The 57,671-nt window shown below is 40.9% G+C and carries 56 protein-coding genes and 3 rRNA genes (2 of these 59 running past the window's edge); 44 read left to right on the forward strand and 15 right to left on the reverse strand.

The genetic code is table 11. The annotated features are described in order from the left end of the window. From VOI46_RS03755 to glsB, 4 genes are all read left to right on the forward strand, one after another. A 23S ribosomal RNA gene (locus tag VOI46_RS03755) occupies positions 1–1,518 on the forward strand (it extends 1,369 nt beyond the left edge of the window). A gap of 139 nt (positions 1,519–1,657) precedes the next feature. Beyond that, positions 1,658–1,772: ribosomal RNA gene (gene rrf, locus VOI46_RS03760) — 5S ribosomal RNA — on the forward strand. A gap of 63 nt (positions 1,773–1,835) precedes the next feature. Next, a 5S ribosomal RNA gene (gene rrf / locus VOI46_RS03765) occupies positions 1,836–1,950 on the forward strand. A 388-nt stretch (positions 1,951–2,338) separates the two neighbouring features. After that, positions 2,339–3,262 carry a glutaminase B gene (gene glsB, locus VOI46_RS03770; RefSeq protein WP_004588579.1) on the forward strand — a complete coding sequence of 308 codons (924 nt, stop codon included), beginning with the start codon at positions 2,339–2,341 and terminating at the stop codon, positions 3,260–3,262. A 34-nt stretch (positions 3,263–3,296) separates the two neighbouring features. Here glsB and VOI46_RS03775 read toward each other — a convergent pair whose 3' ends face one another. Further along, positions 3,297–4,601 carry an inosine/guanosine kinase gene (locus VOI46_RS03775; protein ID WP_004588578.1) on the reverse strand — a complete coding sequence of 435 codons (1,305 nt, stop codon included), beginning with the start codon at positions 4,599–4,601 and terminating at the stop codon, positions 3,297–3,299. 178 nt (positions 4,602–4,779) lie between these two features. Here VOI46_RS03775 and tadA point away from each other — a divergent pair, with 178 nt between their 5' ends. Beyond that, on the forward strand, positions 4,780–5,283 hold the full coding sequence (gene tadA / locus VOI46_RS03780) for a tRNA adenosine(34) deaminase TadA (protein ID WP_004588577.1): 504 nt from the start codon (positions 4,780–4,782) through the stop codon (positions 5,281–5,283). On the opposite strand, the gene VOI46_RS03785 is transcribed toward tadA, so the two are convergent. Continuing rightward, positions 5,280–5,444, reverse strand: a complete 165-nt coding sequence (locus tag VOI46_RS03785; RefSeq protein WP_004588576.1) for a hypothetical protein — start codon at positions 5,442–5,444, stop codon at positions 5,280–5,282. The two genes, tadA and VOI46_RS03785, sit on opposite strands and share 4 nt — an antisense overlap. Before the next feature lie 245 nt (positions 5,445–5,689). After that, positions 5,690–7,210 carry a membrane-bound lytic murein transglycosylase MltF gene (mltF, locus tag VOI46_RS03790; RefSeq protein WP_004588575.1) on the reverse strand — a complete coding sequence of 507 codons (1,521 nt, stop codon included), beginning with the start codon at positions 7,208–7,210 and terminating at the stop codon, positions 5,690–5,692. 211 nt (positions 7,211–7,421) lie between these two features. Here mltF and purL point away from each other — a divergent pair, with 211 nt between their 5' ends. The 4 genes from purL (at position 7,422) to VOI46_RS03810 (ending at position 14,442) form a co-directional block, all read left to right on the forward strand. Further along, complete coding sequence (purL, locus tag VOI46_RS03795) at positions 7,422–11,312, forward strand: phosphoribosylformylglycinamidine synthase (RefSeq protein ID WP_004588574.1); 3,891 nt, start codon at positions 7,422–7,424, stop codon at positions 11,310–11,312. Between the two features lie 133 nt (positions 11,313–11,445). Next, positions 11,446–13,902 carry a YdbH domain-containing protein gene (locus VOI46_RS03800; RefSeq protein WP_004588573.1) on the forward strand — a complete coding sequence of 819 codons (2,457 nt, stop codon included), beginning with the start codon at positions 11,446–11,448 and terminating at the stop codon, positions 13,900–13,902. Positions 13,903–13,904: 2 nt separating this feature from the next. After that, positions 13,905–14,102, forward strand: a complete 198-nt coding sequence (locus VOI46_RS03805) for a YnbE family lipoprotein (RefSeq protein WP_004588572.1) — start codon at positions 13,905–13,907, stop codon at positions 14,100–14,102. Between the two features lie 10 nt (positions 14,103–14,112). Beyond that, positions 14,113–14,442 carry a YdbL family protein gene (locus VOI46_RS03810; protein WP_004588571.1) on the forward strand — a complete coding sequence of 110 codons (330 nt, stop codon included), beginning with the start codon at positions 14,113–14,115 and terminating at the stop codon, positions 14,440–14,442. 37 nt (positions 14,443–14,479) lie between these two features. On the opposite strand, the gene VOI46_RS03815 is transcribed toward VOI46_RS03810, so the two are convergent. Together VOI46_RS03815 and waaA are read right to left on the reverse strand one after the other, a co-directional pair. Beyond that, positions 14,480–15,028 carry a DUF1415 domain-containing protein gene (locus VOI46_RS03815; RefSeq protein ID WP_004588570.1) on the reverse strand — a complete coding sequence of 183 codons (549 nt, stop codon included), beginning with the start codon at positions 15,026–15,028 and terminating at the stop codon, positions 14,480–14,482. Beyond that, on the reverse strand, positions 15,025–16,308 hold the full coding sequence (gene waaA, locus VOI46_RS03820; RefSeq protein WP_004588569.1) for a lipid IV(A) 3-deoxy-D-manno-octulosonic acid transferase: 1,284 nt from the start codon (positions 16,306–16,308) through the stop codon (positions 15,025–15,027). Before waaA ends, VOI46_RS03815 begins: the two co-directional genes overlap by 4 nt. Before the next feature lie 182 nt (positions 16,309–16,490). Between waaA and VOI46_RS03825 the strand changes: the two genes are divergently transcribed. Together VOI46_RS03825 and hldE are read left to right on the forward strand one after the other, a co-directional pair. After that, positions 16,491–17,081, forward strand: coding sequence for an SIS domain-containing protein (locus VOI46_RS03825; protein WP_004588568.1), 591 nt, complete (start codon positions 16,491–16,493; stop codon positions 17,079–17,081). After that, complete coding sequence (hldE, locus tag VOI46_RS03830) at positions 17,081–18,520, forward strand: bifunctional D-glycero-beta-D-manno-heptose-7-phosphate kinase/D-glycero-beta-D-manno-heptose 1-phosphate adenylyltransferase HldE (RefSeq protein ID WP_004588567.1); 1,440 nt, start codon at positions 17,081–17,083, stop codon at positions 18,518–18,520. The genes VOI46_RS03825 and hldE overlap by 1 nt, the downstream gene beginning before the upstream one ends. Before the next feature lie 98 nt (positions 18,521–18,618). Here the strand turns inward: hldE and VOI46_RS03835 are convergent, their stop codons facing one another. Beyond that, entirely contained in the window at positions 18,619–20,124 is a 1,506-nt protein-coding gene (locus tag VOI46_RS03835) for a capsule assembly Wzi family protein (RefSeq protein WP_004588566.1), read from the reverse strand. Between the two features lie 211 nt (positions 20,125–20,335). Between VOI46_RS03835 and VOI46_RS03840 the strand changes: the two genes are divergently transcribed. Together VOI46_RS03840 and VOI46_RS03845 are read left to right on the forward strand one after the other, a co-directional pair. Beyond that, positions 20,336–21,409, forward strand: a complete 1,074-nt coding sequence (locus VOI46_RS03840) for a hypothetical protein (protein ID WP_039972329.1) — start codon at positions 20,336–20,338, stop codon at positions 21,407–21,409. Then, positions 21,406–22,482 (forward strand): glycosyltransferase, encoded by a 1,077-nt coding sequence (locus tag VOI46_RS03845; RefSeq protein WP_004588564.1) that lies wholly within the window; start codon positions 21,406–21,408, stop codon positions 22,480–22,482. The genes VOI46_RS03840 and VOI46_RS03845 overlap by 4 nt, the downstream gene beginning before the upstream one ends. On the opposite strand, the gene VOI46_RS03850 is transcribed toward VOI46_RS03845, so the two are convergent. Continuing rightward, positions 22,471–23,199 (reverse strand): 3-deoxy-D-manno-octulosonic acid kinase, encoded by a 729-nt coding sequence (locus tag VOI46_RS03850; protein ID WP_004588563.1) that lies wholly within the window; start codon positions 23,197–23,199, stop codon positions 22,471–22,473. The two genes, VOI46_RS03845 and VOI46_RS03850, sit on opposite strands and share 12 nt — an antisense overlap. A gap of 124 nt (positions 23,200–23,323) precedes the next feature. Here VOI46_RS03850 and VOI46_RS03855 point away from each other — a divergent pair, with 124 nt between their 5' ends. The 6 genes from VOI46_RS03855 to glpG all read left to right on the forward strand — a co-directional run bounded on the left by VOI46_RS03855 (position 23,324) and on the right by glpG (position 28,585). Next, positions 23,324–24,385, forward strand: coding sequence for a glycosyltransferase family 9 protein (locus VOI46_RS03855; RefSeq protein WP_004588562.1), 1,062 nt, complete (start codon positions 23,324–23,326; stop codon positions 24,383–24,385). Continuing rightward, a complete protein-coding gene (gene gmhB / locus VOI46_RS03860) occupies positions 24,382–24,945 on the forward strand; it encodes a D-glycero-beta-D-manno-heptose 1,7-bisphosphate 7-phosphatase (RefSeq protein ID WP_004588561.1) in 564 nt (187 codons plus the stop codon). The genes VOI46_RS03855 and gmhB overlap by 4 nt, the downstream gene beginning before the upstream one ends. A gap of 168 nt (positions 24,946–25,113) precedes the next feature. Beyond that, on the forward strand, positions 25,114–26,310 hold the full coding sequence (locus tag VOI46_RS03865) for a glycine C-acetyltransferase (protein WP_004588560.1): 1,197 nt from the start codon (positions 25,114–25,116) through the stop codon (positions 26,308–26,310). Between the two features lie 49 nt (positions 26,311–26,359). Then, the gene (gene tdh / locus VOI46_RS03870; protein WP_004588559.1) at positions 26,360–27,385 is read left to right on the forward strand and encodes an L-threonine 3-dehydrogenase; all 1,026 of its coding nucleotides are present in this window, start codon (positions 26,360–26,362) and stop codon (positions 27,383–27,385) included. Positions 27,386–27,449: 64 nt separating this feature from the next. Then, the gene (gene glpE, locus VOI46_RS03875) at positions 27,450–27,767 is read left to right on the forward strand and encodes a thiosulfate sulfurtransferase GlpE (protein WP_004588558.1); all 318 of its coding nucleotides are present in this window, start codon (positions 27,450–27,452) and stop codon (positions 27,765–27,767) included. Then, the gene (gene glpG, locus VOI46_RS03880; RefSeq protein ID WP_004588557.1) at positions 27,764–28,585 is read left to right on the forward strand and encodes a rhomboid family intramembrane serine protease GlpG; all 822 of its coding nucleotides are present in this window, start codon (positions 27,764–27,766) and stop codon (positions 28,583–28,585) included. Before glpE ends, glpG begins: the two co-directional genes overlap by 4 nt. A 2-nt stretch (positions 28,586–28,587) precedes the next feature. On the opposite strand, the gene VOI46_RS03885 is transcribed toward glpG, so the two are convergent. Beyond that, positions 28,588–28,986, reverse strand: coding sequence for a flagellar basal body-associated protein FliL (locus VOI46_RS03885; RefSeq protein ID WP_004588556.1), 399 nt, complete (start codon positions 28,984–28,986; stop codon positions 28,588–28,590). A 154-nt stretch (positions 28,987–29,140) separates the two neighbouring features. Between VOI46_RS03885 and VOI46_RS03890 the strand changes: the two genes are divergently transcribed. Both VOI46_RS03890 and ubiA read left to right on the forward strand, forming a co-directional pair. Next, positions 29,141–29,680 (forward strand): chorismate lyase, encoded by a 540-nt coding sequence (locus VOI46_RS03890; protein WP_004588555.1) that lies wholly within the window; start codon positions 29,141–29,143, stop codon positions 29,678–29,680. Beyond that, positions 29,677–30,555, forward strand: coding sequence for a 4-hydroxybenzoate octaprenyltransferase (gene ubiA, locus VOI46_RS03895; RefSeq protein WP_004588554.1), 879 nt, complete (start codon positions 29,677–29,679; stop codon positions 30,553–30,555). Before VOI46_RS03890 ends, ubiA begins: the two co-directional genes overlap by 4 nt. Before the next feature lie 63 nt (positions 30,556–30,618). On the opposite strand, the gene VOI46_RS03900 is transcribed toward ubiA, so the two are convergent. From VOI46_RS03900 to VOI46_RS03910, 3 genes are all read right to left on the reverse strand, one after another. Further along, a complete protein-coding gene (locus VOI46_RS03900; protein WP_004588553.1) occupies positions 30,619–31,239 on the reverse strand; it encodes a 2OG-Fe(II) oxygenase in 621 nt (206 codons plus the stop codon). Between the two features lie 245 nt (positions 31,240–31,484). Further along, positions 31,485–32,369 (reverse strand): LysR family transcriptional regulator, encoded by an 885-nt coding sequence (locus VOI46_RS03905; protein ID WP_004588552.1) that lies wholly within the window; start codon positions 32,367–32,369, stop codon positions 31,485–31,487. Between the two features lie 445 nt (positions 32,370–32,814). Then, a complete protein-coding gene (locus VOI46_RS03910) occupies positions 32,815–33,252 on the reverse strand; it encodes a DUF2721 domain-containing protein (protein ID WP_004588551.1) in 438 nt (145 codons plus the stop codon). Between the two features lie 83 nt (positions 33,253–33,335). Between VOI46_RS03910 and VOI46_RS03915 the strand changes: the two genes are divergently transcribed. From VOI46_RS03915 to tsaD, 3 genes are all read left to right on the forward strand, one after another. Continuing rightward, positions 33,336–33,695 (forward strand): DUF2007 domain-containing protein, encoded by a 360-nt coding sequence (locus VOI46_RS03915; RefSeq protein WP_004588550.1) that lies wholly within the window; start codon positions 33,336–33,338, stop codon positions 33,693–33,695. Beyond that, positions 33,679–34,269 carry a YjaG family protein gene (locus tag VOI46_RS03920; protein ID WP_004588549.1) on the forward strand — a complete coding sequence of 197 codons (591 nt, stop codon included), beginning with the start codon at positions 33,679–33,681 and terminating at the stop codon, positions 34,267–34,269. The genes VOI46_RS03915 and VOI46_RS03920 overlap by 17 nt, the downstream gene beginning before the upstream one ends. A 171-nt stretch (positions 34,270–34,440) precedes the next feature. Continuing rightward, positions 34,441–35,454 carry a tRNA (adenosine(37)-N6)-threonylcarbamoyltransferase complex transferase subunit TsaD gene (gene tsaD / locus VOI46_RS03925; protein WP_004588548.1) on the forward strand — a complete coding sequence of 338 codons (1,014 nt, stop codon included), beginning with the start codon at positions 34,441–34,443 and terminating at the stop codon, positions 35,452–35,454. Between the two features lie 9 nt (positions 35,455–35,463). On the opposite strand, the gene plsY is transcribed toward tsaD, so the two are convergent. Further along, entirely contained in the window at positions 35,464–36,072 is a 609-nt protein-coding gene (gene plsY, locus VOI46_RS03930; protein WP_004588547.1) for a glycerol-3-phosphate 1-O-acyltransferase PlsY, read from the reverse strand. Between the two features lie 230 nt (positions 36,073–36,302). On the opposite strand from plsY, the gene folB reads away from it, so the two are divergent. From folB to VOI46_RS03970, 8 genes are all read left to right on the forward strand, one after another. Continuing rightward, entirely contained in the window at positions 36,303–36,662 is a 360-nt protein-coding gene (gene folB / locus VOI46_RS03935; protein WP_004588546.1) for a dihydroneopterin aldolase, read from the forward strand. Further along, on the forward strand, positions 36,663–37,151 hold the full coding sequence (gene folK / locus VOI46_RS03940; RefSeq protein ID WP_004588545.1) for a 2-amino-4-hydroxy-6-hydroxymethyldihydropteridine diphosphokinase: 489 nt from the start codon (positions 36,663–36,665) through the stop codon (positions 37,149–37,151). After that, positions 37,148–37,948 carry an undecaprenyl-diphosphate phosphatase gene (locus VOI46_RS03945; protein WP_004588544.1) on the forward strand — a complete coding sequence of 267 codons (801 nt, stop codon included), beginning with the start codon at positions 37,148–37,150 and terminating at the stop codon, positions 37,946–37,948. The genes folK and VOI46_RS03945 overlap by 4 nt, the downstream gene beginning before the upstream one ends. A gap of 175 nt (positions 37,949–38,123) precedes the next feature. After that, a complete protein-coding gene (mpl, locus tag VOI46_RS03950; protein WP_004588543.1) occupies positions 38,124–39,479 on the forward strand; it encodes a UDP-N-acetylmuramate:L-alanyl-gamma-D-glutamyl-meso-diaminopimelate ligase in 1,356 nt (451 codons plus the stop codon). Between the two features lies 1 nt (position 39,480). Further along, positions 39,481–40,101, forward strand: coding sequence for a flavin prenyltransferase UbiX (locus tag VOI46_RS03955; RefSeq protein ID WP_004588542.1), 621 nt, complete (start codon positions 39,481–39,483; stop codon positions 40,099–40,101). Continuing rightward, the gene (locus tag VOI46_RS03960; RefSeq protein ID WP_004588541.1) at positions 40,101–41,030 is read left to right on the forward strand and encodes an ABC transporter ATP-binding protein; all 930 of its coding nucleotides are present in this window, start codon (positions 40,101–40,103) and stop codon (positions 41,028–41,030) included. Before VOI46_RS03955 ends, VOI46_RS03960 begins: the two co-directional genes overlap by 1 nt. Further along, positions 41,031–41,798, forward strand: coding sequence for an ABC transporter permease (locus VOI46_RS03965; protein ID WP_004588540.1), 768 nt, complete (start codon positions 41,031–41,033; stop codon positions 41,796–41,798). Continuing rightward, positions 41,798–42,463 (forward strand): methyltransferase SAM dependent, encoded by a 666-nt coding sequence (locus tag VOI46_RS03970; RefSeq protein WP_004588539.1) that lies wholly within the window; start codon positions 41,798–41,800, stop codon positions 42,461–42,463. The genes VOI46_RS03965 and VOI46_RS03970 overlap by 1 nt, the downstream gene beginning before the upstream one ends. Here VOI46_RS03970 and VOI46_RS03975 read toward each other — a convergent pair. After that, positions 42,460–44,340 (reverse strand): GGDEF domain-containing protein, encoded by a 1,881-nt coding sequence (locus VOI46_RS03975; RefSeq protein ID WP_004588538.1) that lies wholly within the window; start codon positions 44,338–44,340, stop codon positions 42,460–42,462. The two genes, VOI46_RS03970 and VOI46_RS03975, sit on opposite strands and share 4 nt — an antisense overlap. A gap of 276 nt (positions 44,341–44,616) precedes the next feature. Between VOI46_RS03975 and panP the strand changes: the two genes are divergently transcribed. Then, entirely contained in the window at positions 44,617–46,245 is a 1,629-nt protein-coding gene (gene panP / locus VOI46_RS03980; protein ID WP_004588537.1) for a pyridoxal-dependent aspartate 1-decarboxylase PanP, read from the forward strand. Positions 46,246–46,325: 80 nt separating this feature from the next. Here panP and argE read toward each other — a convergent pair whose 3' ends face one another. Continuing rightward, positions 46,326–47,477: an acetylornithine deacetylase gene (argE, locus tag VOI46_RS03985; RefSeq protein WP_004588536.1), complete on the reverse strand. Its 1,152-nt coding sequence runs from the start codon at positions 47,475–47,477 to the stop codon at positions 46,326–46,328. Between the two features lie 218 nt (positions 47,478–47,695). On the opposite strand from argE, the gene argC reads away from it, so the two are divergent. From argC to VOI46_RS04040, 11 genes are all read left to right on the forward strand, one after another. Beyond that, a complete protein-coding gene (gene argC / locus VOI46_RS03990) occupies positions 47,696–48,706 on the forward strand; it encodes an N-acetyl-gamma-glutamyl-phosphate reductase (protein ID WP_004588535.1) in 1,011 nt (336 codons plus the stop codon). Further along, complete coding sequence (argB, locus tag VOI46_RS03995; protein ID WP_004588534.1) at positions 48,706–49,473, forward strand: acetylglutamate kinase; 768 nt, start codon at positions 48,706–48,708, stop codon at positions 49,471–49,473. Before argC ends, argB begins: the two co-directional genes overlap by 1 nt. A gap of 7 nt (positions 49,474–49,480) precedes the next feature. Further along, a complete protein-coding gene (locus VOI46_RS04000) occupies positions 49,481–50,413 on the forward strand; it encodes an ornithine carbamoyltransferase (RefSeq protein WP_004588533.1) in 933 nt (310 codons plus the stop codon). Next, entirely contained in the window at positions 50,410–51,612 is a 1,203-nt protein-coding gene (locus tag VOI46_RS04005) for an argininosuccinate synthase (RefSeq protein WP_004588532.1), read from the forward strand. Before VOI46_RS04000 ends, VOI46_RS04005 begins: the two co-directional genes overlap by 4 nt. A gap of 51 nt (positions 51,613–51,663) precedes the next feature. Further along, entirely contained in the window at positions 51,664–53,529 is a 1,866-nt protein-coding gene (gene argH / locus VOI46_RS04010; protein ID WP_004588531.1) for an argininosuccinate lyase, read from the forward strand. 289 nt (positions 53,530–53,818) lie between these two features. Continuing rightward, complete coding sequence (locus VOI46_RS04015; RefSeq protein WP_004588530.1) at positions 53,819–54,019, forward strand: hypothetical protein; 201 nt, start codon at positions 53,819–53,821, stop codon at positions 54,017–54,019. Positions 54,020–54,669: 650 nt separating this feature from the next. Further along, a complete protein-coding gene (locus tag VOI46_RS04020; protein WP_004588528.1) occupies positions 54,670–55,101 on the forward strand; it encodes a hypothetical protein in 432 nt (143 codons plus the stop codon). Between the two features lie 141 nt (positions 55,102–55,242). Further along, a complete protein-coding gene (locus VOI46_RS04025; protein WP_232424005.1) occupies positions 55,243–55,752 on the forward strand; it encodes a hypothetical protein in 510 nt (169 codons plus the stop codon). Next, a complete protein-coding gene (locus tag VOI46_RS04030) occupies positions 55,752–56,264 on the forward strand; it encodes a hypothetical protein (RefSeq protein WP_083901820.1) in 513 nt (170 codons plus the stop codon). The genes VOI46_RS04025 and VOI46_RS04030 overlap by 1 nt, the downstream gene beginning before the upstream one ends. After that, positions 56,257–56,775 (forward strand): hypothetical protein, encoded by a 519-nt coding sequence (locus tag VOI46_RS04035; RefSeq protein WP_138724992.1) that lies wholly within the window; start codon positions 56,257–56,259, stop codon positions 56,773–56,775. Before VOI46_RS04030 ends, VOI46_RS04035 begins: the two co-directional genes overlap by 8 nt. Beyond that, on the forward strand, positions 56,768–57,295 hold the full coding sequence (locus VOI46_RS04040) for a hypothetical protein (RefSeq protein WP_004588524.1): 528 nt from the start codon (positions 56,768–56,770) through the stop codon (positions 57,293–57,295). The genes VOI46_RS04035 and VOI46_RS04040 overlap by 8 nt, the downstream gene beginning before the upstream one ends. Positions 57,296–57,336: 41 nt before the next feature. Here VOI46_RS04040 and coaD read toward each other — a convergent pair whose 3' ends face one another. Further along, positions 57,337–57,671 carry the 3' portion of a pantetheine-phosphate adenylyltransferase gene (gene coaD / locus VOI46_RS04045; protein WP_004588523.1) on the reverse strand. The gene runs 157 nt beyond the window's last position, so the window shows 335 of its 492 coding nt (coding positions 158–492); its start codon lies beyond the right edge, outside the window — the gene reads right to left on this strand; its stop codon occupies positions 57,337–57,339.

Consider the following 57,671-nt stretch of genomic DNA (forward strand, 5'->3'; position numbering starts at 1 on the left):
ATTAATATTTCCGTACTTGGTATAATTGCGATGGGGGGACGGAGAAGGCTAAGCAAGCATGGCGATGGTTGTCCATGTGAAAGTGAGTAGGCTAGTGACTTAGGTAAATCCGGGTTGCTGTTAGGCTGAGACACGAGACGAGCACCCAAGGGTGTGAAGTTGCTGATGCCATACTTCCAGGAAAAGCCTCTAAGCTTCAGATTATACCGAATCGTACCCCAAACCGACACAGGTGGTCAGGTAGAGAATACTAAGGCGCTTGAGAGAACTCGGGTGAAGGAACTAGGCAAAATCGTACCGTAACTTCGGGAGAAGGTACGCTCCTATCTGTGATGAGATTTACTCTCTAAGCGGACGGGAGCCGCAGTGACCAGGTGGCTGGGACTGTTTATTAAAAACACAGCACTGTGCAAAATCGCAAGATGACGTATACGGTGTGACACCTGCCCGGTGCCGGAAGGTTAATTGATGGGGTTAGTTTTCGGACGAAGCTCTTGATCGAAGCCCCGGTAAACGGCGGCCGTAACTATAACGGTCCTAAGGTAGCGAAATTCCTTGTCGGGTAAGTTCCGACCTGCACGAATGGTGTAACCATGGCCACGCTGTCTCCACCCGAGACTCAGTGAAATTGAAATCGCAGTGAAGATGCTGTGTACCCGCGGCTAGACGGAAAGACCCCGTGAACCTTTACTACAGCTTGGCACTGAACATTGAACCTACATGTGTAGGATAGGTGGGAGACTTTGAAGCAGCGACGCTAGTTGTTGTGGAGTCGTCCTTGAAATACCACCCTTGTAGTTTTGATGTTCTAACGTTGGCCCCTGAATCGGGGTTACGGACAGTGCCTGGTGGGTAGTTTGACTGGGGCGGTCTCCTCCCAAAGAGTAACGGAGGAGCACGAAGGTTGGCTAAGTACGGTCGGACATCGTACGGTTAGTGTAATGGTAGAAGCCAGCTTAACTGCGAGACAGACACGTCGAGCAGGTACGAAAGTAGGTCATAGTGATCCGGTGGTTCTGAATGGAAGGGCCATCGCTCAACGGATAAAAGGTACTCCGGGGATAACAGGCTGATACCGCCCAAGAGTTCATATCGACGGCGGTGTTTGGCACCTCGATGTCGGCTCATCACATCCTGGGGCTGAAGTCGGTCCCAAGGGTATGGCTGTTCGCCATTTAAAGTGGTACGCGAGCTGGGTTTAGAACGTCGTGAGACAGTTCGGTCCCTATCTGCCGTGGGCGTTTGAGAATTGAGAGGGGTTGCTCCTAGTACGAGAGGACCGGAGTGAACGAACCGCTGGTGTTCGGGTTGTCATGCCAATGGCATTGCCCGGTAGCTACGTTCGGAACTGATAAGCGCTGAAAGCATCTAAGCGCGAAGCAGGCCTCGAGATGATTTCTCACTAGACTTTTAAAGTCTCTGAAGGGCCGTTGAAGACTACAACGTTGATAGGCAAGATGTGGAAGTGGTGTGAGCCATTAAGCTAACTTGTACTAATTACCCGTGAGGCTTAACCATACAACGCCAAACGCGTTTTGTGACAGAAACAAGCGACAGAAGTTAATAGCTAAAGTAGATAAATACTTAGACTTAAAAAATATTATCAGAATTTTCCAAATTTAGTTGGTACGTGAAAACGGACTGACACCCTAATTTGCTTGGTAACCATAGCGTTTTGGACCCACCTGACCCCATGCCGAACTCAGTAGTGAAACGAAACAGCGCCGATGATAGTGTAGCATTTGCTATGTGAAAGTAGGACATTGCCAGGCTCCAAATTCAGTCGAAGGACTTAAAGCTTAATAAATAAAAATAAGAAAATTGAACAGAATTTTCTTGGTAACCATAGCGTTTTGGACCCACCTGACCCCATGCCGAACTCAGTAGTGAAACGAAACAGCGCCGATGATAGTGTAGCATTTGCTATGTGAAAGTAGGACATTACCAGGATTCAAATTAAAGAAATCCGTTACAGCGATGTAATGGGTTTTTTGCTGTCTGGGGTTTAATAAAAAGCCAAGATCTCATGCTAACTCAGTCTTTGTAATGCCCGCCCTTGTAAATCCTTTGAGCCATAACATTCATATCCTTATAGAAAGCTAAGCCATTATAGGCAAAGTCAAGGCGCACATCGTGCTCAGTGTAATCAGTTTTTATAGCCCCGCAAAATGATTAAGGCTTATTGCGGGTTGGTATTGCTTTGATATAGAAAATATCACTTTGAAATAAACATTAAGTTCATGCTTATCTGCTATTTTATTCATGTAACATAGCTAGGCGTGCAGAAGTTGCGCGTGTTAAAATCAAATTTTTATAAATACTAAAATAGAGGTGTCAATTGCCCACTGCTGACTACCAAACTGTACTAGATGAAATAGCACACGAAGTGCGCCCTTTGTTATCACAAGGTAAGGTTGCGGACTATATACCTGCACTTGCTGAGGTTTCTAGCGAGCAGTTTTCTATTGCTATTTATACCACTGATGGCGAAACCATTTGTGCGGGGGATTGCTCAAAACGTTTTACTATTCAGTCAGTTTCTAAAGTAATGACACTTACAATGGCGCTACAGCGCTATGGCGATGAACTATGGCATCGGGTAGGTAAAGAGCCCTCTGGTACCGCGTTTAATTCTCTTACGCAGTTAGAGTTTGAAAAAGGCGTACCACGTAACCCTTTCATTAATGCTGGCGCGATTGTGACGTGCGATGCTTTGTACAGTCGATTATCAGCACCTCGCCACTCAATGCTTGAAACGTTTAGGCTACTTGCAGGTAATAGTGCAATAGTGATTGATAAAAAAGTGGCCAATTCTGAGTACGAGTTTAGGCATAGAAATGCGGCAATGGCGCATTTAATGAAGTCGTTTGGTAATTTTGAGAATGACGTCGATGACGTACTTTGGTCTTACTTCAATTTTTGTGCGATTGAGCTTAACTGTATTGAGCTAGCTAGAGCGTATAACTTTTTAGCGAATAAAGGGGTTGATTACAGCTCGGGTAAGCGCGTTTTGAGTAGTCGCCAGAATAAACAATTAAATTCGATTTTATTCACCAGCGGCTTATATGATGCGGCAGGTGACTTTGGCTACAGAGTGGGAATGCCGGGTAAATCGGGTGTGTCAGGCACTATATTAGCGGTATTACCGGGTAAGTTTACAGTGGCAGTATATTCACCAGGGCTTAATGAATTTGGTAACTCGGTGGCGGGGATAGCAGCATTAGAGCTGCTATCTAAAAAGCTCGATATTTCGATTTTCTAAAATACCGCAATAGGGAGCACGTAAAGCTCCCTATTTATTGGTCCCAGTACACTTGCTCAAGGCAGTCTTCGCGCTCTGGCAACCCACGTGATAAACGTGGAGAGTGCTGTACTAATACCTCGTAACTTGCGCGGTTAGCGTACTTACTAATTTGTGCAAGAGAAGAGTAGGTAATGGCCTTTTGTTCGTGTTTTGCTGAGTTAGCGACATTTAACTTATGATAAACGTTTGCTGATAAATCGTGTAACACGGCAGCCAACGCACAATCGCCAGCACCATTGGTGTTTTTGATTGAATCAGGCCCACCCATGAATGGCGCCGTATGGCTATACGCTTTTATCGGGTTTTCGCAATCGGATTTTTTCATTGCACGAGAAAACTCATAGCGATTAAAATCGGCAATGGCACCTGGTAATAATGGGTACTCGGTTGCACGTTTAAAGCTCTCATCAACGTAACCGGCCATAAATAAGCCTTTTTCGCCAGCGGTACAAATAACTAAGTCTACCCAGTCAAGTGCTTTGTCTGCGGCTAATAATGGGTCTTCAAAGCCAGTAATTGCTAGCCCTTCTTCTTCGTTCATGGCAAGTATATCGACATGCTCGTTTACAAAGTTAGCCCACCAGGTTGGATCTTGCTCAATTAAAAACTTAGTGCCGAGTGTTAAAACTACCGGTACACCTGCATCGTTAGCGTATTTAACTGCTTGCATGGTTGCTTCAGTCATTGTTTCATCACCCTGTGTACGCATTAGGTAGGCGCTGATCACAAGTGCTGATGACTGCTCAATTAAGTGTTTATCGATAGACTCAGGCTTTAAGTGATTCATTAAACCGGCGCTAATTGCGAATGTACGCTCACCTGTTTCATCAATTAAGGTAAAACAACGGCCAATAGGGCCATCCACTGGTTGTAAATAATCTAAATCAACGCGGCTTGATGTGTTACATAAAAAGCGGTAGGCATAGCTGCCAATTTTTATGTTTTCACTCATAACACCGAGCAATACTGAACGGTCATCTGCTAGTACAGAGTAGTTATGCATTGTGTTACCAATGGTGCCACCGGCAAATTCGTAATCAACCATGTCGTTTAGTTTTAAACGGTCGTAAAGTGCGTTGGTAATATCGCTATCAATAACTTGCGACATTCCTCGGCGAAGTTGAAACTCGTCTAAAAAAGCCTGATCGACTTTGGCTTCAATATCAACAACGATCTGATCGATACCCGTAATGTAGCTACGTTGTAATCGCTCAGTTGCGTTTAGCTGATTAGTAAGTGGATCTTTAGCTTCCACTGGAAAATAATGTTTATGTCTGCGGCGTCCAGGAAATTTCATTTGCTACCTGTGTTGTGAGCTAAATAAAAAAAGCGTGAGATTATAGCGTAAATCACACTCTATGAGCCACGATAAACCACATTATTTTGTTTTATTTTTGCAATAATTTAATCAATTACGCATTTTAAACAGGCAAGTTGATATAATAGCGAGAGAAAATTTATTTAAAGTAAGCACTATGAACGATCTTAAAAGCGATGAGTATTGGATGGAGCAGGCATTAGTTTATGCCAATAAGGCGCAGCAATTGGGCGAAATTCCGGTAGGAGCTGTCCTTGTGAAAGATAACACGCTTATTGCAGCGGGTTATAATCGTTCAATTACTGATAACGACCCCTCTGCGCACGCTGAAATGATTGCAGTTCGTGAAGGAGGGAGAGCTTTAAATAATTACCGTTTAATTGATTGCACTTTGTACGTTACGTTAGAGCCGTGCTCTATGTGTGCCGGGCTGTTAGTGCATAGCAGAATAAAGCGGCTTGTGTACGGTGCGCCAGATGCTAAAACAGGCTCGGCTGGGTCTATTATGAACTTATTGCAAGAGCCGAGGCTGAACCATCAAGTAGAAGTATTAGGTGGGGTGCTTGGTCAAACCTGTGGAAGTACTATTTCGGCGTTTTTTAAACAACGCCGAGAACAAATTAAAGCGGCTAAAAAAGCAGCTCGTCAAATTAGTGACTAGTTAGCCTTATCTGAATCTACTTCTATCATTTGCTGCATCGCAAACATGCGACGACGCCAAATAATTTTTTTATGTAAGTTACGTAGCATAATACGACGTCTGGTGGCTGTTGAATGAATAATATTGCGTTTTAGTTTTTGCGTGCGTCTACGTTTTAGCATGTGTTCTCCTAATGCGTGAGAGTGAGAAAGGCACAAGATATATATTAAAAATCAGGTAAATATACTATAAACACACATTAGTGATCATTTCATGACAAGTAAACAGATTTTTAATTTAGTTACTAGAGTGGTTAGGCCTGAAGGGGAAATTAGCGCCTGCTAAAACGAGGAAAGAATCGTTTAATGCCACATTTTAATGTTTCACAGGCCTGAATAGCCCATTTAAAAACGTAAATATAAACGCTTTACTGAGACTGCTGCGTGTTATTTTCACCTTGCTTACTTTTTTCTTCAGGTGAGAGCGAAGGGGTAGGTTCGGTTTTATCGTTGTTTATAGGCTCTTTGCTTGGTTGAGCTGCTTTTTCAACTTCAGGTGCTTCAGGTTCTGATTCAGGTTCTGATTCAGGTTCTGGCTCTAGGGCGTTATTTTCATCAAGCCATACAAGTGCATCGTAATACCTGCGAATGTTATCAACATATTTTACCGCAACATCGCCACGCGCATAGCCGTAACGGGTTTTACGGTAATAACGTTTTTTGATTAAAAGTGGTAATCGCTTTTTAACATCGGCCCATTTATCAGGGCTCGCCCCTTGTTGTTCGGTAATAATGCGCGCGTCGTTAACGTGCCCCCAACCTACATTATAGGCTGCCAGTGCAAGCCAAGTTCTATCGGGCTGCGGGATTCTGTCGGGGATGCGTTTAACGAGCTTAGCTAAGTATTTAGCTCCGCCACGGATGTTTTGCTCTGGCTCTAACCTATTTGTTACGCCCACCTGTTTAGCGGTACTGCGTGTCAGCATCATAATGCCTCTTACACCTGTAGGCGATTTAGCGCGAGGGTTCCACATAGATTCCTGGTAGCTAAGCGCAGCAAGTAAGCGCCAGTCAAGGCTACCTGCATATTGCTCAAACCAAGGCCTGTAAGTGGGGAGTGTTTCTTTTATAGCTTCTATGTATGCAAGCGTATTAACGTAGTTAAACTGGCGTACGTGCCCAAAGTACTTTTCTTCGAGCACATACAGCTGGTTACTTTGTTTTACGTCACCAAAAAAGGGCACTAGCAGTGCATAAAGCGAATCATCTTTTGATTTATTAAGGATCCAAGCTATGGGGTCATTTCGGGTAACTGAAAAGCCAATACTTAAATTTGGGTGGTAGCGTCTAAACAGCGAAAGCGTGTGTGAGTCGGCGAGGGTGTAATCTATTTCGCCATCGATAACGGCTTGTAAAAGCTCCTCTTCATCGAGTTCTTCGGTTTCTTGCCAAGTTAAATCTGGGTTACTCTTTTTTATTTTTTGTAAGGTTAAAGAGTGGCTACTTTTGGCTATAACTGTAAAGTTTCCATCAAGGTCGTCAAATTCACGTGGGCGAACTCGACCTTGTTTATAAACCAACTTTTGGCTAATTGTTCTGTAAGTGGGGCCATAGCGATATTGCTGTGCACGTACTTTGTTGTAGGTAAGTCCTGAGGCTATTAAGTCTAAATCACCACTTTCAAGGCGCTCAAACATATCGGATAAATTAAAAAACGGCACTATTTCTAGTTCAACACCTAGGTAGTCGGCAAAAGCTTGAGATAGCTCGTATTCAAAACCTTGCTCGCCTTGCACGGCTTGGTAGTAGTTGCTGGCACTGGCAAGGGTACCTACACGTATTTTGTTTTGTGCTTTAATTTGGGCAAGTTGAGTTTGTTGCTCCTGCATATTACACGCACACAACAACATAACTAAAGTGATGATAATTATTAGCTTTTCTTTCAACATTAACCGCCCCATAAAGCTCATACCCCGTTATACCAAAACTTCACTATGGCGTCACTTAGCGTTTAGCTTTTATTGGTAATTTTGCTGCTGTTTATATAAATAAAAAGTTAATTTTCTGAAAAGCGCAATTTGGAGTTAAAACTCGGTGCTACATAGACTATAATGCCTGCCTAAAATATCGTTCAATCCCTAACCCCGGATGAAATTATCTATGTTGATCCTTCGTGGTGCACCAGCACTTTCAGAGTTCAGAGTTAATAAAATTTTAGCGCGTTGCAAACTATCGCAACTTCCAGTCACCAATGTATATGCCGAGTATGCACATTTTGCCGATTTAACCTCGCCTTTGAGTGTTGATGAGCAAACTAAGCTTGAAAAACTACTTACTTACGGTCCAACTATTGCCGAGCATACCCCAGCTGGCACACTTATTTTAGTTACCCCTCGCCCTGGCACCATTTCACCATGGGCATCTAAAGCAACCGACATAGTGCATAACTGTGGCCTTAAACAGGTTCACCGTGTTGAGCGTGGTATTGCTTATTACGTAGAAGGTGAACTAAGTGCAGATCAGCTTGCTCAAGTAACGGCGTTATTACACGACCGTATGACTGAGGCAACGCATAGCGAACTTGCTTCTGCAGCGCAGTTATTCCGCAATGATTCGCCTCGCGAAATGTCATCAGTTGACATTTTAGGTGGCGGGCGCGAAGCATTGGCTGCGGCAAACGTTGAACAAGGTTTTGCGCTTGCTGATGACGAGATAGACTACTTAGTAGAAAACTTTAAAAAGTTAGGCCGTAACCCTAACGACATAGAGTTATTTATGTTTGCCCAAGCAAACTCAGAGCATTGTCGTCATAAAATATTTAATGCTGATTGGACAATTGATGGTATTGAGCAGCCTAAATCACTGTTTAAAATGATCAAAAATACATTTGAGCAAAATCCTGAAAATGTGCTGTCGGCGTACAAAGATAACGCAGCAGTAATGAAGGGCTCAAAAGCGGGTCGTTTCTTCCCGAATGCGCAAGGTGAATATGCGTATCATCAAGAAGACATAGAAATTTTAATGAAGGTAGAAACCCATAACCACCCAACAGCTATAGCACCATTTTCAGGTGCGGCTACAGGCTCAGGTGGTGAAATTCGCGATGAAGGCGCAACAGGCCGCGGCTCTAAGCCAAAAGCGGGTTTAGTTGGTTTTACTGTTTCTAACTTACGTATTCCGGGTTACGAGCAACCGTGGGAAAGCGACTTTGGCAAACCTAATCGTATCGTAAATGCGCTTGATATTATGATGGACGGCCCTTTAGGTGGCGCGGCATTTAATAATGAGTTTGGACGTCCTAACTTATTAGGTTACTTCCGTACCTACGAAGAAAAAGTAACAAGTCACAATGGTGAAGAGGTGCGTGGTTACCACAAGCCTATTATGCTTGCAGGTGGTTTAGGTAATATTCGTGCTGATCATGTTCAAAAAGGGGATATTCCAGTCGGTGCAAAACTTATTGCACTAGGTGGCCCTGCAATGAACATTGGTTTAGGCGGCGGTGCAGCGTCAAGCATGGCATCGGGCCAATCAAACGAAGATTTAGATTTTGCTTCTGTACAGCGTGAAAACCCAGAAATGGAACGCCGTTGCCAAGAAGTGATCGATAAGTGTTGGCAACTAGGGGATGAAAACCCTATTGCGTTTATACACGATGTAGGCGCCGGTGGTTTATCTAATGCGTTTCCTGAGCTTGTAGATGATGGTGGCCGTGGTGGTAAATTCCAACTACGTGATATTCCTAACGATGAGCCGGGCATGGCCCCACACGAAATTTGGTGTAACGAATCGCAAGAACGTTATGTACTGGCTGTTGCTGTTGAAGACTTTGATCGCTTTGAAGCCATTTGTAAGCGCGAGCGTGCGCAGTACGCAGTAATAGGTGAAGCCACAGAAGAGCGCCACTTAACTGTTGCCGACAGCCACTTTGATAACAGCCCTGTTGATTTGCCGCTTGATGTATTATTAGGTAAAGCACCTAAAATGCATCGCGATGTAACTTCAAAGCAAGTTACCGGTAAGGCAATTGATGCAGAGTCGATTGATATAGCTGAGGCTGCTCAGCGTTTATTACGCTTACCTACCATTGCAGAAAAAACATTCTTAATTACCATTGGCGATCGCTCGGTTACCGGTTTAGTAGCACGAGATCAAATGGTGGGACCTTGGCAAGTACCTGTGGCTAACTGTGCAGTTACCGCAGCAACGTACGACACTTACCACGGTGAAGCTATGTCACTGGGTGAGCGCACGCCGGCAGCACTATTAAATTACGGTGCATCGGCGCGTTTAGCCGTGGCAGAGTCGTTAACTAATATTGCCTGTGCCAACATTGGTAGCCTAGAGAACATTAAGTTATCGGCTAACTGGATGGCTGCAGCAGGTCATCCTGGCGAAGACGCGGGCCTTTACGAAGCTGTAAAAGCGGTAGGCGAAGAGCTTTGTCCTGCGCTTGGTTTAACTATCCCTGTAGGTAAGGATTCTATGTCGATGAAAACGACATGGAAAAACGAGGATGATAGTGCTGAGCAATCAGTTACTTCTCCGTTATCTCTTATTATTACTGCTTTTGGCCGTGTTGACGACGTGCGTAAAACAGTGACTCCGCAGTTACGTACTGATAAAGGCGATACATCACTTATTTTAGTTGACTTAGGCGCGGGTAAAAACCGACTGGGCGCATCAAGCCTTGCACAGGTTTACAAGCAGCTTGGTGATGTTACTCCAGATGTTGACAGCCCTGAGCTACTTAAAGGCTTTTACAATGCCATGCAAGCACTTGTCGCTGATAGCAAGCTACTTGCCTATCATGACCGCTCAGACGGTGGTTTATTTACTACTGTAACTGAAATGGCATTTGCTGGGCACACCGGTGTGACTGTTGATTTAGCGGGTTTAACCGGGACAGACCTAGAAGCCCTTTATAACGAAGAGCTTGGCGCGGTAATTCAAGTTGCTAACAGCGATTTAGATGCCGTAAATGCTGTATTTGAACTACACGGTGTTGCTGCAATTAGCCACGTGATTGGCTCGCTTAATAGCGACGATAGCATTGTATTTAACCGTGGTGAGCAAACTGTACTTAATCATACTCGTACTGAATTACGTACCTTTTGGGCCGAAACAACGTACCAAATGCAAGCACGTCGTGATAACCCTGATTGTGCTAAGCAAGAGTTTGATGCCAAGTTTGATGCAAAAGATCCAGGCTTAAACGTAAAACTTAACTTTGACTTAAACGAAGATATAGCCGCACCGTACATTGCAACGGGCGCTAAGCCGCAAATGGCTATTTTACGTGAGCAAGGCGTTAACTCGCATTTAGAAATGGCTGCTGCGTTTAACCGTGCTGGTTTTGCCGCTGTTGATGTACACATGAGCGATATCCTCGAAGGGCGTTTAACCCTTGAGCAATTTAAAGGCTTAGTGGCATGTGGTGGTTTCTCTTACGGTGACGTATTAGGCGCCGGTGAAGGCTGGGCTAAGTCTATATTGTTTAACGATATGGCACGCGATCAGTTCCAAAACTTCTTCCACCGAGAAGACACCTTTAGCTTAGGTGTGTGTAATGGTTGTCAAATGTTATCAACATTGAAAGAGTTAATTCCGGGTACTGATCATTGGCCACGTTTTGTAACAAATAAGTCAGAGCGTTTTGAAGCACGCTTTAGCTTAGTTGAAATACAAGAAAACCCGTCTGTATTCTTTAATGGAATGGCTGGGTCGCGTATGCCAATTGCTGTATCTCATGGTGAAGGCCATGCTGAGTTTGCAAACGATGCTGCCACTAAAGCTGCGCTTGAAAGCGGCACTGTTGCGGTTAAATTTGTAGATAACTACGGTAATCCGACAACGCAATATCCGGCTAACCCGAATGGTTCACCAGAGGGTATTACCGGTATTACCTCTACTGATGGCCGTGCCACTGTAATGATGCCGCACCCTGAGCGTGTATTCCGCGCTGTTGCTAACTCGTGGCACCCAGATGAGTGGAAAGAGGATAGCCCATGGATGCGTATGTTCCGCAACGCACGTAAAAATGTAGGTTAAAAACGACATATACAAGTTAGATTCATAATCTAGCTGTAAAATAAAAAAGGCTGCACTGTGCAGCCTTTTTTGATTGCGTAGATTTAAAATTACGATAGTTTGTAAAGTATAAATAAAAGCTTATAAGGACAGTATGTTAAAGCGCGTTGGTTTAATTATGGGTGCTGTATTGCTAAGTATAGTTTTGCTTGGCTATATATTTCGTTTGCCACTATTGCAATGGGTTGTAACGCCTGAACTTGAAAAAGCAGGTGTTACCTTAAGCTGCTTAGATTTTTCGCTTACGAGTAAGTTAAATGTGCACGTACAAAAAGCCTGTTTAAGTTACCAAAATCAAGAGCTTGCTCTTACAGGTATTACTGCTAATACTAAGCATGTTAAAGTTAAACACGCAATACTTAATGTAAATCCATTTCCTCAAAGTAGTAAAACAAGCACTGCTGCCACAATTTTAGATTTAGCGCTTCCTGAAAAAAGGCCAACAATTACAGTTGAGCATTTAACTATACACAGTGCGCTTTTAAAGCGTCCGCTAATGCTAAATATCACCGAGCCCACGCTTAACCAGTTTGTAGTCAATGGTGATTTAAACGCAAGCGCAACGCTTTACAATAATAAGGTACAAGGGCAGCTTAAAGTTAATGATGGATTATTGAAGCAACTACTTAAAACAGATAATGAGTTATTAAGTGGACTTAGCTTTAATGCAGCGCAGGCATTTAGCTTTAACGGAGTAGAGGCAAGCCTTAGTGGTGATTTACAAGCCCAGTATGACTATAAAATACAAAGCTGCGATATAACAAACAGATCCAAAGGTGTGCTAAGTGCTACCTATAATTTAAATAGCCAAAACCTTGAGCTTGACCCAAGCAAGCTTAAAAACAATGTAAAACTTAGTAATAACTGCCAATCTCTTATTCCTGAAAGTGCCTACAAGTCATTTGCTGTAAAGCAGCTTCCACTTAATTGGCAATGGGCTTTAGCTAAACGAATTAACTTTGCACATAACAACCTAACCTTACCGTTAATAACGCTCAAAAGCGCAGAGCAAGCCAAGCAAAATATAGATATAACGTTTACAGATACGTTTATAAATACTGCTGCACCGTTACAAAGCGCCCGCACACAGCTAAAGGCACAGCTACATACAGATGAAATAGACGCTATAACGCTAAATACGCAGCTTAAAAACGCTCAACTAAGCGGTAATTACGATATTGCGCTTACCGCTTTGCCTGAATTTTTACCGGCTGAAGCTAATAATATTAAAGCCAAGGGGGACTTTACAGTTACTCAACTTATTGACTTTAAGCCCGAAGGTAACGCACGTATTGAGTTTAGCTTTGATAGCGCAGCTGCTTATGGCAGCGCTTTTAACGGCTACACAGGTAACCTTGAAGCAAGTATGAATGAAAAGCTCGATGCAAAAGTAACGCTTAAAAGTAAGCTTAAAAGCGTGCAATACAACGAGTATAAACTCAGTGGTATTAATAACATCCTTAATGCAAGAGCAAACTTAGGTGTGGGTGAGTTATTTGCTCACTTAAATGCAAACACCCAAATAAATACACTCATTAGTCCAAATATCGATTTAAATACAATAAACGTAACGTCAACCGGGCTGCAAAGTCGCGCGCTTAAAGCGTCTCATCATGTATTTGTAAATGGTGTTGAGCTGGTGGCCAATCACCATGTTTCAAAGGTAGCGCATCCGTTTGAAGTGATTATTCCGCAGCAAAGTGTGCTTTCGTTAAATTCAATCGTTAGCCAATTTGAGCCGTTAGCTCAGCTAACCCAAGGAAAATTGGGTGGGCGTATAAGTGGTGATGTGAATTTACAAAAAGCAAATTTTACTTTAACGATGACTGATACCAGTGCACTTTATAACGACTACTTAGCTAATCAATTTAGTATGCAGATAGGTGGGCAGTACGATTCAGGGCAGCTTAATGTTGCCCCTACTACCTTTAATCTAAATGAATTACGTGCAGGCGCTGTAGTTAAAAGTATCACTGGTAGTATTAAAGTGGTTAATAATAGCGCGCAGGCCTTTGATGTTGAAGGCGATATTTTTGGTGGTAAATTTTCTTTAGATAAATACACGCTTTTAAAGCAGCAGCAAACAGCTAATGTTACGTTTGAAAATGTTGATGCCAGTAAATTAATAACGCTTGACGATAAGTCGGGTATTACCCTAACAGGTAGGCTAAAAGGGTCGTTACCATTTTATTTTGATGACACAGGGGTTGAGGTAAAAAGTGGCAGCCTAACCAATCAAGGCCAAGGGAAGCTTATTATTAGTAATAACGAAGCGTTTGACGCTGTTATGCGCCAGAAACAAGAGTTACAACCTGTGCTTGGGTTGCTCAAAAACCTTGATATACAAAAACTTAATAGTACAGTAGCGCTTAAAAGTGATGGCTGGTTAAACTTAGGTGTTAACTTACAAGGCTTTAATGAGCCAGAGCAGCAACAAGTTAACTTTAATTATAACCACGAAGAAAACGTGTTTACGTTGCTAAGAGCGCTTAGACTGAGCGACGAAATAACGCAAAAAGTTGAGCAGCAATACTCTAAAAAAGGAAACTAATGATGAAAAATTTGTTGAGCATTAAGGCCGTTATTGCACTTGCTGCTATTAGCGCTTTAAGCGCATGTACCCACAGAGTAGAGGTGGCAGCGAAAGAGCCGATAACGATCAATCTAAATGTAAAAGTAGATCACGAAATTCGAGTAAAAGTAGATAAAGAACTCGATAACTTATTCAGTGACGACAGTGAATTATTTTAGGAGCTAAATGATGACTATAAAAAATAAATTAAGTATTGCTACTCTAGTAAGTGCGGTATGTTTGTCGTTTTCGGCGTGGGCTATTAGTTTAGATGATGCTAAAAACCAAGGCTTAGTGGGTGAAGATAGCTCAGGTTACTTAGGGCTTGTGGTACAAAACAGCGAGGCAAAAGCCGTGGTTGAAGAAATTAACGCTAAACGTAAAGCACAGTATTTAAAGCTGGCTAAAAAGAACGATTTATCGCTGGCACAAGTAGAAGCGCTTGCAGCAGCTAAAACAATCGAAAAGACCAAAAGTGGCCACTATATTGAAGTGAATGGTAACTGGGTTAAAAAGTAATACAAGCAGCTAAACATATTACTTAAAAATCGAGCGTTTAGGCGCTCGGTTTTTTTATATTTGCTAAAAGTTGCTGCCAAAAGTCGAAGCCTTTGCGCCTTGCAAGCTTTATATTGTGCTCTGGTATAGATTCAGGCTCGTTATAGTGATCAAGCGCTTCGCTCATACTCAGTTCGCGAATTAAATGCAGTGTAGGGTAGGGGGCTCGGTTGGTGTAATTTGCCGCATCATCTTCATCGCTGTCGGCAAACACGTAATCGGGATGAAAATTAGCAATTTGGTATTTACCTTCAAACCCTTGCGCTACCAGTAAGGCATTGGCTAAATCGACTAAATCTAAAAAGTCTTCAAAATCGCTAAAGCCGTTATCAAACAGTATTAATGTGGTTTCGCGCTCTGGATTTTGATCAAGCTGCACACACTGCTCTAGCATGTCCATTACAGCGTCATCAATTTTTGTTGCAGGGCTAAGCACATAATGAATACAGTTGTTTTCTACTTCTTTACGGGCAAATGGGCAAAAGTTATATTTAACAATAACAGATGACACCCACTCGCGGGTTTGGGCGATTGCTTGATGAGTCATGCTTTTGGCTCTAAATACTGATTTATAATGGTTAATGTTTTTTCAATGGCGCCTTGGTTTTTTACTACACATTGCTGCGCTTTAATACCCAAGCTTTGGCACGCTTTGGTGTTTTGGCTTAAATTAATTAATTGTTTAGCAAGCTCATCGGTATTTTCAACAACGACAGCCCCTTTAAGTTTAATTAGTTCAGGGTAGATATGATCAAAATTATACGTATGTGGGCCTGTAATAACACCAACCGAAAAAGCAGCAGCTTCAAGTGGGTTGTGCCCACCTCGGCGTATTAAACTGCCGCCTATGTAACTTACATTCGCTGCGCCATATAAACACTGCAGTTCGCCCAGTGTATCAGCTAATAGTACTTGCTCGTTTTGATAGTTATTGTTGCTGCGACGACTAAAGCTAAGTGGGCTTTGAGTTAGCGTATCGGCTACTTTATCAAATTGCTCTGGGTGGCGCGGTGCAATAACTAAAAGTGCATTAGGGTATTTTTTTAATAGCTGCTGATGGGCGTTTAATATCATTTCGTGTTCAAGCGGGTGAGTAGAGCCTGCCACCCATACAAAACGTTCATTGGTTTTATACTCGGCTTTAAGATTTGCAACTTTAGTTAGTTGCTCATTGCTTGGCGTAATGTCGAACTTTATTGAGCCTGTAACATGGCTTTTTGAAGGGGGTAAACCAAGTTCAACAAAGCGCTTAGCATCATTTTTATTATGACTGGCAAGCACTGAAATTGAACGCATAATTATATGCGTTAACCCTGCCACCTTTTGATACCCTTGTTGCGATTTTTCGCTTAGGCGAGCATTAAGCACCAATACCGGAATAGTCTTTTTATGGCTTATTGCCATTAAATTAGGCCACAGCTCAGTTTCTAAAATACACAGTGCTTGTGGATTTACGCGCTTTAAAAATCGAGCGCTCGAACCAGCAAAGTCTATAGGTAAATAACAACACACCACGGTATTTTTAAATTGTTCACTAATTTGCGCACGCCCGGTAGGAGTATTGCAGGTAATAAGCATATTAAGCTGCGGGTGTTGTTTTTGCAGTGCTTTAATCAGTGGCGTTGCAGCAAGGACCTCACCTACAGAAGCGCAGTGGAACACAACCGGTTTAGCGCTATTATTAAATAAGTGTTTGCTAATAAAACCAAAGCGCTCTTTAAAGTGCGCGCGGTAGCCTATATTTTTTTTACCTCTTAGTACATACAAGTAAAATACAATCAGTGGGCTAATTAAAATTAAAGCGAGTGAGTAAAAAATGCGTGCCATACTGAACTTTTATTAAGGTAAGTGGCGCTAGTTTAACGCGAAAGTGATAATTTCTGAACATGTGAAGCACTAAATTATAATTCAGTTCAGCTATATTCCCATAAAATACACACAACTAAATAAAACTATGGAATAATGGATTTAATTTTTTCCTGCCATTTCAGTTCCTAGAGGAATTTTTCATGTCAATTATCGATTCTGTGGCAACAAGCTACGTTGAAAGTTTAAACCGTCATCAAGCCTTATTTGAAACGATGGAGGCTTATCATCAAGAGTCTATGCAATTATTAGAAGCGTGCCACAGTGCATTGCAAGCTGGTGGTAAGGTTATTTGGTTTGGCAACGGCGGCAGTGCTGCCGATGCACAGCATTTAGCAGCCGAATTTGTTGTGCGTTATAAGTTAGAGCGTGGCCCGCTTGCCTCTATGGCGCTGACCACAGATACCTCAATACTGACTGCGCACAGTAACGACTACCACTTTGATACGGTATTTGAACGCCAAGTTCAGGCTTTATGTAAACCAGAAGATTTAGTGATTGGTTTAACAACCTCAGGCACCAGCGCCAATATTAATTTAGCACTTGAAGCGGCTAACAAAATTGGCGCGTTTACGGTTGCCTTAACCGGACGCGAGGGCGGTAAAGTAAAAGACATTGCTAAATTGCCCATTATTATAAAAAATGATGAAACAGCCCGCATCCAAGAGGCACATATGTTTATTGGCCACTGGTTATGTGAAGCTATCGATATGGTTGTTGCGGAGCAGCAGTAATGGATTTATCGCTATTAAAAAACTTATCTAAAGCGCGTATTTTAGTTGTCGGCGATGTCATGCTAGACCGATACTGGTATGGCGATACAGGGCGTATTTCGCCAGAGGCTCCAGTACCCGTTGTTAAAGTAAGCAAGTTTGAAGATAAAGCGGGTGGCGCTGCAAATGTTGCAAAAAACATTGCGCGACTTGATGCCAAAGTGGGCTTACTTGGTTTAATTGGTGAAGATGAAAGCGGGCAAATCTTAGAAACTATTTTAAAAGGTGAAAAAATACATTCACAGCTTGTTAGTGTATGCGATTTGCCCACTATTTCTAAAATGCGTGTAATTAGCCGCCATCAACAACTTGTGCGCCTAGATTTAGAAGAAACCTTTAGCGAGCAGCATAGCCAGTTGTTATTAAACCGTTTAGAGCTGGTGCTTGATGATTACGACTTTGTGGTATTTTCTGATTACAGCAAAGGCTCGCTGAGCTTAATTAAAGAAATGGTTAGCGTTGCTAAAGCGGCGGGTAAAACCGTGCTTATAGATCCTAAATCGCCCGACTTACACTTATACGAAGGCGCAGACTACATTACCCCTAATTTACATGAATTTAATTTGGCTGGGGGTAAAACAGGCTCTGAAGAAATATTAGCACAAAGCGCGCGTGAGCTAATTAGTAAAAATGGTATTAAAGCCATGCTACTTACACGCTCTGAGCAAGGTATGTCATTAATTAACGCTGATGAAAAACACGACTTTGCAGCGCAGCAGCTAGAAGTAAGCGATGTAACTGGCGCAGGCGATACTGTTATAGCCACGCTTGCGGTGATGCTCGGGGCAGGTATGGAGCCTAAAGATGCGGTAGAAATTGCTAATTTAGCCGCAGGCATTGTAGTAAGTAAATTGGGTGCGGCAACGGTTTCACCAGAAGAGCTTAGCCAAAAGCTTGGCCAATACTTGCACATCAATGGTGAGCACTACCAAACTCCGTTTGACGATGTATTGCAACACATTGAGTTTGCTAAGCAAAATGGCGAAACGATAGTGTTTACCAATGGCTGTTTTGATATTTTACACGCAGGCCACGTACGCTATTTAGCCCAAGCCAAAGCACATGGAGATAGGCTCGTTGTTGGTTTAAATAATGATGATTCAATTACGCGTTTAAAAGGCCCTGAGCGCCCTATAAATCCACTTGATGAGCGCGCAATGGTATTAAGTGCACTCGCCTCTGTAGATTGGGTAATTCCCTTTGGCAGCGCTGACGAAAACGACACACCGGCTAAATTAATCGAGCAAATAAGCCCCGATATTTTAGTTAAAGGTGGTGATTACACTGTAGAGCAAATAGCTGGCGCCGATCATGTGCTACGCCATGGTGGTAAAGTAGAAGTGCTGACATTTTTAGATGGTTGTTCAACCTCTAAGGTGATTAGCAAAATAAAGCAGTAATATTTGCTGATTAAATAAAAAAGGGTTGAAAACGCAGTTTTCAACCCTTTTTTTGTTATAAATAGCTGGCTTTAAAATGCTATTTTTAAATATACGGTTTAAAAATTATATTCGTACTTAGCAAACGCTGATGTGTCGTTTTCTGCGCCATCGTTGTTTGATGCAAAAGCGCCGAGCGTTAAGCGCCCGCCCATAGCCAGCTGCCTGTAGCGTAGCTCAACTTGTTTTGAGTTATAACCGGTTTTGGTAATTGTATTACCTAAATCGGGGTTACTAGGGTAACGGTCGCGATTATCGCTGTTGTAATCCACACTACGTAGTTTTACTTGCCAGTCATCGCCATTTGAAAGCTGACCTAAAAGTGTTAATACCACTGACTGTGCATCATTATCAAAGGTTGAGCCAATAGTGCGACCGTGGTAACGATAGCCCGATTTATAATCGGAGTGTTCGTAGTAGCAGTTTTCATTGGTTGATTCGGCCGAGCACGATACACCTGTGTCTATGTATTCAACGTTAACGAGCACATTTTGATTGTAAATGCGCTGCGTAGTTTGAACGCCAAATAAGTACGCTCTGTCGGCTGGTTTGAATTGCGAGCTGGCATCTTCGCCAATTGTACTTGCGTAGATTGCATAGGGGTGACTAAATAAAGTGTCAGACCAACGCACATCTATGCCAGCAAGCTGATTACCAATTTTAGACTCTAGTGAGCTATCACAATTTTCATTGCCATCAATACAACTAGTTTGCCCAGTAATAACATCAATAAAATCACCTGCTGAGCTTGGTTGGCCTTCACCGGCCCACTGCGCAGACCAACTTAAAGCAATTTCAAGCTGTTGTATCGGGCGAAAGTTAACACGACTACTCCAAAGCAGCGCATCAGGAATAACGCGTGTCGATTCTAACTTTGCCATTTGCGCGGTAAAGCTCCATTGCCCAAGCCAACTTAACCAAGGTGTTTCAAACGCTGTGCTTTGCTCACGGGTTACACTTAGTGCCGGCAGTGGCTTTGCATTACCCGACATAATTAAACTGTTATCAACACCTGGGCCCCAAAACTGCTCTACGGCACCGGCTCTAAAAATCCAATTGCCCAAGCGGTAGGCTAAGTAGCTATCGTCAAATGAGGTATCGTTACAATCTTCAAGTGCTTGTTCGTTAGTGGCTATATCATCGGTTGTTTTGCCATTAACTAAGCATTGCTTACCATCGTTACGGTAATTAATGGCTACCTTCGCCGCAAAGTTATCGCCAAGGTAGGCGTAGGCCGCAGAAAGCTCAGATTCTTGTGTGTTGGTTGCCCCAAAGCTGGTGGCTATAATTGGGTCTGATGCGGCGAACGCTGAGAGTTGCACACTGTGCGAGCTGCTGTTTTCTGACTTATAACGATGTTTTACACGAAGCAGTGCATCTTGCAGGCTGGGAGATAAAAGTTCAAGCTTGCTCGATTCTAGCTCGCCAATAAAGCTTTTCCACATTAGCGGGTAGGTGGTTACAGGCGCTAAAATAACACCGGCATCGGCCAGTTGTTGAATGTCAGCTCGTAGACCGTAATCGTCTGGCTTTACCCAGGGCTCTGCTGTTACTGATGCGCTCATAGCGCAAAAAAGAGAAGAAAGTAGAAAGATTCTGTTTCGCAAAGTTCAGATCCTTGTGATTAAGATTGCGGCTAAGTTTACCAATCTAGCATGGCTATTGCAGTAAATAATCTATTTTAAGGCGTTAAATTTGTGTATAAAAATGTAACCTAGCTATCGTAAAAACAATGGGATTGATATACTGCTGCGCAAATAGGAAATAGAGAATGCAATGAGCAACAAACGACTTTTATTTATACCCGTATCATCGCCACAAGGAATAGGTGAATACATGCGCTCGTTGTTGCTAGCCCAAAGCCTTGAAAGTGAATGTCTAGGTTCACTTAATATCCATTTTGTTTTAAATAAACACACGAACTACGCTAAAAACTGCCCATATGATACCACCTTGCTTGAGCGCTCTGCGACTAAAGAGCGCGATAAAGTGTGTGAAGTTATAGCCGATTTTAAACCTGACATTGTAATATTTGATTGTGCAGGGCGCGCTGCTCACATGAAAGCTGCAAAAAAAGTGGGTGCCAAAGTGGTGTTTATTTCTCAGCATGCGAAAAAGCGAGCGAAAGGTTTAAAACTTAATCGTATCAACCTAATTGATAGCCATTGGGTGGTACAGCCCGATTACTGCATTGAACCGCTTAGCTGGGCTGAAAAAGCTAAAATAGATATGTTTTCTTTGGCTATGCCTAAAAATGTGGGCCCTTACATAGCATTTTCATCAGCGTGCGATACCAAACAGGTGTTAAAAAAATATCAGCTTGATGAACAAAGCTACTTTATTGTGAGTGCAGGCTCTGGCGGTCATGTGCTAGATAATCAAAACTGTGCAGATGTTTTTTTTGCCGCCGCAGAGCAAATTTCATTGCAAACAGGGTTAACGGCGGTGGTGGTATTTGGCCCTAATTATAATAAAGCGTTGCCAGTATCAAATACGGTTATAAATTTGGATACGTTAGAAAATAGTGAGTTTTTGTCGCTTATGGAGCAAGCTAAATTTGCGTTGTTAAGTGCTGGCGACACCTTATTGCAGGCGATTGCTGTTAAAACGCCTGCTGTGGCATGTGCTATTTCAAAAGATCAAACACAGCGCCTAGCAAGTTGCGCCACAACTGGCGTGGTAATTAAAGCAAACTTTGAGATTGAAGACATAATAAATAAAGCCAGCGCTTTACTAATAGAGCCGCATTTTAACCAGCTACTAGAAAAATACTCTTTGCTTGAAAGCGCGCATAGCTATGAAGAAATAACGCAAGGGGTTAAAAGCATGCTGATGGTTGCCGATAGATGAATATAGTGATTGTAATAGATTCGTTAGCGGGTGGCGGCGCCGAAAAAGTGATGCTAACCCTTGCTCAGCAGCTAGTAAAAACGCATAGCGTTACTATTTTATCGTTGGCTAATAAATATGAGTACACGATCCCTGCGAATATAAAGGTTGAAAGTTTATTCAGTGATAAAGCCACTAAAGTGGATCGCTTTTGGAAAATAAACAAAAGTGTAGCAAAACTAGAGGCGTGGTTTAATAACAAACAAAAACAAACTGGCCCCATAGATTTAGTGCTTAGCAATTTAGATAGAAGCAATAACTTATTGGCTAAAAGTCAGATTAAAAATGTTCACTTTGTTATGCATAATTCTGTTAATGCAGAGCTAGCTAGGCAAAAAAAGCTAGGCCCGTTTTCTTATTACTATCTTAAAAAGTCAAAGCAAAACTTAAACGGAAAATCCTTGGTGTGCGTGTCTAAAGGGGTAGAGCAAGAAATTACCCAAGGGCATTTAATTAGCCCAAGCGCCATCACAACTATTTATAATCCCTTTAATTTAGCAGATATAAAGCGGCTCTCAGATGAGGTTAATACGCAAATTCCACAATCGCCGTATGTTATTCATGTAGGGCGGTTAGCTAAACAAAAGCGCCACGATATTTTATTTGCGGCATTTGCAAAGCTTGATAAAAAATACAAATTAGTCCTTTTATGCAATAAGCCTAGCAAAGCATTTAAGCTTGCAAAAGTGTATGGTATTGAGGGACAACTTATAGTGCCAGGGTTTGAACAAAATCCGTATAACTGGATTAAGCAGGCTGAGGCATTAGTATTAAGCTCTGATTTTGAAGGGCTCCCTACAGTGTTAATTGAAGCATTAGCTGTTGGCACGCCTGTAGTAAGTACTAACTGTACGTTTGGACCGAGCGAAATTTTAACAAACGACTTGGCTAAATATTTAGCGCCTGTAGGGCATAGCGATGAGCTAGCGGCTAAAATTGAGCTGGTTTTAAACACTAAGCCTAATGTAGATAATGCCGACATTTTACAAAAGGTAACGGCTGAACAGGTTGCTAAGCAATACCTAGCTTTGTGATGTTAATTGCCCTTTATAAATAGCCAATAAAGTTTGCCAGTCATTACTTTGCCAATAAAAAGCGTTGTTACGTCCTTGCTCTTTTAAAAATGAGCGCTCTAAACGTGCCATATTACTTTGTTGCCATTGCTTATTTAATGGTTTTATTTCGCCGCGATCAAAATCGATAATATAAACCTCGCCCGTTTCATTAAATAAAATATTATTTATATTCAAATCGGCGTGGTACACACCTTTTGAGTGAAACAGCGCAACAGTATTGGCAATGCGCTTGAGCTCATCTTCTGTTAGTGGGCGTTCAATTAAAATATCGAGCAGGCTTTTAGCCCCTTTTACAGCCTCTGTAATTATATCGCCACGATAAATTAAGCCTGCGGTTGTTACCTTAGCGGCAATGGGTTTTGGTACATTTAAGCCAAGCTCAATAAGCCTTATCATTAAGCTGAACTCTTTATACACACGGGTACTTTTAAGCCCAGGGTAGAGGTACTGATCGCTTAACAACTTGCCAACTAAACCGCCGCGCCAATAGTGCCTAAGTACAGCGGTTAAATTATTGTGTTTAAAAAACCAGGCTGTGGCGCGGCCTTTTTTAGCACCGACTATTTTATTTTGCTGTTGCCAATAATCTGCATCAAACCAGTTTAAATCAACCTCGTTAAAATAATCTGGGTGGCTTAAAATAGTGTGCTTACCTTGCGTTAGTGTTTTAAACATAGCTCGTTAAAATAATTCAATAATGCGTGTATATTAACGTGTTTTATAGCGCAGCATAAGTGCTTGCATTAGTGCGAGTATAATTTAAGATCGCAGTCTATTATTTAAAGCCAAAGTGGAACGCGTGACTCAAGTGCCTAATTACTCCTCAATTTGTATTTTAAGACTCTCTGCCATTGGTGATGTGTGTCATGCCGTTAGTGCTGTACAAGCCATTCAAAAAGCACACCACAATGCAAAAATAACGTGGGTAATGGGTAAAATAGAAGCCATGTTACTTGCCGATTTACCTGGGGTTGAGCTGGTAGTTTTTGATAAAAAACAAGGTAAGGATGCACTTAAAAAGTTAGCACATTCTTTTAAAGGGCAGCAGTTTGATGTGCTACTTAATATGCAAGTCGCATTAAGAGCTGGCTTTGTTGCACGCTGTATTCCGGCTAAAGTAAAAATAGGCTTTGATTGGGCACGTTCAAAAGAATTACATAGCTTGTTTATAAATAAACGAATAGCCCCACAAAAAGAAGCGCATGTGCTAGAGGGGTTTAAAGGCTTTGCGGGTGCCATTGGAGTTAAAGACTATTCACCTACCTGGGATATGCCTTATACCTTAGCGGATGAGAATAAAGCAGATGCATTATTAGGGCCTGTGCATTTGGCAAATAAGTTATTGGTAATATCTCCTGCGGCCAGTAAAGCACAGCGAAACTGGTTGCCAGAGCGCTACGCTGCCCTTGCTGATTACGCGCATGAGCAGGGCTTTAACGTGGTACTAACGGGCGGCCCAACTGAGCTTGAGATTAATTTAGCTAATCAAATTATAAAACACAGTCACTGCACTATTTTAAACTTAGTCGGTAAAACAAAACTTAAAGAGCTGTTATGTGTGCTTAAGCGCGCTGATTTAGTTTTAGCCCCCGATACCGGCCCTGCACATATGGCGGTAACGGTAGGTACGCCGGTTATTGGTTTATATGCGCATTCTAATCCTGCACGTACAGGCCCTTATTTATATCAAGACTACGTAGTTGAGGTGTATCATCAAAATCTGCTAAAGCAAACGGGTAAAACAGCTCAACAATTGCCTTGGGGTACGCGCGTTAAGGGAGATGACCTTATGAGCCAAATAACCGTAGACAGTGTTAAAGCTATGTTTGATCATGTGGTACAAAAAGAGTCTATAAAATGAGTGTAACAGAAAAAACCAAAGCGCTTTTTTTAGACCGAGATGGCGTGGTAAATATTGATCATGGCTATGTGTATCAAAGTGAAAAATTTGAATTTATAGACGGTGTGTTTAGTACCTGTAAAGCATTTTATGATGCAGGTTATAAAATTATCATAGTGACTAATCAATCAGGAATAGGGCGAGGTTACTACACTGAAGATGACTTTTTAGCTTTAACTCAGTGGATGAAAACACAATTTAGTGAGCACAATATTAAAATTACAGATGTGTATTTTTGCCCGCACCATCCCAAAAAAGCGATAGCGCAATATTTAAAACAGTGCCAGTGCAGAAAACCAGCTCCTGGTATGCTGTTACAAGCTATGCAAGAGCATAATATTGACCCTTTGAGCAGTGTTATGGTGGGTGATAAGCTTAGCGATATTCAAGCGGCACAAAAAGCGGCTATTAGCACGCGAGTGCTAGTTCGCTCTGGCCAACAATTTGACGAAAACGCTAAACAATACGCCGATTTAGTGATTGACTCTATTAACGATTTACCAGCACACTACTTGGTATAAAGTGCGTTTATATTATCGCAACTAAAGTGTTAAGTATTGCTACCATTACCTGTATTAGCGACGAGCTGCAAACAGTGCATTTTACTTGTTAAACTTTTACAATACACCCCAACATAAACAGTGGCTTTAATGTTGTTGTTTACCCGTTCATTTAATTGGAGACTACAGATGAGAGCATCTGCTTTTTTTAGCCAACTACAAGAGCAAATTGAAGACGTTAAAGCGCAAGGTTTGTATAAAAGTGAGCGTATTATTACCTCGCAGCAACAAGCTCAAATAGAAGTTGCATCTGGCGATAAAGTTATTAATTTTTGTGCTAACAATTACTTAGGCTTAGCAAATAGCCCTGAGCTAATTAAAGCAGCGCAAGGTGGTTTAGATGACCATGGCTTTGGTGTTGCTTCAGTGCGTTTTATTTGTGGCACGCAAGATATTCATAAAACACTAGAGCAAAAAATTAGCGCGTTTTTAGAAACCGAAGATACAATTTTATACTCGTCTTGTTTTGATGCTAACACGGGCCTATTTGAAACTATTTTAGGCGCTGAAGATGCTATTATTTCTGATTCTCTAAATCACGCATCAATTATTGATGGCGTACGCTTATGTAAAGCTAAGCGTTTTCGTTATGCTAATAACGATATGGAGGATCTTGAAAAGCAACTTATTGCAGCTGATGAAGCGGGCGCTAAAACAAAATTAATTGCCACCGATGGCGTGTTTTCTATGGATGGCGTAATTTGTAACCTTGAAGCTGTGTGTGACCTTGCTGATAAGTATGATGCATTAGTGATGGTTGATGACTCACATGCGGTAGGCTTTATTGGCGAAAACGGTAAAGGCACGCCTGAGTACTGTAATGTGCTTGACCGTGTAGACATTATTACCGGTACGCTAGGTAAAGCGCTGGGCGGTGCATCAGGCGGTTATACATCAGGTAAAAAAGAAATTGTTGAATGGCTACGTCAGCGTTCGCGCCCTTACTTATTCTCAAATTCATTAGCGCCTTCAATTGTAACTGCGTCAATTAAAGTACTCGAAATGCTTGAAAATGGTGGCGAGTTACGCGCTAAACTTTGGTCAAATGCTAAATATTTCCGTGAGCAAATGGAAGCTGCAGGCTTTACGTGTGCGGGTAAAGATCATGCCATTATTCCTGTAATGCTTGGCGATGCTAAAGTTGCTTCATTAATGGCAGACAAACTACTCGCTGAAGGCATTTATGTAACCGGTTTTTCGTTCCCTGTTGTGCCAAAAGGCCAAGCGCGTATTCGTACACAAATTTCTGCTGCGCACAGTATTGAACAACTAGACACCGCAATTGCTGCCTTTACCCGTATTGGTAAAGAAATGGGCGTTATTTAATTTTTTATAAACCGAAGTATTGCTTCGGTTTTTTAGTTGAGTGTTAACTATGAAAGCCTTATCAAAATTAAAAGCCGAAACCGGCATCTGGATGACCGACGTACCCAAGCCTGAAGTAGGGCATAACGATCTACTCATTAAAATTCGTAAAACCGCGATTTGTGGCACCGACGTTCATATTTATAAATGGGATGAGTGGTCACAAAAAACCATTCCGACCCCTATGGTTGTAGGCCATGAGTACGTGGGTGAAGTGGTTGATATGGGCCAAGAAGTACGTGGCTTTGCAGTAGGTGACCGCGTATCTGGCGAGGGACATATTACGTGTGGGCATTGTCGTAACTGTCGTGCTGGTCGTGTGCATTTGTGCCGAAATACAACCGGTGTGGGCGTTAACCGCGAAGGCGCATTTGCAGAATATTTAGTTATTCCGGCCTTTAATGCGTTTAAAATTCCTGACAATATTTCTGACGAGCTTGCGTCTATTTTTGACCCGTTTGGTAATGCTGTGCACACCGCTTTATCGTTTGATTTAGTGGGCGAAGATGTGCTTATTACAGGGGCTGGGCCAATTGGTATTATGGCGGCGGCCGTTGCTAAGCATGTGGGTGCTCGCCATGTTGTGATTACCGATGTTAACGAATACCGTTTAGAGCTTGCGCGTAAAATGGGCGCTACACGTGCCGTAAACGTTGCGAATGATAAGCTTGAAGATGTAATGAATGAGCTAGGTATGACTGAAGGCTTTGATATTGGCCTTGAAATGTCAGGTGTGCCAAGCGCCTTTAATTCTATGTTAAATAACATGAACCATGGTGGCAAAATTGCCATGTTGGGTATTCCGCCATCAGATATGGCCGTAGATTGGAATAAAGTTATATTTAAAGGCTTAGTGATCAAAGGTATATATGGTCGCGAGATGTTCGAAACGTGGTACAAAATGGCAAGCTTGATTCAATCGGGCCTTAATTTAGACCCTATTATTACGCATCAATATTCGGTAGATGACTTCCAAGCTGGCTTTGATATGATGATTTCAGGTCAATCTGGTAAAGTAATTTTAAACTGGGAATAGTTTAAAGTTTGCATACAGAGGCGGCTTTAGCCGCCTTTTTATTATATTTTTAAAAGAGATTTCAATGGCATTTAAACATATATCTATAGCACAAACGCACGAACTACTTGATAAAGAAGATGTAGTGATCGCAGATATACGCGATCCTAATTCGTACCAAGCAGGGCATATTCCTGGCTCTGAAGCGCTTTCAAATGCCAATATAGCTCAGTTTATGATGGAAAAAGAGTTCGATCAGCCTATTATTATTGTTTGCTACCACGGCATGAGCTCACAAGGTGCGGCTAGTTATTTAGTAGAGCAGGGCTTTGAAGATGTATATAGCATGGATGGTGGCTTTACAGCTTGGGAAGCGGCTTACAGCGAGAAAGTGGAACGATGATTGAGCTAGGTAGTTTAAATAATCCTCGTGCCGCACAGGGCTTTATAGATTATTTAAAAAGCCAAGGCTTAGAAGGGCAACTGCGCAGTGCTGATGGCAGTAATGTTATTATTTGTGTTGCGGGCGAGCACTTTCATCAAGTGCAACCTTTGTGGGCTGAATTTGTACAAAACCCCAATCATGAGCGTTATCAACAAGCCTCTTGGGATGTGGGCAGTACGCAATCTGGCTTAACGTATCAAGGACAATCGCTTAATTTAGTGGCGCGCTTTAAAGCACTAAGCTGGCTAAATAAAACCGTAAGTATTGTAAGCGTTGCTATTTACTTTGCATTTTTATTGGGTGGCTTTGAGCAAATATACACTGCTTTGCAGTTTAACCCGAGCCAACCACTTAACTGGTTAACGCCGGCACTTGTTCATTTTAGCGCAATGCACATTGTATTTAACTTAATTTGGTGGATGTCGTTAGGTGATAATATTGAAAAGCAATGCGGCAAGCTGAGTTTAGTTGGGCTATTTGTGGTTACTGCACTTATTAGTAACTGGGCTCAGTTTTTAATTGTGGGGCCTAACTTTGGCGGCTTAAGTGGCGTTGTGTATGGTTTATTGGGTTTTTGTTGGATTCACAGCTATTTAAATCCTAAGCAGCCTGCGCTAGTCAGCACTGCCATTATTGGCTTTATGTTAATTTGGCTGGTACTTGGTTTTGCTGATGTGTTGTTTGTTGGTATGGCTAATTGGGCGCATTTAGGTGGGCTTTTAAGCGGCATGGCTTATGCCGTAACCGCTAATTTATTTAATGCTAAAAAAGCGTAAGCTTAGTGGTATAAATACTTAGTAAATAATACTTCACGAATAATCTCTTGGCCTGTTTCTTCTTTTAACAGGCTTTTTAATTTTTCGGCACACTTTGCTCTGATTTCTTCACGCCCAGTAAGCGACTTTATTTTTTCTTCAGGTTCTTTAGATAGTATTTCTACTAACGCATCGCGTAAAAGCGGGGTATGGTGCTCTACAATAGCAATATTTTCGTTATTGCTAAGCATTAAATCTATAGTCACGCGTACATAGCCCATTTTTTTACTTGAGGCGCCTATGTAATTGGTAATTATGTCTGGCTCAAAACCAAAATAGCCCACTGTCGATTCCGCTTTTGCCGAGAAGCTAAAACAGTTTAGGATCAGTGCTAAAAAACCTGCGTATACTATTTTTTTCATCTTTAGTGTGTTTCCATTTTCTTAATACAAATAGTTTATACTTAATAGCGCCTAATAAACAGCTCCTGCAATTATTTATCGGCAGTAAAACATCACTTTTTCAAATGCTTTGGCAATGTTATCATCGTCTCGGTTTTAATTTTATTGAGCTATTATGATTACATTTCCGCTTTCTATATCTGCCAATTGGCAATGTGCTTCTTTGGTAAATAACTTATCTGCGTTAGAGCAAGAGTGGCTATTTGAGCCACATTCATTAACCGCTAAATTAAAAAGTAATGCACAAACTTTTAGTGTAAAAGTGCTTAATGAGCAAACTTTTACTCTAAGCGATGCACAGCAACAACTACTTGGCTCAAATACAAATAAAGCACTTAATCGCGAGGTGCTTTTATTGTGTGACAATACACCCATGGTGTATGCCCAAAGTTGGCTGCCCAGTACACAAACGCAAACAACACTGCATAATATGGGCGCACGCCCTTTAGGTGATGTTATTTTTCAGCACCCTGAACTTACCCGAAGTAATATTGAGGTAGGGCGCTTTGACTCAGAGCATGCGCTGCAGTCACTTGTTAAAGAGTTGAATTTAACTACGCACCCTTTATTAGGTCGTCGTAGTGTGTTTTCTATTAATGATTATCACTTTTTAGTGTGCGAAGTATTTTTACCCGGAGCCTATTTGTACTCATGAAATTAGCCCCTTTGCAATTACAGCATAGCCCTTTTTATATTCAGCTCATGCGCATTGACAAACCTATCGGTACATTACTATTACTGTGGCCTACTTATTGGGCTCTATGGCTTGCAAACGCTGGTATGCCAAGCCTAGTTAACTTTATTGTATTTACCTTAGGCGTAATTGTTATGCGCAGTGCTGGCTGCGTTATTAACGATTTTGCAGATAGAAAAATAGACGGCTCAGTTAAGCGTACAGCAGGGCGGCCTTTGGCCACCGGACAAGTAAGTGCAGGTGAAGCACTGAGTTTATTTATATTACTGATAGCCATTGCTTTTGTATTGGTATTACTACTTAGCATCAACACTATTTTATTGTCATTTGGGGCGTTGGCACTGGCATTTTGCTACCCCTTTATGAAACGCTATACACATCTTCCGCAGGTAGTCTTAGGCGCTGCATTTGGTTGGGCAATACCTATGGCATATATGGCATCAGTTGACTCATTACCGCTGCAGGCGTGGCTGTTATTTGTTGCAAATATTTGTTGGACGGTAGCGTACGACACTATGTATGCCATGGTTGACAGAGATGACGATTTAAAAATAGGGGTTAAATCTACTGCTATTTTATTTGGTAAATACGACCGCCATATTATATTTTTATTAAACGCTAATTTTATAGCGTTGTTGGCGCTTATTGGCTTAATTAACCAGCTAGGCTTGGCGTTTGTTGCAGGTTTATGTACTGCCGCTGGGTTACTTATTTATCAGCAAGTGCTTATTCATAAACGTGCGCGTGATGCATGTTTTAAAGCGTTTTTAAATAATCACTATGTTGGATTAGCTATTTTTGTTGGCTTGTTCTTGTCATTTGTATTTGCGCGTTAATTTCATCTCAACGCTATTAATTTAACCTCAGTATAGCCACTAGTTGTTGTGGCTATGTTGGTTTTATCGTGGGGGGTCAATTACTCCACTTATTGAGGCGTTCTTTCTAAACCAGCCAGCAATAGAGTAGCGCTCATTAATGGCAGGTAATACCTCGTGCGCAAAACGCTCGCTTTCAAACATAACGAGTGTCCCCGCGGTGGGTTTAATTATTATCTCTATTTGCTTACTTTTTGGTTTGTATATAACAAGCTCGCCACCGTGCTCGGGCGTATTTAAATAAAGGATTGTTGTAAATACGCGGTTAGATCGCCCTTTAAATGCATCAAAATGCTTTTTATAAAAGTCGCCTTGGGTGTATTTAGCGTAGTGGCACTCATAATCAAATAAGCCCATAAAAAACTGTCGATTAAGTGTGGTTTTTATACTTTCCATTATTGCTTGATAAGTTAGCTGTGCTTGTGAGCTGCCATCAAACCAATAGGTTTTATCTTTACGAATGGTTTTATCTATTTGTAAGTCATTTAAACGGCCAATACCTGCAGCGCTAAAATGCGGGTTAATACGGTGGCAATCGGTGATTAAACTCTCTACTAGCTCGCTAATAAGTGCGTTAGGTATAACAACATAACCATGGGTTTCTATTGCATCTAAATAAACATCAGAACTAAAAAGTGTGTTCATTTATGTCTGTTGATTAAAAAAGGTGCGACAGTGTAGCCTAAAAAAATTTAATAGCTAGTGGTTTGTGCTCCGCTACTTAAGCAAATAAAAACCTAACGCGTAAGTATAAAAACTAAAAGGGCTTTTTAGGTTAAGCAGCTGTGCTGCAGGTTTTGGTAACAAGAAGAGTAAATCAGTAAGGGCTATCTAAATTGGTTGCCCTTAAAAGGTTTAAGGGCAATGCGGTATGCTATTTTTATCTTGGCTTAAGTAATAGTCGTAGATGCTTTTTTGATAAGAGATAATAAATGGTCAATGTGTTCGCCAACTGCTGCTTGTTGACTTGTTTGTATAACAAGTTGTTCGTGACTTAAGTCTTTATTTGTTTTTAGCTGTACAAGCTCTGTGTGTTCTGCAAGAGTGCTCGCGTGTTCAATACTTGCAATAGCAAAGTGATCTGATTTAACCAGCCCTGACATTACTTGCTCAATGCTGCCTACCTTAATGCTAGCCGATTTATTGAGCATATCGATGGCTTCGTTAAGCATGCTTTGTACTTGTTTAGACTGAGAAAAACAGCCGTACATAGGGTAGCTATCTAAATCGTGTTTGCTGATATCGCTTTTATTTGCTAACGGATGGTGTTTAGAAACAAACAATACCAGTTGGTCTGGCAGGTGTATGTCGCTGCCGATGCTGTTAATTGCCTGCGAATAAACACTGATATCAATCTCGCCCTCTTGCAGTTTGCGTGCAAGTTCGTGCTGCTCTTGCAATTGCATTTCTATTTTAACATGGGGGTATTGTGCTAAAAATTGCCCGCATGAGATAGGTACTACACTGCTGGCTTTGTTGGTATAGCCAATGACTAACTTTTCGTCAGTATTGCCGTTAACCGATTGAGAAATTCGTTTTTTTGTATGCTCAAGTTCGGCAAGGGTGTTTTTGGCGTAATCAAGAAATAGCTCGCCTTCGGGTGTTAACTTTACTGAACGTGTTGAGCGTTTCACTAGTTCGTACCCCATTTCGTCTTCTAGGGTTTGAATGCTGCGCGTTAGCGCTGATGTGCTAATTTGAGTTTGTTCAGCTGCTTGTCTGAAATGACGTAATACACCAAGCGCTACAAATTGTTCTAATTGTTCAAATCTCACTTTATAGTCCCTTTTTATAAGTAAGTCGCGTGTGCCGCGAACATCAATAATATTAGATTTAACGTTTCAAAAAGCGAAGCCTAATATGTAACTGTGTTTGCAAATTTATGACATATTTGCCTCAGCATATCCCTCTTTTAGTATTATTTAAAGAGAAGACGCATTTAAAAGTATTACCAATTAGGCTTATTTATAGTGATTTATTACTCTATTTAAAACTAAGCTATGTTAGCAAGTAAGACTAAATACAATGACTTAGGCGCTTTGATGCTTTTAAAAGTAATACTTTAGACATAATTTAGCATTAATTAATAAAAAAGTATTCCAGAAAAAGGCTATAGGAAAATCCTACGTAGTGATTTGTAATGAAGTGAGGCATAAACGCTTATAGTTTTAGGTTATGCCATCGCTTTATTATTGTTTAAGATTTTAGAAAAATAAGCCGCTAAGGCTTACTACTTTTTTTAGTAAAGTTTTTAGTAATGCGGTTACTTAAGGGTTTGTCTTCAATACTTTGTAGCTCTATTTCTATGGCGTCGCACGAAATATGAATTTCAAATAACGATGTTAATAACGAAAGGCTTAAGCACGCTAAGCTCACCCCAAACAAAATAATGCCTGTGGTATTAAATTCTATAAATAAGGCAAACATTGATAGCGTACACAATAAAAAAGACGCCACACCATACACTTGCATGGTACGTATTAGCTTAATGCGCTTTCTTAAGTTTGTTATTTGAGCCACAACAACGGGGCGAATAGATTCACCTTCTCGTGAATTTAATTCTCGGATTAATTGCGCTAGTACTAAAAAGCGGTTTGTGTAAGCAAGCAGCAACAGTGAGATTGCTGGAAAAAGTAAACCTGGGGTAGTAAGTGTCATTGTTTTATCCTAAAAAGTTACCTGCTATACACTTTAGTAGAGTATCGTAGGATATTGTAAACACAAAATAATTGAGGTGATAATTGCAAAATATTAATACTCATAATACTCAGCAAGCTTTTCAGTGGGTAACGCTCTACAAAGCAGATAACACGTTAGAGGCAAATATAATCAAAGGGCTGTTATTAAGCGCGGCAATTGAGTGCCAAATTCAAGGTGAAATGCTTCAAGGCGCCTTAGGCGAAATCCCCTTTGAACAAACCCAAGTAAGTGTGCAGGTTTATTCGATAAAAGAGCGCCACGCGCGCGAAATATTGGTAAACTACCAACAAGTAAAACAATCCGCTCCAGATTGGGTATGCCCTAACTGTAATGAGCATAATGGATCAACATTTGATTTTTGTTGGTCATGTGAGACGTTAAGAAATGACAAAAGCGAATAACTTTCAACGTATTAGAGAGCTAAACTACTTACAAAAAGCGGTGTTAGCAAGTGCTTTAATTGAGCGTATGTTACCTAATTATGGTTTATTTAGTGAAGCCACCGGTTTTGGTGATGAAGCCTTATTACGCAGTGCGTTAAATGTTTGCTGGGAAAAAATATTACTACCAAAAAGTAAAATAGATCTCGAAAAACAAGTAGAAAAAATTGAGCCAAATGTACCTGAACTTGCCGACTTTGATATGTTTGGTACTTACCCCGCAATAGACGCTGCAACGTCGCTTTTGAGCCTAATGCACGGTTTGATGGGGCAAGACGAGCAAGAATTTATAAGTGTTAGTAAAATATCGCAAGCAACGGTGGCGCGTTTTATTGAATACCAAATGACGGTTGAAGGTGAAGTAGCCGACAATAAAGCCGTACGAGAACACCCATTAATGCAATACGAAATTGAAGTTTTGAGTGAGCTAATCGACTTTGTAGAAAATATGGGCCGCGTGACTTCTGAAAACGTTAAGGCACTTAAAAAGCAGGCCGTTGCAGATGGACAAACCAATATTGGTTTGGCGTTATAGTTGTAATTAATTAACTGTGGTTAATTGCTCTCTAGCAATTTTTAGCGTTTATTACGTTGAACTTAGTAAAAACCTTAGCTAGAGAATGATAAAATTAAATAGTTTTAAATATGTGTGTAAATCTCTTAACCACAGTGCGGTTAAGCAGTAAATAAAGGCAGGAGAAGTAAAGTGCGAATTTTAGGCATTGAGTCATCGTGTGATGAAACCGGTATTGCAATTTACGATGATGAAAAAGGCTTATTGGCTCACCAGTTATACAGCCAAGTAAAAGTACATGCAGATTATGGCGGTGTTGTACCTGAGCTTGCATCGCGCGATCACGTTCGTAAAACCCTGCCACTTATTGACGCTGCTTTTGCTCAAGCCGGTTGTGGCCCTGAAGATTTAGATGGCATTGCATACACCGCAGGCCCTGGTTTAGTGGGGGCGTTATTGGTAGGTACCTCTATTGGCCGTTCTTTAGCCTATGGTTGGGATATTCCAGCTGTTGCCGTGCATCATATGGAAGGGCATTTACTTGCACCTATGCTTGAAGAAAACGTGCCTGAGTTTCCCTTTATTGCTTTGCTAGTGTCGGGCGGCCATACCATGATGGTAAAAGTAGCCGGTATAGGCCAGTACGAAGTATTGGGTGAATCTGTTGATGATGCCGCAGGTGAAGCATTTGATAAAACAGCTAAACTATTAGGGCTTGATTACCCAGGCGGCCCTCGACTAGCTAAAATGGCTGAGCAAGGCGTTGCAAAACGGTTTGTTTTTCCACGCCCTATGACGGATAAGCCAGGCCTTGATTTTAGCTTTAGTGGCTTAAAAACAGCAGCTTCTATAGCGATTCGCGAAAATGATGATGACGCACAAACCAAAGCAGATATCGCCCATGCGTTTCAAACAGCAGTGATTGATACATTGGTTATTAAGTGTAAGCGTGCTCTAAAACAAACCGGGATAAAACGTTTAGTGATTGCCGGCGGAGTAAGTGCAAATACAAAGCTGCGCTTACAGCTTGAGCGTGTTATGCAAGGGATGAAAGGACAGGTTTACTATCCACGTACTGAGTTTTGTACTGATAATGGCGCAATGATTGCCTACGCTGGTATGCAGCGCTTAAAAGCAGGCCAGTTTGCCACACTCGACATGAAAACCAAACCGCGTTGGCCAATAGACAGCTTAGAAGCCATTTAGCATCAATAATTATTGATTTTCTTCATTAGTGGGTGCTTTTTTAGCGCCCACTTTTGGTTCTTCACCTTTAAAAAGGCGAATAATATTAGTGCGATGACGAAATATAATTAGCACGGTAATAAAGGTTACCGGTAGGGTGTAAAGCGGTTTAATCAACCACGTATACAGTGGAGCAAGCGACACCGTGACCAAAGCGCCTAATGAAGAAAAGCGAGTAATAGCAACCACAATAATCCAAGTGCTTATTAATAGCCCCGCCAACGATAAACCAATCGGCAATAAAGAGCCAAATGCGGTAGCTACCGCTTTTCCGCCTTTAAAGCTAAAAAATAGTGGGTACATATGCCCTAAGCACGTGGCAACGGCGACCAAACCAAGTGCTAAAGGCGTTAGGTCTAAAAAATACGCCCCCCATACGGGGATGGTGCCTTTTAAAATATCAAACACTAATACTAAGCACGCAGGAAAGGCTCCACCTAAACGATACACATTGGTGGCACCTGGGTTATTTGAACCGCTGCTGCGAGGGTCTGGCAGTTTGAATAGCCGAGACACTAATATAGCCGATGAAATCGACCCTAATAAGTAGGCTAAAACAAACAGTAAAATGGCTAACACAAAGTCCCTTATTTTTTAATTGCTATACCCATCGATAGCACTTTTACGCTATTATTGGCGGCACAATTTATCGTGAAAATTATTAACTGCTGTATTTTGCAGTTAATCTAGCTATTTGGCTATTGTAGAAGTAATTTTTACATATTTAAACACTACTTAAAGCATATACAGTATTAATTTAATCAATGCATTGTATGCTTAGAGAGTGTTTATAGTTATTTGGAGTATCAATGGATAAGGTTTTTATATCTCAACTACACGTCGACACAATTATTGGAGTGTACGACTTTGAAAAAGAAAGTAAACAAAGCCTTTATTTTGATATTGAAATGCTCAGCGATATAAAGCCTGCAGCAGCAAATGATGACATTAATTTAGCACTCGATTATGCAAAAGTAAGCGAGCGAGTGATTGAGCACACTACGGCTAAGCCGGTAGAGTTACTTGAAACCTTAGTAGAGCAACTAGCAACTATTATATTAACCGAATTTAATACACCACAAGTAACAATTAGAGTGAGCAAACCGGCCGCTGTAGCACAAGCAAACACCGTAGGTGTAGAAATAACACGCACAAAGGCTATGAGCTAAATGGCGCAAATTTATATCAGCTTAGGCTCAAATATAAATAAAGCGCATTATATTCGCTGTGCGCTTGATGCACTTGAGCAACACTTTACAGATATTGTGCATTCATCTGTTTTTGAAAGCGAAGCTGTAGGGTTTAAAGGAAATAACTTTTATAACTCGGTGGTGGCTGCTACCACATCAATGCCGCTTGAGCGTGTATGTAAGTTATTAAAACAAATAGAGCGTGATAACGGGCGTAAAGCGGATGATAAAAAATTTAGCCCCCGTACATTAGATTTAGATCTGCTCTTTTACGATGACGTTGTTTGCGATTCGCCTGCACAATTACCTCGCGATGAAATTACCAAAAACGCTTTTGTACTTCAGCCTCTTTGTGAAGTCGCCCCCAATTTTTATCACCCCGTTGCTAAGCAAACCATTGCTGCGCTATGGAGTGCGTATAACAACCCTCAACAAAAACTATGGAAGGTGGAGTTTTCTAACCCATGAGTATTTTAGAAATAATTATTTTAGCCCTGATACAAGGATTTACTGAGTTTTTACCTATTTCGAGCTCAGCTCACTTAATTTTACCTTCGCAAATTTTGGGATGGGAAGACCAAGGCCTTGCTTTTGATGTGGCTGTGCATGTTGGTACGTTAATAGCGGTTGTTATTTATTTTCGTAAAGAAGTGGCTGATATTCTTAGCGCCTGGTTTAAATCGTTTGGCGCCCAAGGCACCACCGACGACAGTAAACTTGGCTGGTGGATTATACTGGGCACTGTACCTGCTGCGTTATTAGGCTTATTGCTAAAAGACGTTGTTGAGCTGTACCTGCGCAGTGCGTGGGTTATAGCAGCTACGACTATTATTTTTGGTTTATTACTTTGGTACGCCGATGCCAAAGGTAAGCAAATGAAAACAATTTATCAGCTTAACTGGAAAACAGCGCTGCTTATTGGCTTTGCTCAAGCGGTGGCTATGATCCCAGGTACCTCTCGCTCTGGCATTACCATGACAGCGGGTTTATTGCTGGGCATGAACAAACAAAGCGCAGCGCGTTTTTCGTTTTTACTCGCTATACCTATTATTTCTATGATGGGCCTTTACTACACGATAGAGCTGGCTTTAGGCGATCATGTGGTTGATTGGAGCACATTAATTTTAGGTGTAGTCCTCTCGTTTTTATCGGCGTACGCCTGCATTTTCATGTTTTTAAAAGTGATAGAACGAATGGGCATGCTACCGTTTGTAATTTACAGACTTTTACTTGGCGTTGGCTTAATTGTATTTTTAACGCTGTAATTTAGCTTATTGTCAGCAAGCCCTCTTACTTAGGTAAGAGGGCTTTTTTATTTTATTAACGCTGTTTTAGCATCAGTGAATTGACGAGACGTGCATAGTCACGAAGCCTAAAATTTGGCATTATAGCGCCATTAAACTTCACAGACGTGCGAAGTACGAAAGGATTTAAAAAGTTATGCATATTCATATATTAGGCATTTGCGGCACCTTTATGGGCGGTATAGCGGCCATTGCTAAATCGCTTGGCCATAAAGTGACGGGCTCTGATCAAAATGTTTACCCGCCAATGAGCACTCAACTTGAGCAGCTGGGCATTGAGCTAACCCAAGGTTACGACGTAAAACAGTTAGAGCCAAAGCCAGACATGGTGGTTATTGGTAATGCCATGAGCCGAGGCAACCCCTGTGTAGAGTATGTGTTAGATAAGGGCTTGCCGTATACATCGGGGCCAGAGTGGCTTAAACATAACCTATTGCAAAATGCTTGGGTACTTGCGGTGGCAGGCACACATGGCAAAACCACCACAGCAAGCATGCTGGCGTGGATTTTAGAGTATGCAGGTTTAAAACCCGGGTTTTTAATTGGTGGTATAGTTCAAAACTTTGGTGTGTCAGCCAAAGTGGGCGAAACCCCATTTTTTGTAATAGAAGCGGATGAATACGATACCGCTTTTTTTGATAAGCGCAGTAAATTTGTGCATTACTTACCACGTACGCTCATTTTAAATAACCTTGAGTTTGACCACGCTGATATTTTTGACGATTTAAAAGCAATAAAAAAACAATTTCATCACTTAATGCGTACATTACCTCATACTGGCAAGGTAATTTGGCCAAAAGACGATGTCGCACTTGATGATGTTATTAAGCAAGGGCTCTGGAGCGAAAGCGAAACCCTAAATGGTGATTGGCATTATGACTTGCTAAGCGCTGATGGTAGCCAATTTAATGTGCTTTTAAACAATGAGCTTCAAGGTACGGTTAATTGGCAAGCAATAGGCGAGCATAATGTTAAAAATGCCATTATGGCTATCGCGGCAGCGCGCCACGTAGGTATAGCCGTTGAGCATAGCATTGCAGCGCTTGAAGAGTTTATTAGCCCTAAACGGCGTATGGAGCTTAAAGCCGATATAAATAACATTAAAGTGTACGACGATTTTGCGCACCACCCAACAGCCATTAAAACCACGCTTGCGGGGTTGCGTGCAAAAGTGGGTGATGAAAAAATTATTGCTATTTTAGAGCCTCGCTCAAACACCATGAAGATGGGTGTGCACCAACATACGCTACTTGCTTCGTTAAGTGATGCCGATGACGTGCTGCTATTTGAGCCCGATAACCTAAATTGGTCTCTTAAAGCGCAAGCCGATAATGCCGGTATGCAGTGTTTTAATAGTACGCAAATGATTATTGACACTGTGCTTGAAAATATAATGCCAAATCAGCACATATTAATTATGAGCAATGGCGGTTTTAATGGCTTACATCAACACTTAGTTGATGGTTTAGCTAAAAAATACAGCGGAGAATAATGTGCAGTTTAAAGATAAAATTACACTGGCGTTTAGTGGTGCTTCAGGCGCGCCTTACGGTTTAAGATTGCTTGAAGTATTACTCGCGCAGCAATTTCAAGTGTATGTACTTATATCAAGTGCTGCGCGCGTGGTGCTTGATACAGAGTCAAACATTAAACTCTCAGCTAATGAAGATAAAGCAACCGAGCAGTTAAGCGCTTTATTTAATGCCAAGCCAGAGCAGTTAAAAGTATTTGGTAAAGATAACTGGTTTAGCCCTGTAGCTTCAGGCTCTGCCGCCCCTAAAAAAATGGTAGTATGCCCGTGCAGTGCAGGGTCTGTGTCTGCTATTGCGCTCGGTGCATCAGATAACCTACTCGAGCGTGCAGCCGATGTGGTTATTAAAGAGCGAGGGCAATTAATTTTAGTGCCACGCGAAACGCCCTTTAGCGAAATTCACCTTGAGAATATGTTAAAGCTTGCGCGTTTAGGGGTCACTATTATGCCCGCTGCGCCTGGTTTTTATCACAAGCCACAACGTATTGAAGACTTAGTTGATTTTATGGTGGCGCGAATTTTAGATCATTTAAACATTGAACATAACCTAACTAAACGTTGGGGTTATGGTGAGGGTAAATAATGAATAAGCAAAATGTTGCTTTAAATATAGAAGGCCTGACCAAGGTTTATAAAAACGGTGTAGAGGCCGTGAAAGGTGTTGATTTACAAGTTTTTGAAGGCGACTTTTTTGCCTTACTTGGCCCAAATGGCGCCGGTAAGTCGACCACTATTGGTGTTATATCGTCCTTGGTTAATAAAACACAAGGAAAGGTGGAAGTGTTTGGTCACAACATCGATACCGACCTTGAAGCTGCTAAAGCGCATTTAGGCCTTGTGCCACAAGAGTTTAACTTTAGTCAGTTTGAAACGCTTGGCCAAATATTGGTAAATCAAGCAGGCTACTACGGTGTTACCCGCGCAGAAGCGCATAAGCGTGCCGATAAATATTTAACTCAGCTTGGCTTATTAGAAAAAAAAGACAAGCAAGCACGTACGCTTTCTGGGGGCATGAAACGCCGTTTAATGATTGCCCGTGCATTAATGCATGAGCCAAAGCTACTAATATTAGATGAACCCACTGCAGGGGTTGATATAGAGCTGCGCCGCTCAATGTGGGACTTTTTACGCCAAATTAATGAGCAAGGCGTAACGATTATTTTAACCACGCATTACCTTGAAGAAGCCGAGCTGTTATGTAAAAACATCGCCATTATTGATACTGGACGTATTGTTGAAAACACCACTATAAAAGCGTTACTAGCTAAGCTTGATAAAGAAACCTTTGTGCTTGATTTAAAACAGCCAGCACAGCCAGTTACCCTTGAGGGGTACTCGTTTAGCATGCCTGATGAGCACACCATAGAAGTTGAAGTGGCTAAATCTCAAGGGTTAAATGCAGTTTTCAGTGCGCTAACCGAGCAAGGCAACACTGTTTTGAGTATGCGTAATAAAGCAAACAGATTAGAAGAGTTATTTGTAGGGTTACTAGAGCAAGGGCGGGGCGAATAAATGTTTAAATATGGCGTAGCCTTAAAGAGTTTATGGATTAAAGAGTGTATTCGTTTTTTACGTATTTGGGTGCAAACCTTAGTACCGCCGGCGATTACGATGAGTTTATACTTTGTTATTTTTGGTAATTTAATTGGCTCACGTATTGGTGAAATGGGTGGTTTTAGCTACATGGAATTTATTGTTCCGGGGCTAATAATGATGTCGGTTATTACCAACTCATATTCTAATGTTGCTTCTAGTTTTTATTCAACCAAGTTTCAAAAAAGTATTGAAGAGCTATTGGTTGCGCCTGTGCCTAATTACATAATTGTACTTGGTTATATGGGCGGCGGTATGACCCGCGGCATGATGGTGGGCTTTATTGTTACCTGTGTATCGTTATTGTTTGTTGATATTCAAATACACAATATATTTGTAATTATGGCGACGGTAATTTTAACCTCAGCGGTGTTTGCACTCGGTGGTTTAATTAACGCTATTTACGCCAATAGTTTTGACGATATTAGTATTATCCCAACCTTTATTTTAACGCCACTAACATACTTAGGCGGCGTATTTTATTCAATTACGCTACTGCCAGAGTTTTGGCAAAATGTATCGCAAATAAACCCAATTATTTATATGGTTAATGCGTTTCGTTATGGCTTTTTAGGCGTGTCGGATGTTGATTTAAGTGTCGCGCTTGGCGTTATATTAGTATTTATTACGGTGCTATTTACTTTAGCGCTAACGTTAATTAAAAAAGGTGTGGGGCTTAGACATTAATGAGCGATGCAAATTCACGCAGTATTGTATCTAATCAGGCGGGTATACACGAAAAGATTGATGAAATCGTTAACAAGCATTTAAACGCAGAGTTTAAAAAGCCTATTGCTGAGCACACTCAACAAGCGTTTGATGAAGTCAATGAGCAGGTTCAAGCTTTTAATGGACCGCTTATTATAGACTCATGTTGTGGAGTAGGAGAGAGCTCGGCTAATTTAGCTAAGCGCCACCCAGATGCATTAATTATTGGTATTGATAAATCGTCACACCGCTTAGATAAGCACGATGTTGAATATAAACAAACAGACAGCGGCCAGTACATTTTGGTACAAGCTGACTTAAACGACTTTTGGCGTTTAGCTGTGGCTGCTAATTGGCAGCCTACTCATCATTATTTGCTTTATCCTAACCCATGGCCTAAATCTAAGCATATCCAACGTAGGTGGCACGGCGCGGCTATTTTTCCGTTTATTGTTAAGCTAGGCGGACGTTTAGAGGTGCGCAGCAACTGGGATATTTATGTAAAAGAGTTTGCCAGAGCGCTTGAACTAACTGGTCATCCTTGTGAGGTAACGCTGTATGAGTCAAACGAAGCAATTACTCCGTTTGAGCGTAAATACTGGGCCAGCGGCCAACAAAGCCATCGTTTAGTGATAGATCTTTAAACGGCCACTTCCTCTTGGCTTGATGAGTTAACATGTGGCGCTGGGTAAGCAAAGTAATTGCCTTGCATCAGAGCCACATCTACATTTTTAAGCGCATTTTCAATACTTATATTTTCTACCGACTCTGCCATGAGCGTTAAACCAAGTTGCTTTGCAGCATGAACTGTATGCTCAATAAATAATGCTATATTTTCATCACTTACTGCTTGTTTTACTAATGCGCCGTCGAATTTTATACCGTTTACTTCAAGCTTTAGCGCATTCGAAATATTTGAATAACCACTACCAAAACCAGTAATAATGACATTCACCCCTTTGGTTTTTACCATAGAAATAAATGTTTTAACCTCTAAAAAATTAGTAATAGCGTGTGACTCTAAAAGGCCAAGCGTGATGTTTTCTGGGTGCGGGTAGCGCTTAAGCTCGTTAGCAATGTATTCACTCAAACTAGGGTCGAGTATATCTTTATCGCTTATATTTAAGCTCCAGTATATATCTGTTTTTCTAAACCGCTCTATACATTGGCTAAATAGCGTGCGCGTTAGTAGTCCGCCCATTCTTGAGCGGCTCACTACATTTAAAAATGAGTCGGGTTTTAAAATTTCGCCATTTTTAGTCACCATTCTGGCTAAGCATTCGTAATGTACAACTTCATTATTGGTGGTGTTAAACATAGCCTGAAAATAAGGCACTATGCGGTTGTTATCAAATGCTTCTTGAACCTCTTTGGCAAGGCTTACATTGTATTGATACTGGTTTTTTACATCGCTCATTACTTTTGAGTAGCTAACAACCTTACCGCGGCCGTGTTTAGCCTGAAGCGTTGCAATGTGCGCGTTTTCAATCAGTAGTGATTTATTACCACTGGCGATACCTGCGCAGTAAGTTATATAAATAAATGGGTTTGTTAATACAGGGCTGTTTGCGTTATACGACTCAACTAAATCGCTCAGTTCGCTGCTTTTAAAGCTTTTAGGGGTAAGAACGGCAATTTTATTGGTAGCAAGGCGATATACTTTACAGCTTTGCGGGCTGCGAATTTGATAATGACTGAGCAAGTTTTTCATTACACTGTCGCCAACTTGAGTGCCATAAAAGCTATTAATATCTTCAATTTCGTTCACCCAAATAATGGCAAGCTGCATGTGGTGTGAATTACTCTTTTTGATAAAGTACTTAAGCGCAATATGATTGGCAAAGCCCGTACTGGCATCTGTTGTTAGGGTACGCTTTAACAAATATATATAAATAGCTGCAACCAGTACCGCAATAAAAAAGAAAAAACACGCCGTTATTATGGCTTTAGTGACGCTGTATTGAAGCTTTTTATTTAAATCATCTAAGGTTATGTCGGCACCCGTAATGTAGGTAGTACCATATTTATCTACAAAGGGAATAAAAACAGTTTTAAAATCACCCCATTGGTCGCTAGATTGTTCAAAAACAGGCTCGGTAGAATAAAACGCGCCCCTGTTAATGTCGGTGGCCTCTGGGTATAAATCAAGAAATTGCGTAACCCGCGCATTTTCTTGATCGTCTTTAGTGTAGCTGGATGAGGTAAAATAAACTTTGTTATCGCGCATGATCATCGAATAAACGTAAGCTATATCAAGCGCTTGTGCAAGCTCTGAGAGTTGTTTACTTTTAGTTTGGTAAACCGAAAAACCAATATCGTAACCTTGGCTAATTCTATCGTGGTAACTTTGCCCTAAAATATGTTTTACGCTGGTGGCGGCATTTAGAAGGCGCTCATCGACAGCGTGCATTATTTCGCTACGCGCTGAGCTATAGGTGTAATAAACATAGACTAATAAACTGACCAAAAACAATGTAAAGCCAGCTATAAACCACTTCCCTTTTAATTTCCCTGTGAGCATACTTGTCCCTTATTGTTACACATATTAAGTATACGCATAAATGCAATTTGCCCAAAACTAAAATGTGACTTTTTAATAAAATCCTATTATTGAAATTTTTTTACAATATTTGTCATCCGTTTAGTCGCTTTTATGGCTTAAAGGGAGACATTTTACTTATATTGCAGTAAAGTTAGCGCAATTTTTAAAAGAAGCACGCTGCTTATAATAGCGCCATAGTTTGGCATTTTTAACTGTTAAACGCGTGTTTTAGCTACACACACACTAGGTATAAAGATGGATCAAAAGCGTTGTGCCGTCGCCTCTAAAGAAAGCCTTAAGCGTATATTTACTGTACCTGAAGCGCCAGACTCAACTTTAAGCAAAATTGAGCTTGAAATTTCGAGTAATTTAGCAGGGTTTTTAAACGAAAATATAGCGGCAATTGAAAAACCATTACACGAAATTGAAAAAGATTTTCAGGCTGCGGTGATCCCAGAAAACCCAACGTTTGTATCTGCTTACGCCCAAGATATTATGGAGCAGCTAGTTGCCCATTCGGTACACACGGCTGCGCCTAGCTTTATTGGGCATATGACATCGGCTCTTCCGCATTTTTTACTACCGCTTTCAAAATTGATGGTGGGGCTTAATCAAAACCTAGTAAAAATAGAAACCTCAAAAGCATTTACCCCCCTAGAGCGCCAAGTACTAGGTATGATGCATCATTTAGCTTACTCGCAAGATGAGTCGTTTTATTCGAAATGGATGCACAGTGCTAAAACATCACTCGGTGCTTTTTGTTCCGGTGGTACAGTTGCAAACATAACGGCACTGTGGATTGCGCGTAACCGCTTATTAAAACCCGACGGCAGCTTTAAAGGCATTGCCGCTCAAGGGCTCGTTGCCGGTATGCTGCATTATGGCTACAAAGGGCTGGCCGTTTTAGTGTCGGAGCGAGGGCATTATTCTTTAGGTAAATCAATTGACTTACTAGGCATCGGCCGTGAAAATTTAATTGGTGTAAAAACCTGCGAAAATAATAAGGTTGATGTGAATGCCATGCGCGAAAAAGCCTTAGAGCTTGAATCGCAAGGCATAAAAGTTATGGCAATTGTAGGGGTTGCTGGCACAACCGAGACCGGTAATATCGACCCTCTTGATGATATGGCCGATTTAGCGCAGCAAATAAACTGCCATTTTCACGTTGATGCAGCGTGGGGTGGGGCAACGCTTTTATCGCAAACGCATCGCCCATTATTAAAAGGAATTGAGCGCGCAGATTCAATTACCATTGATGCACACAAACAAATGTATGTGCCAATGGGTGCAGGCTTGGTATTATTTAAAGACCCAACTGCTACGGATGCAATAGAGCACCATGCAGAGTACATATTACGTAAAGGTTCAAAAGATTTAGGAAGCCATACACTCGAAGGCAGCCGCCCAGGTATGGCTATGTTAGTACATGCTTGCTTACGCGTTATTGGTCGCAAGGGTTACGAAATGCTTATTGATCGTAGTATCAAAAAAGCACATTACTTTGCTGATTTAATTAAAGCCGATGAAGACTTTGAGCTGATTTCAGAGCCTGAGCTGTGTTTGCTTACATACCGCTATGTGCCTAAACAAATTAAACAAGCCATAGCTCAAGCAGATGCCGCAACACGATTAGAAATTTTCGCGTCGCTCAATCGCTTTACTGCCAGTATGCAAAAACGCCAACGTGAATCAGGACGCTCGTTTGTATCGCGTACTCGCTTAACCCCGTCAAAATACGATAATCAGCCGACAGTGGTATTTAGAGTGGTATTGGCTAATCCGCTCACATCGGGTGTTATATTAAAAGAGATTTTAGCTGAGCAAAAAGAGCTTGCTAAAACAGACCCTGTATTTAAAAAGTACTTAAGTAAGTATATGCAGTAACGCCTAGGTATAAACTAAAACAAAGGCGCCAACGGGCGCCTTTGTTATTTTTGCTGTGAGTTTTTAATACAGTCTTCTTTTTAAGCGTTAAAGCAGTTTGCCCTAATAATGTCAGTTATAATTTTTTGCGATGGGTTTATTTTCTCCATTGCTAAAAATTCATCAGGTTGGTGGGCTTGATTAATTGAGCCTGGCCCCATGACTATTGTTTCACAGCCAAGTTGCTGAATAAACGGAGCTTCTGTGCAGTAATTTACTGCAACGGCTTTTTCCCCTGCAGTTTTTTCTGCCATTTTAACGAGTGCGCTATCAGTGCTGCCACTAAAAGCTGGAATGGGCTCGTGTAAATCAATTACGCTCACTGCGCTTGGGTATTGCGCGTTTATATCGCTGGTAGCATCAATAAGTAAAGCTTGTAAGTCTTTAATGCTTAACCCTGGGAGCGGGCGCATGTCTATGTGCATTTCGCAGCAGCCACAAATTCGATTTGCGTTGTCGCCTCCATGAATATTACCTAAATTTAAGGTAGGGTAAGGTATTTCAAAATGTTCAACTGAATATTTATTCTTTAACTGCTCTTTTAAGATCAGTAACTTTGTAATCACTTTATGCATGACTTCGATGGCGTTAAGACCACGTTCGGGATCGGAACTATGACCTGAGCGGCCAATCACTCTTATAGCCGTACTCATATGTCCTTTATGAGTAAATACAGGAGTCATATCAGTAGGTTCACCAATAATACAACGCGCAGGTTTTAAATTAGGATGCTTACAAATTTGCTGCGCTCCCGCCATGGTGGTTTCTTCATCGGCAGTGGCGAGTATTAAAATAGGTTGTGTTTGCTGTTTTATATCAAGCTCACTAATAGCTTGTAATACAAAAGCAAAAAAGCCTTTCATATCAATACTACCTAACCCATATAAGTTATTGTTATGTTCAGTGAGTTTAAACGGGTCGTGGTTCCAGCGGCTATCGTCAAACGGTACGGTGTCTGTATGGCCAGCAAGCATTAAGCCGCCATCGCCTTCTCCCCGCTTAGCAAGTAGGTTGTATCGGCCTTTCCCACCTTCTAACTCTATAATTTCGCAAGTAAAACCTAAACTTTCGCACCAACGTGCTAGCAACTCTATTACCTCTTTATTACTCATACAAAGTTCATCTTCTATTGCACTAATAGAGGGGGCTGCAATGAGTTGTTGGTACATAGAGATAAATGACGGCAAAGACATAAAAAAATCCAAAATAATTATTCAATTTAATTGCATAACAATATAAAAGTATTTATGATGAATATCAATTCACTTTTTAAGCATAAATATATTAAGTATAGCCATGAAGATAATGCGACGATAATCAACAATTCATTGAGAAAAGTATTAGCTAGCATCTGAGCTAGTGTAAGCGAACACCACACCTATTTAGTAGTAAATTTATAAACGAGTAAAAAATGAATGTAGCGATTATTGGCGCAAGCGGTTATAGCGGCGCAGAATTAGCAAGCTTAGTTGCTAAGCACCCTAATTTAACGTTATCAGGCTGTTATGTCTCTGAGGGAAGTTTAGATAAACATAAATTATTAAGTGATTTATACCCAGAGCATAGAAACCTTCTTGATATTCCTTTACTACCACTGAGCGAATCAGCGTTTGATGACATAAATTCGAGTGCCGATTACATTTGCTTATGTACTGATCACAAAGTAAGTGTTGATTTAGCCCCGCAGTTTTTAGCTATGGGTAAAAAAGTATTTGACCTATCAGGTGGTTACCGCCTTGCTAGCAACGACGACTATGTTACTTACTATGGTTTTGAGCACCAACATCCTGAGTTGTTAAACGAAGCAGCCTACGGGTTAGCCGAATGGAATAGCAGTGCAATTGCCAATGCAAAACTTGTGGCAGTAGCCGGCTGTTACCCAACCGCTGCGCTTAATGCATTAAAGCCGTTGCAACAGGCTGGCTTGTTGAGTGATGAAAAAGTGATTATTAATGCTGTTTCAGGTGTTACTGGCGCAGGGCGTAAAGCCAGCGTAGGTACTCATTTTTGTGAAGTATCGCTTGCCCCGTATGGTTTGTTTAACCATCGTCATGGGCCTGAAATTGAACAACACCTTGGCCACAAGGTGTTATTTACACCGCACTTAGGTAATTTTCCGCGTGGAATTTTAGAAACTATTTATGTACAGCTTAAGCCAGGCGCTACCAAGGAAAACGTATCTGATGCTTATCAAGTACTTAAAAACGAGCCGTTGATTCGTTTGTTAGCTGATAAAGTGCCATCTATTAAAAGCGTGGTAAAACAACCGTATGTTGATATTGGTTGGCAGCAGCAAGGCTCTCAACTGATTGTTATGGCAGCGATAGATAATCTATTAAAAGGCGCTGCGGGCCAAGCCTTGCAATGTATTAATTTATCAATGAATTTAGATCACACCACTGGCTTAAAAGGAGCCTTTTAATGAGCACTAAAACGTGGGTAATTAAATTAGGTGGTGCTGTACTTAATACTGAAAACGCGGCAAAAGCTTTGTTTGATGTATTAAGCGCTGATCAAAATAATCAGTTTGTTATTGTTCATGGCGGTGGCTCGTTAGTTGACACTTGGCTAAAACAAGCAGGCTTTGCTAGTGCAAAGCACCAAGGACTGCGTATTAGCCCAAGTGAGCAAATGCCTTACATAGTGGGGGCGCTGGCTGGCTGTGCAAATAAGCAGCTGGTAAGCCAAGCTATTAATGCAGGCCATAAACCTGTTGGCCTTTGTTTGTATGAAGCCGGAGTTATGGCGTCTCAAAAGCTAAAAGCGCTTGGGCAAGTAGGTAAGTGCGAAAGTAATGATGATTCAATTGTTAACGATTTACTTAAGCTTGGTCGGTTACCTATCGTGAGCTCTATTGGGTTTGATGAGCAAGGTAACTGGTACAACGTTAATGCTGATGAAGCTGCCGCAGCGATTGCTAGCAACTTAAATGCAGAACTTATTTTTATGACAGATGTAGAAGCGGTACTTGATGCAAACAAGCAGCCGTTACATCAACTTGACACAAAACACATTGATACTTTAATTGATGAAGGGGTAATTTTGGGCGGAATGGAGGTCAAAGTTAAGACCAGCCTGTACGCTGCCCAACATTTACGACGCGGTGTGTATATTTCCAGCTGGCAAAAGCCAGACAATTTAACTGCTTTGCTACAGGGCGAGCATGTCGGAACAAAAATTACACCATAGGGTTATCATGTTAGAGAATTTTTTAACGGGTCTAGAATTAGACCAACAAGGCGCACTAAATTTACTAAAACTAGCGCGTGATTTAAAAGCAAAGCCAGAAAAGTACAGCCAAGTATTAGCGGGTAAGTCAATTGTTACCTTATTTGAAAAGCAAAGTTTACGTACGCGTTTATCGTTTGATATTGGTATTAACCGTTTAGGCGGCCACGCTGTGTATTTAGATCAGCAAAACGGCGCTATGGGTGCACGTGAATCTGTAAAAGACTTTGCACTTAATATTTCTACGTGGGCTGATGGTATTGTCGCGCGCGTAAACCAGCACAGCACGTTAACCACCTTAGGTGAATACTCTAGTGTACCTGTCGTGAATAGCTTGTGTGATTTATATCACCCGTGCCAGGCATTGGCTGACTTTTTAACGCTACAAGAAGTACATGGCGATGTAAGCGAGCTAAAAGTGGCTTACTTAGGTGAAGGTAACAACGTTACTCATTCACTTATGTTATTAGCGGCAACGCTAGGTACTGATTTTGTTGCTGTTACACCAAAAGGCAGCTCGCCTGATTCACAAATTCTTAAAAAGGCAGAGCAAATTGCTGCAATGAACGGCGCATCTGTAATGGTAAGCGACCGTGTAGAAGCCTCTGTAGGCGCTAATGTTGTATATGCAGATACGTGGGTGTCTATGGGCGATGATACGCCTCTTGAGCAAGTTAAAGAAAAATACATGCCATATCAGCTAAACCAAGCATTGCTAGAACAAACAGGTGCGACTACGGTATTACATTGCCAGCCGGCACACCGTGAGTTTGAAATTACCTCTGAGGTAATGGATGGCCCAGCATCAAAAATTATTCAACAAGCAGAAAATCGCATGCATGCGCAAAATGCTCTGCTAGTTACATTACTAAATCCAAATTTTGTTAAGGAACACCTATGAGTTCAATTAAAAAAGTCGTTTTAGCCTATTCAGGTGGTCTTGATACTTCAGCTATCGTGCCATGGTTAAAAGAAAACTACGGTTGTGAAGTAATTGCCTTTGTTGCCGATGTAGGCCAAGGCGCTGAAGAGCTTGAAGGCGTTGAAGAAAAAGCCATCGCATCAGGCGCATCTGAGTGTTACGTAGTTGACTTAAAAGATGAAATGGTAAGTGAGTACATTTACCCAACGCTTAAAACGGGTTCTATTTACGAAGGTACTTATTTATTAGGTACGTCTATGGCGCGTCCTATTATTGCTAAAGCGCAAGTTGAAATTGCACGTAAAGTAGGTGCCGATGCACTTTCGCATGGTTGTACTGGTAAAGGTAATGACCAAGTACGTTTTGAATCATGTTTTGCAGCGCTTGCACCCGATTTAAAAGTAATTGCACCATGGCGTGAGTGGGATTTATCAAGCCGTGAATCATTATTAGATTACTTGGCTGAGCGTGATATTCCGTGTTCTGCTTCAGCAACAAAAATTTACAGCCGTGATGCTAACGCGTGGCATATTTCGCACGAAGGTGGTGAACTTGAAGATCCATGGTGTGAGCCTAGTGACCAAGTTTGGACCTGGACTAATTCACCAGAGCAAGCACCCGATAAAGCTGAGCATGTAACGCTTACGGTTATTGAGGGTGAAGTGGTTGCCGTAAATGGCGAGCAGCTTAAGCCTTACGACTGTTTAGTTAAATTAAACGACATTGCTGCGCCACATGGTGTTGGTCGTGTAGATATTGTAGAAAACCGTTTAGTAGGCATGAAATCGCGCGGCTGTTACGAAACACCTGGTGGCACCGTTATTATGGCGGCACTGCAAGCCATTGACGAACTAGTGCTTGATAAATCAAGCCGTAAGTGGAAAGAAGTACTGGGCGGTGAATTTTCGCATTTAGTCTATGACGGTCGTTGGTTTACACCACTAAAAGACTCTATTTTAGCCGGTGCAGAAGCACTTTCTACACTTGCTACAGGTGAAGTTGTACTTAAGCTTTACAAAGGCCAAGTGACAGCCGTTCAGAAAAAATCACCTAATAGCTTATACAGCGAAGACTTTGCTACATTTGGTGAAGACGACGTATATGACCAGTCACACGCTGAAGGCTTTATTCGTTTATTCTCGCTTTCGAGCAGAATTTCAGCAATGGCTAAAAAGTAAATTATTTATAGCCCCTTGTATAAGGGGCATTACAGGGTTTGGAGAGATTTCATGGCATTATGGGGCGGACGTTTTTCTACGGGTCCAGATGAGGCGTTTAAACAATTTAACGACTCACTTCCGTTCGATTATCAGTTAGCAGAGCAAGATATTATTGGCTCTGTGGCATGGGCAGGTGCGCTTGAGCAAGTAAATGTACTTACAAGCGATGAGCACACCAAGTTGGTTGCAGCACTAAATGAACTGCTTGAAGAAGTAAAAGCAGATCCACAAGCAGTGGCAACCTCAGGTGCAGAAGACATTCACTCGCACGTAGAAGCTGCACTAATCGAAAAAGTAGGTGATTTAGCTAAAAAGCTACACACAGGCCGAAGCCGTAATGATCAAGTAGCCACTGACTTTAGATTATGGTGCCGTGATACTGCCGATCATTTGCTTGGTGCTATTGCTGCACTAAAAGCTGAGTTTGTGGCGTTAGCTGAGCGCGAGCTGGGCACTATATTGCCAGGCTATACGCATTTACAACGTGCTCAACCTGTATTGTTTAGCCATTGGTGTATGGCTTATGTAGAAATGCTAGAGCGTGATGAAAGCCGCTTGCAAGATGCCAAAGCGCGTTTTAATTTTTGCCCTCTAGGGAGTGGCGCACTAGCAGGTACTGCCTACCCAATTGATCGCCAAGCTTTGGCGCAAGGCCTAGGCTTTACTGGCGCAACTAAAAACAGCCTTGATGGCGTATCTGACCGTGATTTTGTAGTAGAGCTTTTAAGCTGTGCCTCTATTTCGATGATTCACTTATCACGTATGGCTGAAGATTTAATATTTTATAATTCTGGTGAGGCCGGATTTATAGAGCTTGCTGATAATGTTACCTCTGGCTCATCGTTAATGCCGCAGAAAAAGAACCCTGATGCACTAGAGCTTATTCGTGGTAAAACGGGCCGTGTATTTGGCGCGTTTAGTGCCATGATGATGACCTTAAAAGCACTCCCTCTTGCGTACAATAAAGATATGCAAGAAGACAAAGAAGGCCTTTTTGACGCCATGCCAACTTGGCTTGCCTGTATTCACATGGCGCAAGCGTGTATTAAAGGCGTAAAAGTAAACGGCGATAAAACGCTTGCAGCGGCAAAAGGTGGCCATGCTAATGCAACAGAGCTTGCAGACTACTTAGTAGCTAAAGGTGTGCCATTTAGAGAAGGCCACCACATTGTGGGTGTACTTGTGCAGCTTGCTATAAGCGAAGGTAAAACCTTAGAGGAGCTTTCGCTTGAGCAGTACAAATCGGTTAATGACGTGTTTGAAGATGACGTTTACCCAGTACTTGAAATAGATGCCTGTATTAAAGCACGTCAAGCGCTTGGCGGTACATCTATTGAACAAGTTACTAAAGCGGTTAAAGAAGCCAAAAAAAAACAGCAAATAACGGTTCGTGATGCAAATTTAGATGATGTTGAAGATATTGCTAGGCTGATACAGCACTGGGCTACGGTAGGTGAAAACTTGCCGCGTGCTAAAAGCGACATGGTGCATTCAATTAACGAATTTGCAGTAACAGAAATAGACGGCAAAGTGTCGGGATGTGCATCGTTATACATTTACGACACGGGGCTTGCTGAAATACGCTCTTTAGGCATAGATCCACAAAGCGCGGTAACTGGGCAGGGTAGGCAGCTTGTAGAGCACTTATTAGCAAAAGCCAAAAAATTGGCGCTTAATCGCGTTATTGTATTAACCCGTGTGCCGGATTTTTTTGAACAGCAACGTTTTACTTTTTGTAGTAAAGAATCGTTACCAGAGAAGGTAATGAAAGATTGCGAACTTTGCCTTCGTAAAGAAAACTGTGACGAAGTAGCAATGGAATATATTTTAAAGCCAAGTACACGTGCGGAGATCCCGTGTAAATACGTGGCTTAAATTCCTGGATATAAAAAACGTACGGTTACCCCTGTGCGTTTTTTTATGTGTATAATGAACTGGTCAGATGAGCTCGGTGTTAGCTAGGGTTTTAGATTTAGTTTTAATAAATAGTTGTAGGTAGCATGTATTTTTAATATGTCAAAAAATGTTGGCACATTGGTTGCTTTGTATAAGTCAGATAGCAAAATAGCTATCACTGCTTAAAACAGGTAATGCAATTACCTACATGATGGTGTGATTAAAAGTTGCGCCAAATAATATTAAAACTTATACAAGGATCAATCACATGCAAGTTTCAGCTAATAGCCAATTACAAATGCAAGCATACAATAAAACACAACAATTACAGCCTGCAACGGAACAAACTGCTAGCCCTAAAACCCTACAATCTGATACAGTAAGTTTCTCTCAAGAGGCGATGAGTGCTGCGAGTGCGGAACTCCAGCGTGGTGGAGTTGTTTACCTCCCACCTGTAAAACCTAAGTAATACAAATGGTGTTCAATGTTTTTGACTGACTTTTTTGGTATGTTTTCGCTTTCAGCCTTCTCAACTTGGGGGTTTTTGATGGCGTTTCTTTTTAATGTATTTATTTTTTCATTACAATTAAAAAGAGATACTACTCTATTTATCAGTTCATTTGTAATGATGGCTTCTTATTCCATCTCGTATTATTATTTCACTTGGTTTTCTTTTCAAAGCTCAGTTTACGTAGATTGGGCTTTATATGATTATGCTACAGTAGCAACTTTGGGGTTAGTTTACTTCTTCATAAAAAAGACGACTACATCTTTTTTATATCTCATATCTGGTTTGATAATTAATTCAGTTTTCAGTTTATTAATGCACTTGGATATATATATATTAGGGAATAGGGAATCATGGGTTTTCTGGAATATTTATACTTTTACAGTCAATATTATTGATTTAACTATGATTGTTGCATTAATAGTAGATAGAGACTTTCTCGGACTTCATAAATTGAAGGCTCTAATCAGCAACTTTCTTATAAGTAAGCACAAAGTATTAAAGAGTAAGTTGCTTTAATACTGTATATCCTACCTTTGAGTATCTTTGCTTTAATCTCTAATTTCGATTTCGCTTATATATTAAGCGCTATTGTGCAGTGGGGGTTTCTCATGGCCTTTTTATACTCATTAGTATCTTCAATAAATAACCCCTTTAAAGGCTTTGTTGTACTTTCGAGTATTATGGCGATAGGTTATTTGTCTTGGATATTTACAAACTTTCAAACGGTTACTTATTTAGATTTTGCCCTTTTAGATATCGCTATTTTAGTTGCTGTGTATGTAACTCAGCGTTATTTTATTAAAGAGAAAACGACAGCTTATGTCTACTTAATCATCGGCCTTAGCGTTAACACCTTTTTAGCCCTATGCATGTATCTAGATACCAATATTCTATATAATTACACCTACTGGTGGTTTTGGCGCTTTTATTCATCGGCTGTTATGTTTTCTGATTTGTGTATGATTGCCGTACTAATCATTAATAGAGACTTTTTAGGCTTAATTAAGCTTAAAAGGTGGCTTTTGCAGCTAGCGTTTTAAAGTCGAGTTATTCATACGTTTATGGCGATGAAAGTTTTTTTAGTTTTAATAAGTAAAATACTAAGCTAGGTGCTGAGTTAATGGTGTTGTTTATTATTTTTGAGGTGCTTATTATTAGCGTTTACTTTTAAGATGGATATCATGTCTTTTTTATTAGATGTGAGAATTGCACATATAATCGGTGTGGTATTGCAATGGGGGTTCCTCATGGCATTTTTATATTCTTTAGTCTCATCTATCAATTCACACTTTAAAGCGTTAGTTATACTTTCATCGATTATGGCTATTTCGTATTTTCCAGGTGTTTTGTTCAATTACCAAACTATTACTTACCTTGATCTCGCTATTTTAGACGCTATCACCATTGTGGTTTTAATTATTGCCCAATACTTTTATATTAAAGAGAAAACGGTTGCATTTATGTATCTTATGCTTGGGCTGAGTATCAACATGTGCTTTGCTCTAGGTATGTATTTAGACTCTTATATTTTACATAATTACACCTATTGGTGGTTTTGGGGATTGTATTCATCAGTGGTGGCCATTTCTGATCTGAGTATGATTTTAGTGCTGTTTATCAATAGAGATTTTTTAAAAATTATTTATTTAAAAAACCTTATTTACTCGTTCTTTGCTAAGAAACCGCAATAGTGAATAATGTTCTAATCCCCCCTGAAGTGTCAGTTTATATCGGTGTGTTAGTGCAGTGGGGGTTTTTAATGGCCTTTTTATATTCACTAACAACTAGCATTAACAATCCAAAAAAACAGGCTGTATGGCTATCTTTAGTTATGGCCATATCTTATTGCTTTAGTTTCTTTATTGATATTTATGATATTACCTACATAGAGTTATTTTGCTATGACGTAGTCACTTTGTTTTTTATTTTTTTTCTGCGATATTACTTACCTGAAAAACACATATCTACTTACTTATTATTTGGCTTGAGCATCAATTCGTTATTATTTTTAGCTATGCACATAGATGTGTTTGTACGTGGTAATTACGAACCGTGGTGGTTTTGGTCTTTTTATACGGTTGTTATTAATATTATGGATATCATCATGGTTAGTATTTTGTTCATTAAAAAGGATTTTTTAATGTTAGTGCATGCTACTGATAAGTTGGTAAGCGGTGTTATGAGATTGAAGCAAAGTGGCTGATATTTTGTGGGATTTAGTCTCAATTAGAGACTATGTGGGTATTTTCATTACCTGGCTGTTCGTTTTTGCATTTTTATATAACTTATCTGCAAGTATAAATACTTCTCAAAAAGCGAATGTGTACTTATCTTTGATTATGATGATCTCTTATAGCTCTAGCACTCTCTTCGATACAGTTACTGTATCGCACTTATATTATTTTTATTTTGACATTGTTACTTTAGGAGTCATTTTTTTCTATAAACGCATTAGTAATGAAGCTATGCCTGTATCTTTATATTATGTCATTGCAGGCTTAAGTATTAATGCGTGTTTGTTTTTAGCGATGCATTACGATATCGAAGTGCGTGGCACATTGTATTATTGGTGGTTTTGGAATGTTTATGTGTTTGGCATGTATTTTACTGATTTATTAATGCCGGTGGTTTTAGTTGTTAATAAAGATATCTTAGGTTTAGTAAAGCTAAGTAATTATTTAACTACAAAGTTGAAGCGTTTCCGATATGCATAACCTATTATGGGCGATGGCTGACCTTTATGATTACATAACCATTTTAATTACATGGCTGTTTGTTTTTGCATTTTTATATTGCTTATCTACAAGCATAAATAAGTCAGATAAAAGCTTAGCCCAAATATCATTTATTATGATTGCTTCATATACATCAAGTATGGTTATGGACCCGCAAACAGCCACACCTCACTTAAACCTGTTTTTATTTGATGCAGTTACCATAATCGCTTTGATGATATGGATGATTTTTTTATCGAAAGCTAAACCGATCGCTTTTTATTATTTAATCGTGGGGCTTAGTTTTAATGCGTTTGTATTTTACGGTATGCATTACGATAGTATCGTTCTTGGTAATATAGAGTATTGGTGGTTTTGGGGGCTTTATGGTATTGGGCAGCTTACAAGTGACTTAGTAATGGCATTGGTTTTATTTATAAACAAAGATATTTTAGGCTTGGTAAAGCTTAAACGCGCTTTATTTAACCGCAATGAATTACAAGCTATGGCTAAAAAGTAGTTAGGTATATTAGCGCACCAAAGTGCGCTAATTGTGTTTTTTTAGCTTGCGTCGCAGCCTAACTTTTGTTTTAAAGCATCCACTACAAGTGGGCTTACAAATTCGCTCACATCGCCATTATGGCGGGCAACTTCTTTTACCAAGGTTGAAGATATAAACGAGTTGCGCTCAGAAGGTGTTAAAAACACGCTTTCTAAATCTGGATTTAGGCGGCGGTTCATATTTGCGAGCTGAAATTCGTAATCAAAATCAGATACCGCTCTAATACCGCGAATAAGCACATCAGCTTTATGATCAAAAGCTAAATCGGCTAGTAAGCCTGAAAAGCCAATCACTTTTACATTACTTAAATGCCCTAAAATAGTGTTGGCTAAAT

Origin of the sequence: Pseudoalteromonas sp. CuT4-3, assembly GCF_035666335.1 — a bacterium.
Lineage (GTDB): Bacteria > Pseudomonadota > Gammaproteobacteria > Enterobacterales > Alteromonadaceae > Pseudoalteromonas > Pseudoalteromonas atlantica.

Bases quoted from the DNA above. Each gene is read 5' to 3' on its own strand.
- VOI46_RS03945 (WP_004588544.1), top strand. From the start codon at position 37,148: ATGAGTATTTTAGAAATAATTATTTTAGCCCTGATACAAGGATTTACT.
- VOI46_RS03800 (WP_004588573.1), top strand. From the start codon at position 11,446: ATGTTAAAGCGCGTTGGTTTAATTATGGGTGCTGTATTGCTAAGTATA.
- VOI46_RS03785 (WP_004588576.1), bottom strand. From the start codon at position 5,444: ATGCTAAAACGTAGACGCACGCAAAAACTAAAACGCAATATTATTCAT.
- VOI46_RS04015 (WP_004588530.1), top strand. From the start codon at position 53,819: ATGCAAGTTTCAGCTAATAGCCAATTACAAATGCAAGCATACAATAAA.
- VOI46_RS03970 (WP_004588539.1), top strand. From the start codon at position 41,798: ATGAGCGATGCAAATTCACGCAGTATTGTATCTAATCAGGCGGGTATA.
- VOI46_RS03975 (WP_004588538.1), bottom strand. From the start codon at position 44,340: ATGCTCACAGGGAAATTAAAAGGGAAGTGGTTTATAGCTGGCTTTACA.
- VOI46_RS03965 (WP_004588540.1), top strand. From the start codon at position 41,031: ATGTTTAAATATGGCGTAGCCTTAAAGAGTTTATGGATTAAAGAGTGT.
- VOI46_RS04025 (WP_232424005.1), top strand. From the start codon at position 55,243: ATGTCTTTTTTATTAGATGTGAGAATTGCACATATAATCGGTGTGGTA.
- VOI46_RS04000 (WP_004588533.1), top strand. From the start codon at position 49,481: ATGTTAGAGAATTTTTTAACGGGTCTAGAATTAGACCAACAAGGCGCA.
- VOI46_RS03840 (WP_039972329.1), top strand. From the start codon at position 20,336: ATGAGCAACAAACGACTTTTATTTATACCCGTATCATCGCCACAAGGA.
- VOI46_RS03890 (WP_004588555.1), top strand. From the start codon at position 29,141: ATGATTACATTTCCGCTTTCTATATCTGCCAATTGGCAATGTGCTTCT.
- VOI46_RS03825 (WP_004588568.1), top strand. From the start codon at position 16,491: ATGTCAATTATCGATTCTGTGGCAACAAGCTACGTTGAAAGTTTAAAC.
- purL (WP_004588574.1), top strand. From the start codon at position 7,422: ATGTTGATCCTTCGTGGTGCACCAGCACTTTCAGAGTTCAGAGTTAAT.
- VOI46_RS04005 (WP_004588532.1), top strand. From the start codon at position 50,410: ATGAGTTCAATTAAAAAAGTCGTTTTAGCCTATTCAGGTGGTCTTGAT.
- argH (WP_004588531.1), top strand. From the start codon at position 51,664: ATGGCATTATGGGGCGGACGTTTTTCTACGGGTCCAGATGAGGCGTTT.
- VOI46_RS03865 (WP_004588560.1), top strand. From the start codon at position 25,114: ATGAGAGCATCTGCTTTTTTTAGCCAACTACAAGAGCAAATTGAAGAC.
- VOI46_RS03885 (WP_004588556.1), bottom strand. From the start codon at position 28,986: ATGAAAAAAATAGTATACGCAGGTTTTTTAGCACTGATCCTAAACTGT.
- VOI46_RS03775 (WP_004588578.1), bottom strand. From the start codon at position 4,601: ATGAAATTTCCTGGACGCCGCAGACATAAACATTATTTTCCAGTGGAA.
- hldE (WP_004588567.1), top strand. From the start codon at position 17,081: ATGGATTTATCGCTATTAAAAAACTTATCTAAAGCGCGTATTTTAGTT.
- folK (WP_004588545.1), top strand. From the start codon at position 36,663: ATGGCGCAAATTTATATCAGCTTAGGCTCAAATATAAATAAAGCGCAT.
- VOI46_RS03910 (WP_004588551.1), bottom strand. From the start codon at position 33,252: ATGACACTTACTACCCCAGGTTTACTTTTTCCAGCAATCTCACTGTTG.
- VOI46_RS03845 (WP_004588564.1), top strand. From the start codon at position 21,406: ATGAATATAGTGATTGTAATAGATTCGTTAGCGGGTGGCGGCGCCGAA.
- argB (WP_004588534.1), top strand. From the start codon at position 48,706: ATGAGCACTAAAACGTGGGTAATTAAATTAGGTGGTGCTGTACTTAAT.
- glpE (WP_004588558.1), top strand. From the start codon at position 27,450: ATGGCATTTAAACATATATCTATAGCACAAACGCACGAACTACTTGAT.
- ubiA (WP_004588554.1), top strand. From the start codon at position 29,677: ATGAAATTAGCCCCTTTGCAATTACAGCATAGCCCTTTTTATATTCAG.
- argE (WP_004588536.1), bottom strand. From the start codon at position 47,477: ATGTCTTTGCCGTCATTTATCTCTATGTACCAACAACTCATTGCAGCC.
- VOI46_RS03850 (WP_004588563.1), bottom strand. From the start codon at position 23,199: ATGTTTAAAACACTAACGCAAGGTAAGCACACTATTTTAAGCCACCCA.
- VOI46_RS03815 (WP_004588570.1), bottom strand. From the start codon at position 15,028: ATGACTCATCAAGCAATCGCCCAAACCCGCGAGTGGGTGTCATCTGTT.
- VOI46_RS03900 (WP_004588553.1), bottom strand. From the start codon at position 31,239: ATGAACACACTTTTTAGTTCTGATGTTTATTTAGATGCAATAGAAACC.
- mltF (WP_004588575.1), bottom strand. From the start codon at position 7,210: ATGTTGAAAGAAAAGCTAATAATTATCATCACTTTAGTTATGTTGTTG.
- VOI46_RS03810 (WP_004588571.1), top strand. From the start codon at position 14,113: ATGACTATAAAAAATAAATTAAGTATTGCTACTCTAGTAAGTGCGGTA.
- VOI46_RS04040 (WP_004588524.1), top strand. From the start codon at position 56,768: ATGCATAACCTATTATGGGCGATGGCTGACCTTTATGATTACATAACC.
- argC (WP_004588535.1), top strand. From the start codon at position 47,696: ATGAATGTAGCGATTATTGGCGCAAGCGGTTATAGCGGCGCAGAATTA.
- glpG (WP_004588557.1), top strand. From the start codon at position 27,764: ATGATTGAGCTAGGTAGTTTAAATAATCCTCGTGCCGCACAGGGCTTT.
- tdh (WP_004588559.1), top strand. From the start codon at position 26,360: ATGAAAGCCTTATCAAAATTAAAAGCCGAAACCGGCATCTGGATGACC.
- VOI46_RS03805 (WP_004588572.1), top strand. From the start codon at position 13,905: ATGAAAAATTTGTTGAGCATTAAGGCCGTTATTGCACTTGCTGCTATT.
- gmhB (WP_004588561.1), top strand. From the start codon at position 24,382: ATGAGTGTAACAGAAAAAACCAAAGCGCTTTTTTTAGACCGAGATGGC.
- waaA (WP_004588569.1), bottom strand. From the start codon at position 16,308: ATGGCACGCATTTTTTACTCACTCGCTTTAATTTTAATTAGCCCACTG.
- VOI46_RS03960 (WP_004588541.1), top strand. From the start codon at position 40,101: ATGAATAAGCAAAATGTTGCTTTAAATATAGAAGGCCTGACCAAGGTT.
- mpl (WP_004588543.1), top strand. From the start codon at position 38,124: ATGCATATTCATATATTAGGCATTTGCGGCACCTTTATGGGCGGTATA.
- panP (WP_004588537.1), top strand. From the start codon at position 44,617: ATGGATCAAAAGCGTTGTGCCGTCGCCTCTAAAGAAAGCCTTAAGCGT.
- VOI46_RS03835 (WP_004588566.1), bottom strand. From the start codon at position 20,124: ATGAGCGCATCAGTAACAGCAGAGCCCTGGGTAAAGCCAGACGATTAC.
- VOI46_RS04020 (WP_004588528.1), top strand. From the start codon at position 54,670: ATGGCCTTTTTATACTCATTAGTATCTTCAATAAATAACCCCTTTAAA.
- folB (WP_004588546.1), top strand. From the start codon at position 36,303: ATGGATAAGGTTTTTATATCTCAACTACACGTCGACACAATTATTGGA.
- VOI46_RS03920 (WP_004588549.1), top strand. From the start codon at position 33,679: ATGACAAAAGCGAATAACTTTCAACGTATTAGAGAGCTAAACTACTTA.
- tadA (WP_004588577.1), top strand. From the start codon at position 4,780: ATGAACGATCTTAAAAGCGATGAGTATTGGATGGAGCAGGCATTAGTT.